At 62.7% G+C, this 55863-nt stretch carries 59 protein-coding genes and 1 tRNA gene (1 of these 60 only partly in view); 46 read left to right on the forward strand and 14 right to left on the reverse strand.

Going from position 1 to position 55863, the window contains the following annotated elements; translation table 11 throughout:
* Positions 1 to 53 precede the first annotated feature (53 nt).
* The 14 genes from LB532_RS22150 to LB532_RS22215 all read left to right on the forward strand — a co-directional run bounded on the left by LB532_RS22150 (position 54) and on the right by LB532_RS22215 (position 14895).
* Positions 54 to 995, forward strand: a complete 942-nt coding sequence (locus tag LB532_RS22150; protein WP_140638233.1) for an alpha-E domain-containing protein — start codon at positions 54 to 56, stop codon at positions 993 to 995.
* A gap of 7 nt (positions 996 to 1002) precedes the next feature.
* Entirely contained in the window at positions 1003 to 1797 is a 795-nt protein-coding gene (locus tag LB532_RS22155) for a transglutaminase domain-containing protein (protein WP_140638232.1), read from the forward strand.
* 132 nt (positions 1798 to 1929) lie between these two features.
* The gene (locus tag LB532_RS22160) at positions 1930 to 2661 is read left to right on the forward strand and encodes a peptidase (RefSeq protein WP_140638231.1); all 732 of its coding nucleotides are present in this window, start codon (positions 1930 to 1932) and stop codon (positions 2659 to 2661) included.
* Between the two features lie 97 nt (positions 2662 to 2758).
* The gene (locus tag LB532_RS22165; RefSeq protein ID WP_140638230.1) at positions 2759 to 4168 is read left to right on the forward strand and encodes a pyridoxal phosphate-dependent decarboxylase family protein; all 1410 of its coding nucleotides are present in this window, start codon (positions 2759 to 2761) and stop codon (positions 4166 to 4168) included.
* 128 nt (positions 4169 to 4296) lie between these two features.
* Entirely contained in the window at positions 4297 to 5064 is a 768-nt protein-coding gene (locus tag LB532_RS22170; RefSeq protein WP_140515319.1) for a DeoR/GlpR family DNA-binding transcription regulator, read from the forward strand.
* A gap of 124 nt (positions 5065 to 5188) precedes the next feature.
* Positions 5189 to 6715, forward strand: coding sequence for a glycerol-3-phosphate dehydrogenase (glpD, locus tag LB532_RS22175; RefSeq protein ID WP_140638229.1), 1527 nt, complete (start codon positions 5189 to 5191; stop codon positions 6713 to 6715).
* Positions 6716 to 6751: 36 nt separating this feature from the next.
* Positions 6752 to 7831 carry an ABC transporter ATP-binding protein gene (locus tag LB532_RS22180; RefSeq protein ID WP_140638228.1) on the forward strand — a complete coding sequence of 360 codons (1080 nt, stop codon included), beginning with the start codon at positions 6752 to 6754 and terminating at the stop codon, positions 7829 to 7831.
* A gap of 10 nt (positions 7832 to 7841) precedes the next feature.
* Positions 7842 to 8909, forward strand: coding sequence for an ABC transporter ATP-binding protein (locus LB532_RS22185; RefSeq protein ID WP_140498794.1), 1068 nt, complete (start codon positions 7842 to 7844; stop codon positions 8907 to 8909).
* Entirely contained in the window at positions 8910 to 9776 is an 867-nt protein-coding gene (locus LB532_RS22190; RefSeq protein WP_140638227.1) for a carbohydrate ABC transporter permease, read from the forward strand.
* 1 nt (position 9777) lies between these two features.
* Complete coding sequence (locus tag LB532_RS22195) at positions 9778 to 10698, forward strand: carbohydrate ABC transporter permease (protein WP_140498790.1); 921 nt, start codon at positions 9778 to 9780, stop codon at positions 10696 to 10698.
* A gap of 2 nt (positions 10699 to 10700) precedes the next feature.
* Complete coding sequence (locus LB532_RS22200) at positions 10701 to 10988, forward strand: DUF2160 domain-containing protein (RefSeq protein WP_140638226.1); 288 nt, start codon at positions 10701 to 10703, stop codon at positions 10986 to 10988.
* Positions 10989 to 11071: 83 nt separating this feature from the next.
* Positions 11072 to 12796, forward strand: coding sequence for an ABC transporter substrate-binding protein (locus tag LB532_RS22205; protein WP_140638225.1), 1725 nt, complete (start codon positions 11072 to 11074; stop codon positions 12794 to 12796).
* Positions 12797 to 12889: 93 nt separating this feature from the next.
* Positions 12890 to 14383 carry a glycerol kinase GlpK gene (glpK, locus tag LB532_RS22210; RefSeq protein ID WP_140638224.1) on the forward strand — a complete coding sequence of 498 codons (1494 nt, stop codon included), beginning with the start codon at positions 12890 to 12892 and terminating at the stop codon, positions 14381 to 14383.
* A gap of 41 nt (positions 14384 to 14424) precedes the next feature.
* Complete coding sequence (locus LB532_RS22215; protein ID WP_140638223.1) at positions 14425 to 14895, forward strand: DUF6882 domain-containing protein; 471 nt, start codon at positions 14425 to 14427, stop codon at positions 14893 to 14895.
* Positions 14896 to 14993: 98 nt separating this feature from the next.
* On the opposite strand, the gene LB532_RS22220 is transcribed toward LB532_RS22215, so the two are convergent.
* Complete coding sequence (locus LB532_RS22220) at positions 14994 to 15464, reverse strand: BA14K family protein (protein ID WP_140638222.1); 471 nt, start codon at positions 15462 to 15464, stop codon at positions 14994 to 14996.
* Between the two features lie 296 nt (positions 15465 to 15760).
* On the opposite strand from LB532_RS22220, the gene LB532_RS22225 reads away from it, so the two are divergent.
* Positions 15761 to 15836, forward strand: a tRNA-Lys gene (locus tag LB532_RS22225).
* Between the two features lies 1 nt (position 15837).
* Here LB532_RS22225 and LB532_RS22230 read toward each other — a convergent pair.
* Positions 15838 to 16455, reverse strand: a complete 618-nt coding sequence (locus LB532_RS22230) for a hypothetical protein (protein ID WP_224557193.1) — start codon at positions 16453 to 16455, stop codon at positions 15838 to 15840.
* Positions 16456 to 16493: 38 nt separating this feature from the next.
* Here LB532_RS22230 and LB532_RS22235 point away from each other — a divergent pair, with 38 nt between their 5' ends.
* The 5 genes from LB532_RS22235 to LB532_RS22255 all read left to right on the forward strand — a co-directional run bounded on the left by LB532_RS22235 (position 16494) and on the right by LB532_RS22255 (position 22678).
* A complete protein-coding gene (locus LB532_RS22235; RefSeq protein ID WP_140638221.1) occupies positions 16494 to 17552 on the forward strand; it encodes a glycosyltransferase family 4 protein in 1059 nt (352 codons plus the stop codon).
* A gap of 45 nt (positions 17553 to 17597) precedes the next feature.
* Positions 17598 to 19760 (forward strand): amylo-alpha-1,6-glucosidase, encoded by a 2163-nt coding sequence (locus LB532_RS22240; protein ID WP_140638324.1) that lies wholly within the window; start codon positions 17598 to 17600, stop codon positions 19758 to 19760.
* Between the two features lie 80 nt (positions 19761 to 19840).
* Positions 19841 to 21610 carry a trehalose-6-phosphate synthase gene (locus tag LB532_RS22245; protein WP_140638220.1) on the forward strand — a complete coding sequence of 590 codons (1770 nt, stop codon included), beginning with the start codon at positions 19841 to 19843 and terminating at the stop codon, positions 21608 to 21610.
* Entirely contained in the window at positions 21610 to 22413 is an 804-nt protein-coding gene (gene otsB, locus LB532_RS22250; RefSeq protein ID WP_140638219.1) for a trehalose-phosphatase, read from the forward strand. The genes LB532_RS22245 and otsB overlap by 1 nt, the downstream gene beginning before the upstream one ends.
* Before the next feature lie 52 nt (positions 22414 to 22465).
* Entirely contained in the window at positions 22466 to 22678 is a 213-nt protein-coding gene (locus LB532_RS22255; protein ID WP_140638218.1) for a hypothetical protein, read from the forward strand.
* A 9-nt stretch (positions 22679 to 22687) separates the two neighbouring features.
* On the opposite strand, the gene dprA is transcribed toward LB532_RS22255, so the two are convergent.
* The 4 genes from dprA to LB532_RS22275 are packed head-to-tail and all read right to left on the reverse strand — an operon-like array spanning position 22688 to position 26715.
* On the reverse strand, positions 22688 to 23824 hold the full coding sequence (gene dprA / locus LB532_RS22260) for a DNA-processing protein DprA (protein ID WP_140638217.1): 1137 nt from the start codon (positions 23822 to 23824) through the stop codon (positions 22688 to 22690).
* Positions 23821 to 24408, reverse strand: coding sequence for a glycerol-3-phosphate 1-O-acyltransferase PlsY (plsY, locus tag LB532_RS22265; RefSeq protein WP_140638216.1), 588 nt, complete (start codon positions 24406 to 24408; stop codon positions 23821 to 23823). The genes dprA and plsY overlap by 4 nt, the downstream gene beginning before the upstream one ends.
* Positions 24409 to 24466: 58 nt before the next feature.
* The gene (locus LB532_RS22270) at positions 24467 to 25753 is read right to left on the reverse strand and encodes a dihydroorotase (RefSeq protein WP_140638215.1); all 1287 of its coding nucleotides are present in this window, start codon (positions 25751 to 25753) and stop codon (positions 24467 to 24469) included.
* A complete protein-coding gene (locus LB532_RS22275) occupies positions 25750 to 26715 on the reverse strand; it encodes an aspartate carbamoyltransferase catalytic subunit (RefSeq protein WP_140638214.1) in 966 nt (321 codons plus the stop codon). Before LB532_RS22275 ends, LB532_RS22270 begins: the two co-directional genes overlap by 4 nt.
* Positions 26716 to 26864: 149 nt before the next feature.
* Here LB532_RS22275 and LB532_RS22280 point away from each other — a divergent pair, with 149 nt between their 5' ends.
* The 3 genes from LB532_RS22280 to LB532_RS22290 all read left to right on the forward strand — a co-directional run bounded on the left by LB532_RS22280 (position 26865) and on the right by LB532_RS22290 (position 29501).
* Positions 26865 to 28493, forward strand: coding sequence for a DNA alkylation response protein (locus LB532_RS22280; RefSeq protein ID WP_140638213.1), 1629 nt, complete (start codon positions 26865 to 26867; stop codon positions 28491 to 28493).
* Positions 28494 to 28611: 118 nt separating this feature from the next.
* Positions 28612 to 29160: a hypothetical protein gene (locus LB532_RS22285; protein WP_140638212.1), complete on the forward strand. Its 549-nt coding sequence runs from the start codon at positions 28612 to 28614 to the stop codon at positions 29158 to 29160.
* Complete coding sequence (locus tag LB532_RS22290; RefSeq protein WP_140638211.1) at positions 29160 to 29501, forward strand: DUF6105 family protein; 342 nt, start codon at positions 29160 to 29162, stop codon at positions 29499 to 29501. The genes LB532_RS22285 and LB532_RS22290 overlap by 1 nt, the downstream gene beginning before the upstream one ends.
* Here the strand turns inward: LB532_RS22290 and ruvX are convergent.
* Positions 29419 to 29925: a Holliday junction resolvase RuvX gene (gene ruvX, locus LB532_RS22295; RefSeq protein WP_140638210.1), complete on the reverse strand. Its 507-nt coding sequence runs from the start codon at positions 29923 to 29925 to the stop codon at positions 29419 to 29421. The genes LB532_RS22290 and ruvX overlap by 83 nt on opposite strands.
* 123 nt (positions 29926 to 30048) lie before the next feature.
* Between ruvX and LB532_RS22300 the strand changes: the two genes are divergently transcribed.
* The 6 genes from LB532_RS22300 (at position 30049) to LB532_RS22325 (ending at position 34412) form a co-directional block, all read left to right on the forward strand.
* Positions 30049 to 30744: a metal-dependent hydrolase gene (locus LB532_RS22300; RefSeq protein ID WP_140638209.1), complete on the forward strand. Its 696-nt coding sequence runs from the start codon at positions 30049 to 30051 to the stop codon at positions 30742 to 30744.
* A 19-nt stretch (positions 30745 to 30763) separates the two neighbouring features.
* Entirely contained in the window at positions 30764 to 31180 is a 417-nt protein-coding gene (locus LB532_RS22305; protein WP_140638208.1) for a hypothetical protein, read from the forward strand.
* An 88-nt stretch (positions 31181 to 31268) separates the two neighbouring features.
* Positions 31269 to 31556, forward strand: a complete 288-nt coding sequence (gene gatC, locus LB532_RS22310; RefSeq protein ID WP_027044576.1) for an Asp-tRNA(Asn)/Glu-tRNA(Gln) amidotransferase subunit GatC — start codon at positions 31269 to 31271, stop codon at positions 31554 to 31556.
* 7 nt (positions 31557 to 31563) lie between these two features.
* Positions 31564 to 32022 carry a GNAT family N-acetyltransferase gene (locus LB532_RS22315; RefSeq protein WP_140638207.1) on the forward strand — a complete coding sequence of 153 codons (459 nt, stop codon included), beginning with the start codon at positions 31564 to 31566 and terminating at the stop codon, positions 32020 to 32022.
* Entirely contained in the window at positions 32022 to 33587 is a 1566-nt protein-coding gene (locus LB532_RS22320; RefSeq protein ID WP_140638206.1) for an amidase, read from the forward strand. The genes LB532_RS22315 and LB532_RS22320 overlap by 1 nt, the downstream gene beginning before the upstream one ends.
* A gap of 27 nt (positions 33588 to 33614) precedes the next feature.
* Entirely contained in the window at positions 33615 to 34412 is a 798-nt protein-coding gene (locus tag LB532_RS22325; RefSeq protein WP_140638205.1) for a YdcF family protein, read from the forward strand.
* Here the strand turns inward: LB532_RS22325 and LB532_RS22330 are convergent.
* On the reverse strand, positions 34385 to 35104 hold the full coding sequence (locus LB532_RS22330) for a DUF599 domain-containing protein (RefSeq protein WP_140638204.1): 720 nt from the start codon (positions 35102 to 35104) through the stop codon (positions 34385 to 34387). The two genes, LB532_RS22325 and LB532_RS22330, sit on opposite strands and share 28 nt — an antisense overlap.
* A 174-nt stretch (positions 35105 to 35278) precedes the next feature.
* Between LB532_RS22330 and LB532_RS22335 the strand changes: the two genes are divergently transcribed.
* The 3 genes from LB532_RS22335 to LB532_RS22345 all read left to right on the forward strand — a co-directional run bounded on the left by LB532_RS22335 (position 35279) and on the right by LB532_RS22345 (position 38238).
* A complete protein-coding gene (locus tag LB532_RS22335; protein ID WP_140638203.1) occupies positions 35279 to 36679 on the forward strand; it encodes an L-serine ammonia-lyase in 1401 nt (466 codons plus the stop codon).
* Between the two features lie 69 nt (positions 36680 to 36748).
* Positions 36749 to 37186, forward strand: coding sequence for a DUF1489 family protein (locus LB532_RS22340; protein WP_140638202.1), 438 nt, complete (start codon positions 36749 to 36751; stop codon positions 37184 to 37186).
* Positions 37187 to 37539: 353 nt separating this feature from the next.
* Positions 37540 to 38238 carry a DnaJ domain-containing protein gene (locus LB532_RS22345; RefSeq protein ID WP_181169265.1) on the forward strand — a complete coding sequence of 233 codons (699 nt, stop codon included), beginning with the start codon at positions 37540 to 37542 and terminating at the stop codon, positions 38236 to 38238.
* A gap of 47 nt (positions 38239 to 38285) precedes the next feature.
* Here the strand turns inward: LB532_RS22345 and LB532_RS22350 are convergent, their stop codons facing one another.
* Positions 38286 to 39719 carry a D-alanyl-D-alanine carboxypeptidase gene (locus LB532_RS22350; protein WP_140638201.1) on the reverse strand — a complete coding sequence of 478 codons (1434 nt, stop codon included), beginning with the start codon at positions 39717 to 39719 and terminating at the stop codon, positions 38286 to 38288.
* Positions 39720 to 40002: 283 nt separating this feature from the next.
* Here LB532_RS22350 and LB532_RS22355 point away from each other — a divergent pair, with 283 nt between their 5' ends.
* From LB532_RS22355 to LB532_RS22370, 4 genes are all read left to right on the forward strand, one after another.
* On the forward strand, positions 40003 to 40332 hold the full coding sequence (locus LB532_RS22355) for a phasin family protein (protein WP_140638200.1): 330 nt from the start codon (positions 40003 to 40005) through the stop codon (positions 40330 to 40332).
* 269 nt (positions 40333 to 40601) lie between these two features.
* Complete coding sequence (gene clpS / locus LB532_RS22360; protein ID WP_027051901.1) at positions 40602 to 40931, forward strand: ATP-dependent Clp protease adapter ClpS; 330 nt, start codon at positions 40602 to 40604, stop codon at positions 40929 to 40931.
* A 6-nt stretch (positions 40932 to 40937) separates the two neighbouring features.
* On the forward strand, positions 40938 to 43406 hold the full coding sequence (clpA, locus tag LB532_RS22365; protein ID WP_140638198.1) for an ATP-dependent Clp protease ATP-binding subunit ClpA: 2469 nt from the start codon (positions 40938 to 40940) through the stop codon (positions 43404 to 43406).
* Positions 43407 to 43468: 62 nt separating this feature from the next.
* Positions 43469 to 44104 (forward strand): chloramphenicol phosphotransferase CPT family protein, encoded by a 636-nt coding sequence (locus LB532_RS22370; protein ID WP_140638197.1) that lies wholly within the window; start codon positions 43469 to 43471, stop codon positions 44102 to 44104.
* A gap of 196 nt (positions 44105 to 44300) precedes the next feature.
* Here LB532_RS22370 and LB532_RS22375 read toward each other — a convergent pair whose 3' ends face one another.
* From LB532_RS22375 to LB532_RS22390, 4 genes are all read right to left on the reverse strand, one after another.
* A complete protein-coding gene (locus LB532_RS22375) occupies positions 44301 to 44735 on the reverse strand; it encodes an HIT family protein (RefSeq protein ID WP_140638196.1) in 435 nt (144 codons plus the stop codon).
* A gap of 135 nt (positions 44736 to 44870) precedes the next feature.
* Positions 44871 to 46085, reverse strand: coding sequence for a GNAT family N-acetyltransferase (locus tag LB532_RS22380; RefSeq protein ID WP_140638195.1), 1215 nt, complete (start codon positions 46083 to 46085; stop codon positions 44871 to 44873).
* 56 nt (positions 46086 to 46141) lie between these two features.
* Positions 46142 to 46870 carry a glycerophosphodiester phosphodiesterase gene (locus LB532_RS22385; protein ID WP_140638194.1) on the reverse strand — a complete coding sequence of 243 codons (729 nt, stop codon included), beginning with the start codon at positions 46868 to 46870 and terminating at the stop codon, positions 46142 to 46144.
* Between the two features lie 11 nt (positions 46871 to 46881).
* Entirely contained in the window at positions 46882 to 47346 is a 465-nt protein-coding gene (locus tag LB532_RS22390) for a RidA family protein (protein ID WP_140638193.1), read from the reverse strand.
* 138 nt (positions 47347 to 47484) lie between these two features.
* Here LB532_RS22390 and LB532_RS22395 point away from each other — a divergent pair, with 138 nt between their 5' ends.
* The 4 genes from LB532_RS22395 (at position 47485) to tsf (ending at position 50768) form a co-directional block, all read left to right on the forward strand.
* Complete coding sequence (locus tag LB532_RS22395; protein WP_140638192.1) at positions 47485 to 48312, forward strand: cell envelope integrity EipB family protein; 828 nt, start codon at positions 47485 to 47487, stop codon at positions 48310 to 48312.
* A 166-nt stretch (positions 48313 to 48478) separates the two neighbouring features.
* Positions 48479 to 48757, forward strand: coding sequence for a DUF4031 domain-containing protein (locus tag LB532_RS22400; RefSeq protein ID WP_140638191.1), 279 nt, complete (start codon positions 48479 to 48481; stop codon positions 48755 to 48757).
* 200 nt (positions 48758 to 48957) lie between these two features.
* Complete coding sequence (gene rpsB / locus LB532_RS22405) at positions 48958 to 49740, forward strand: 30S ribosomal protein S2 (protein ID WP_140498708.1); 783 nt, start codon at positions 48958 to 48960, stop codon at positions 49738 to 49740.
* A 107-nt stretch (positions 49741 to 49847) separates the two neighbouring features.
* Complete coding sequence (gene tsf, locus LB532_RS22410; protein WP_224557195.1) at positions 49848 to 50768, forward strand: translation elongation factor Ts; 921 nt, start codon at positions 49848 to 49850, stop codon at positions 50766 to 50768.
* Between the two features lie 27 nt (positions 50769 to 50795).
* On the opposite strand, the gene LB532_RS22415 is transcribed toward tsf, so the two are convergent.
* Complete coding sequence (locus tag LB532_RS22415; RefSeq protein WP_140638189.1) at positions 50796 to 51722, reverse strand: LysR family transcriptional regulator; 927 nt, start codon at positions 51720 to 51722, stop codon at positions 50796 to 50798.
* Positions 51723 to 51833: 111 nt separating this feature from the next.
* Here LB532_RS22415 and LB532_RS22420 point away from each other — a divergent pair, with 111 nt between their 5' ends.
* From LB532_RS22420 to LB532_RS22445, 6 genes are all read left to right on the forward strand, one after another.
* On the forward strand, positions 51834 to 52361 hold the full coding sequence (locus LB532_RS22420; RefSeq protein WP_140638188.1) for a nuclear transport factor 2 family protein: 528 nt from the start codon (positions 51834 to 51836) through the stop codon (positions 52359 to 52361).
* 29 nt (positions 52362 to 52390) lie between these two features.
* Positions 52391 to 53500: an aldo/keto reductase gene (locus tag LB532_RS22425; protein WP_140638187.1), complete on the forward strand. Its 1110-nt coding sequence runs from the start codon at positions 52391 to 52393 to the stop codon at positions 53498 to 53500.
* Positions 53501 to 53647: 147 nt separating this feature from the next.
* Positions 53648 to 54370: a UMP kinase gene (gene pyrH / locus LB532_RS22430; RefSeq protein ID WP_140638322.1), complete on the forward strand. Its 723-nt coding sequence runs from the start codon at positions 53648 to 53650 to the stop codon at positions 54368 to 54370.
* Positions 54371 to 54480: 110 nt separating this feature from the next.
* Entirely contained in the window at positions 54481 to 55035 is a 555-nt protein-coding gene (frr, locus tag LB532_RS22435) for a ribosome recycling factor (protein WP_140498698.1), read from the forward strand.
* A gap of 33 nt (positions 55036 to 55068) precedes the next feature.
* The gene (locus LB532_RS22440; protein ID WP_140638186.1) at positions 55069 to 55803 is read left to right on the forward strand and encodes an isoprenyl transferase; all 735 of its coding nucleotides are present in this window, start codon (positions 55069 to 55071) and stop codon (positions 55801 to 55803) included.
* A protein-coding gene (locus tag LB532_RS22445; protein WP_140638185.1) for a phosphatidate cytidylyltransferase crosses the window boundary here: on the forward strand, positions 55800 to 55863 show its 5' portion. Its footprint extends 752 nt past the window's final position; the window shows 64 of its 816 coding nt (coding positions 1–64); the start codon lies at positions 55800 to 55802; the stop codon falls past the right edge of the window. Before LB532_RS22440 ends, LB532_RS22445 begins: the two co-directional genes overlap by 4 nt.

Here is a 55863-nt window from a genome sequence, read left to right on the forward strand (position 1 = left end):
ACTCACTAATAACTACTCACTAATAACTACTCACTAGCCCGAAGGGCCATTCCATGCTTCTCGGCCGCACCGCCAACGGGCTCTACTGGATGAACCGCTATATCGAGCGTGCGGAAAACATGGCGCGTCTGGTCGATGCGGGCCTGCGCATGGCGCTGACGCGCACGCAGAGCGCGTCGGAAGAGTGGAATTCGGTGCTGCTCAGCGCCGGCTCCGACGTCGCATACACGCAGAAGTATCAGGACTATACGGCGGCTGATGTAGCCGACTTCCTTTTGCGCGACACGTCGAACCCGTCGAGCACGATGTCGTCGATCGAGACTGCACGCAACAATGCCCGCATGGTGCGCACCGCGCTGACGCGCGAGACCTGGGAAAGCATCAACGAGGCCTGGATGGCGCTGAAGCGCATGCTGGCAAGGCCGATCGACGAGCGTGACCTGCCAAACGTGCTCGATGCGATCAAGCGCGAAACGGCGCTGATCCGCGGCTCGTTCTACGGCACCATGCTGCGCAACGAGATCTTCGATTTCTCGCAGCTCGGCACCTACGTCGAGCGCGCCGACAATACGGCGCGCATCCTCGACGTGAAGTACTACGTCCTCTTGCCGTCGATCTCCTGGGTCGGCTCGACGCTCGACAATTACCAGTGGGAATCGATCCTGCGCTCGGTATCGGCGCACCGTTCCTACCGCTGGGTCTACGACGCCGACTACAAGCCGACCAACATCGCCGACTACCTGATTCTCAATGTGCGCATGCCGCGATCGCTCACCTTCTGCTATCGCTTCCTGGCCGAGCACCTGAAGTTTCTCGGCGACGACTATGGCGAGCGCCATGCCTGCCATGCAACGGCGGAAAAAACCCAGGCCATGCTGCGGGCAGGCTCGATCAAGGATATTTTCGACGCCGGCCTGCATGAATTCCTTGCCGGCTTCATTCGCGACAACACCAGGCTCGGCGACGAGATCGCGCAGGATTACAGGTTCTATTGAGGAGGCCATGCGGCTCAAGATCACCCATCGGACCGAATACCGTTACGACGCACCGGTGCAGTACCTGCTGCAGCGGCTACGGCTGCTTCCAGTGAGCGGGCGGACGCAGACGGTGCTGTCCTGGGCCGTGGAGGTGGAAGGCGCGCGCGAGGAAGTGCGATTTGCCGACCACTACGGCAATGAGACCCGATTGTTGAGCGTCGAGGGTGACCATGATTTCATCACGGTCGAGGCATCAGGCGAGGTGGTGACGCGCGATACATCGGGCGTTTGTGGGCCGCATCAGGGGTTCGCGCCGCTCTGGCTGTTCGCGCAGGAGACGCCTTTGACCATGATAGGCGATGGCATTCGCGCACTCGCCGAGACAGTCGGCAAGGGCACCGATATCGAGAGACTGCACCGTCTGATGGCTATCATCTCCGAGCGGGTCGCCTATGCGCCGGGCATCACCAATGCGACGACCCCGGCTGAAGAGGCCCTCGCGCTGAAAACCGGGGTCTGCCAGGATCATAGCCATATCTTTGCCGCCACCGCGCGCGCCATGGGTTTCCCGGCACGCTATGTCAGCGGCTATCTGATGATGGACGCGGCCATCGAGCAGGCGGCAAGCCATGCCTGGGCCGAAGCGCATGTTCAGGGCCTCGGCTGGGTTGCCTTCGACCCCTCCAACGGTATCTCTCCTGATGAGCGCTATGTGAGAGTGGCGACGGGGCGCGACTATCGCGATGCGTCGCCGGTTTCGGGGATTCTGCTGGGACAGGCGCAAGAGCGGCTTGCCGTCACCGTCACGGTGGAGCAGTAATCACCTGATGCAGGTCGTCCAACGCCACCTTGGTTTGGGTGACGACATGCATGAAAACAAGGACCTCAGCGCGCCGCATGGATCCGTTCCGACGCGACGCGCTTTTAGGGTTCGCTGCCGGAAGAGTAAACCATGACCTATTGCGTCGGCCTCAAGATCGATCGCGGGCTCGTGTTCATGTCGGACACGCGCACCAATGCCGGCATGGACTCGATCTCCACTTTCAAGAAGATGCATGTCTGGGAAGACCCCGGTGAGCGCGTCATCGTGCTGATGTCGGCCGGCAATCTGGCGACGACGCAAGCCGTGATCAGCGTGCTCGACGAGCGCACCAAGGCGGTTGGCGAACGGCACGCGGCAGTGCTCGAAACGCCGTCCATGTACCAGACGGTGCGGCTGGTCGGCGAAACCGTCAAGGACGTCATCGCACATGCCTCGCCCGCCGGCGACAAGGCCGATTCCTACTTCAACGCCTCCTTTATCCTGGGCGGCCAGATAAAGGGCAGCGCACCGCGCCTGTTCATGATCTATCCCGAGGGCAATTTCATCGAATCGACGGATGACACGCCCTTTTTCCAGATCGGCGAAACCAAATACGGCAAGCCGATCATCATCCGCGCTTATGACCGGTCGATGAGTCTCGCGGAGACCGTGAAGCTGCTTCTGGTGTCGTTCGATTCCACGCTGAAGTCGAACCTGTCGGTCGGGCTCCCGCTGGATCTGCTCTTCCTGGAAAAGGACGCCTTCCAGGTAGGGTTGAAGAAGCGGATCGGCCATGACGACCCGTACTACCGCACGATCTCCGACGGCTGGTCGAGCGCCTTGAAGACGGCCTTTGCCAGTCTGCCGGATTTCCCGGGATAAGGACGTGCCGGATTTCTCCGGTGGTTGCAAAAGTTTAACAGTCGTTTTGAAAACCGGGCGAAGGGCGCCGGTGAAGCGATCATGTCGGGAGGACAGGATGAACAGTGATGATTTCCGGCAATGGTCGCGGCGGGTCGCTGAGTGGGGCGCCGACTACCGCGAAACGCTGCGCCAGCGCCCGGTGCGGCCTCGGATCGAGCCCGGCGACATATTCAGGAGCATAGAAGCGTCGCCGCCTGAAGACGCGGAGCCGATGGACAGGATCTTCGCCGATTTCGAGGAGAAGATCGTGCCGGGGATGACGCATTGGCAGCATCCCCGCTTCTTCGCCTATTTTCCGGCCAACGCAGCACCAGTTTCTGTGGTGGCTGAGTATCTGGTCTCTGCGATGGCCGCGCAGTGCATGCTGTGGCAGACCTCGCCGGCAGCGACGGAACTCGAAACGCGGACTGTCGATTGGATGCGCCAGGCGCTCGGCCTGCCGGAAGGTTTTTCCGGCGTCATCCAGGATTCTGCTTCCTCGGCGACGCTGGCGGCGGTGCTGACGATGCGCGAACGCGCGCTCGACTGGCAAGGCAACAAAAAGGGCCTGACGGGGCAGGCGCGGTTGCGCGTCTATTCGTCGGATCAGGTGCATACCTCGATCGACCGGGCGATCTGGGTAGCCGGCATCGGCGAGGACAATCTCGTGCGCATTCCGGTTGCCGGCCGCTTTCGCGCCATGGACATGGCGGCCCTCGAGGCGGCAATCGTCGCCGACAAGAAGGCAGGCCTGCTGCCGGCGGGTATCATCGCCTGCGTCGGCGGCACCAGCACTGGTGGCACTGACGATATCGCCGGCGTCGCCGCGATCGCCAAACGCCACGGGGTCTATCTTCACGTCGATGCCGCCTGGGCGGGATCGGCGATGATCTGCCCGGAATACCGGCATTTCTGGGCCGGTGTGGAGCAGGCGGATTCTATCGTCTTCAACCCGCACAAATGGCTTGGCGCGCAGTTCGACTGCTCGATCCAGTTCCTGCGCGACCCCGAAAGCCATGTCAGGACGCTCGCCATCAAGCCGGATTATCTGAAGACGCACGGTCATGACGGCATCATCAATTATTCCGAATGGTCGGTGCCGCTCGGCCGTCGCTTCCGCGCGCTGAAACTGTGGTTCCTGCTGCGCGCGCATGGACTGGAAGGCCTGCGCACGATGATCCGCAACCACGTCGCCTGGAGCGAAGGCCTGGCAGCGCGCCTGGCCGACGAGCCGGATTTCGAGATCGTCACCGAGCCAATGCTGTCGCTGTTTTCGTTCCGGCACAAGGCGAATGGAGCGGATGCCGACGAGCACAATCTCCGGCTGGTCAATGCGATCAATGATGACGGACGCATCTACCTGACACAGACCAGGGTGAACGGGCGCGTCGCCATCCGCTTCCAGGTCGGCCAGTTCGAGGCGACCGCGGCGGATGTCGATTCGGCTTTTGCCCCGATCACCGAAATCGCGCGCGGACTAACCTGAACCGGCTGAGTCGGAACTGCGACCAAGTTTGCCTTTGCTATCATGTGGTTTCCATTAGCCGGCTCACGCCTTTTCATTGCTTTCGTTTTCGTCTATGGTCAAGAAAAACGAAAGCAGAAGGTCTTCAGATGTATCTGTCGCCGCGCCATGCCGAAATCGTCCAAATGGCCAAGGATCATGGCCGCGTTCTGGTCGACGATCTGGCCACCCACTTCAACGTCACGCCGCAAACCATCCGCAAGGACCTCAACGATCTTTGCGACCAGCGGTTGCTGTCGCGCATCCATGGCGGCGCCCTGTTTCCTTCCGGCATCGAGAACATGGAGTACGAAGCCAGGCGCAAGATCGCCGCCGAGGAGAAGGAGGCGATCGGCAGCGCGGCCGCCAGGCTGATCCCGGACAACGCCTCGCTGTTCATCAACATCGGCACCACGACGGAGTCGGTCAGCAAGGCGCTGCTGGATCACAGCGGCCTCATGGTCATCACCAATAACATCAATGTTGCCAACAGGATGCGCATTTATCCTTCGATCGAGGTGGTGATCGCGGGCGGGGTGGTTCGCGGCTCGGATGGCGGCGTCGTCGGCGAGGCGGCGGTGGATTTCATCAGGCAGTTCAAAGTCGACTACGCCGTCATCGGCGCCTCGGCAATCGACCATGACGGCGCCTTGCTCGATTTCGATTTCCGCGAGGTCAAGGTCGCGCAAGCCATCATCGCCAATGCCAGGCACGTCATCCTGGTATCCGACCGGACCAAATTCGAGCGCACGGCGCCGGTTCGCATCGGCCATCTGTCGCAGGTCAACACCTTCATCACCGACCGCTGCGATATCCCATCGGTGCGCAAGATCTGCCAGGAGGCCGAGGTTCAACTGATCGAAACCTCGCTCGATTGAGGATGCTGTAGCGCTTTCACGGCCTTGTGATATTTCGTTTGACATTCGTTATGAGTTCGAAATAATCCCGCCACGGTTTCGCAAAAGAGCCAAATGGTGCATTGCGAAATTGTTGGAGGACTTGGTGGACGCATCTTCGATCCGTGACATTTTCGTCATAGGCGGCGGCATCAATGGCTGCGGCATTGCCCGTGATGCCGCCGGCCGCGGGTTTTCGGTATTTCTTGCCGAGATGGACGATCTCGCCAGCGGAACCTCCTCAGGCTCGACCAAGCTGATCCATGGTGGCCTGCGTTATCTCGAATTCTACGAATTCCGCCTAGTGCGTGAAGCGCTGATGGAACGCGAGGTGCTGTGGAAGAACGCGCCGCACATCATCTGGCCGATGCGCTTCGTGCTGCCCTATGCCAAGGGCCTGCGTCCGGCCTGGCTGATCAGGCTCGGCCTTTTCCTTTACGATCATATTGGCGGGCGCAAATTGCTGCCGGCGACCAGGACCCTGGACATGACCACAGACCCTGCCGGCAAGCCATTGAAACCATTGTTCAAGAAGGCCTTCGAATATTCCGATGGCTGGGTAAACGATGCGCGGCTGGTGACGCTGAACGCGCGTGACGCCGCCGACCGGGGCGCCACCATCCGCACCCGCACCAAGGTGGTCGGGGCGCGCCGCGAAGGCGGGCTGTGGACGATCAGGATCGAAAATCTGCGGACCGGCGAGACCGAAGAGGTCAAGGCGCGGCTGCTGGTCAATGCCGCCGGCCCCTGGGTCGATCATGTGCTTTCCGGCGTCGTCGGCCTCAACGATGTGCACAATGTTCGCCTCGTGCAGGGCAGTCACATCGTCATCGCGAAGAAATTCGACGATCCGCGCGCCTATTTCTTCCAGAACAAGGATGGCCGCATCATCTTCGCCATTCCTTATGAGGACGAGTTCACGCTGATCGGCACCACCGACCAGGACTATCCCGGCGATCCGCACGACGTGAAGATCAGCGACACCGAGATCGACTATCTCTGCGCCGCGGCAAGCGAGTATTTCGCCCAACCCGTCAAGCGTTCGGATATCGTCTGGACCTATTCGGCCGTGCGTCCGCTCTATGACGATGGCGCTTCGAAGGCGCAGGAGGCCACCCGCGACTATGTGCTGAAGGCCGATGGCGGCGAGGGCACAGCCCCGATCGTCAACACGTTCGGCGGCAAGATCACCACCTATCGCCGGCTGTCGGAATCGATGCTGGAGAAGATCGAAGGCTTTCTCGGCAGGCGCGGCAAGCCGTGGACGGCAAATGCGCCGCTGCCGGGCGGCGATTTCGCGGCGACCGGTTTTGATGCGCAAGTGGCGAGGCTGAAGAGCGCCTATCCCTTTCTCGACCAGCGTTTGGCGCGCCGGCTCACGCGGCTCTACGGCACGCGCGCGCAGATGCTGCTTGGCCTTGCCAAATCGAATGCCGACCTCGGCCGCAATTTCGGCGCCGACCTTTACGAGGCCGAGGTCCGCTACCTCGTCGAGAACGAATGGGCCGTCACATCGCAAGATGTGCTGTGGCGCCGGACCAAGCGCGGCCTGCATTTCAGCCGCGAGCAGACGGCGGCGTTGGATGAATTCATGCGCGGCATAAGTCGCCGCCACGTCGCGGCCGCGGAATGAAGGGCTGCTGATGCACAAGGCCTGGGAGGAGGCATCATGCTGGAACTGAGGAACGTCACCAAGACGGTCGGCGCGGTGGAGCATATCCGCGACGTGTCGCTGACGCTCCAGCATGGCTCGCTGAACGTGCTGCTCGGGCCGACGCTGTCCGGCAAGACCAGCCTGATGCGGCTGATGGCCGGCCTCGACGCGCCGACTTCCGGCTCGGTCTGGTTCGACGGCAAGGACGTCACCGGACAGCCTGTTCAGAAGCGCAAGATTGCCATGGTCTACCAGCAGTTCATCAACTATCCCGCGATGAGCGTCTACGAAAACATCGCTTCGCCACTGCGGGTAGCGGGCGTCGAGAAGGCCAAGATCGACAGTCAGGTGCGTGAAGCCGCTGCCCTGCTCAAGCTGACGCCCTATTTGGACCGCACGCCGCTCAGCCTGTCCGGTGGCCAGCAGCAGCGCACCGCGCTGGCGCGCGCCATCGTCAAGAACGCAAGCCTGGTGCTGCTAGACGAGCCGCTCGCCAATCTCGACTACAAGCTGCGCGAGGAATTGCGCGCAGAACTGCCGAGGATATTCGCCGCCGCCGGCACCATCTTCGTCTATGCCACGACCGAACCGCACGAGGCGCTGCTGCTCGGTGGCAACACGGCGACGCTGTCGCAAGGCCGCATCACCCAGTTCGGCCCGACCATCGAGGTGTTCCGCAAACCGGTCGACCTGGTGACGGCAAGGACCTTCGCCGATCCGCCGCTCAACACGATCGTGCTGGCCAAGAACGGGCCCGATTTCCTGCTGGAGGGCGGCGTCAAGCTGCCGGTGCCGCCGGAACTTGTCGGCATTGCCGACGGCAATTACACGATCGGCTTCCAGCCGCACCATCTGTCGCTCGAGCGGCCGAATGCGAGTGCCGTGCCGGTGCGGGCAAAGGTCACCATCACCGAGATCACCGGCTCGGAAAGCTTCATCCATCTTGATTTTGCCGACGCGCGCTGGGTGATGCTGACCCATGGCATCCGCGATTTCGAGACCGACGACGTGGTCGAAGTGTTCATCGACCCGCGTCACATCCTGGTTTTCGACCAACATGGCGTCGCCGTGGCCGCGGCAAAGCTGGCGGCCTGAGGAGAAAACGATGGCGCGCATCGACGTCAACCATGTCAGGCACTCATATCTGCCGAACCCGCGCACCGATGCGGATTTCGCACTGCGGGAGGTGCACCACACTTTCGAGGACGGTGGCGCCTATGCGCTGCTAGGCCCATCCGGCTGCGGCAAGACCACGCTGCTCAACATCATTTCGGGCCTGCTCCACCCATCGCACGGCCAATTGCTGTTCAACGGCAGGGACGTCACCCGGTTGTCGACGCAGGAGCGCAACATCGCCCAGGTGTTCCAGTTCCCGGTCATCTACGACACGATGACCGTCTACGACAACCTGGCCTTCCCGCTGCGCAACCGCGGCGTTCCGGAGGCCGACGTCGACCGCAAGGTGCGCGAGACGCTCGACATGATCGACCTGGCAGACTGGGCCAGGAAGAAGGCGAGGGGCCTGACCGCCGACCAGAAGCAGAAGATCTCGCTCGGCCGCGGACTGGTGCGCTCGGATGTCAATGCGATCCTGTTCGACGAACCGCTGACCGTCATCGACCCGCACATGAAGTGGGTGCTGCGCTCGCAGTTGAAGCAGCTTCATCGCCGCTTCGGCTACACCATGGTCTATGTCACGCACGACCAGACAGAGGCGCTGACCTTCGCCGACCAGGTGGTGGTCATGTATGATGGCGGCATCGTGCAGATCGGCACGCCGGCCGAGCTGTTCGAGCGGCCGCGCCACACCTTCGTCGGCTACTTCATCGGCTCGCCCGGCATGAACGTCATGCCGGTAGCGATCGATGGCAAGACAGCGACGCTTGGCTCCCAGCGCATCCAATTGCCAGGCGCGCCGAAGGCCGGAAGCGGCGTCGTCGAACTCGGCATCCGTCCCGAATATGTCAGGCTCGGCCGCGATGGCATGGCCGTCCACGTCAGCAAGGTCGAGGATGTGGGCCGCCACAAGGTCGTGCGCGCCAGTCTGGAAGGCCGCGAGATCGCCGCCGTCATCGGCGAGGACGAAACCGTTCCCGCCGATCCAAAAGTGCGGTTCGATCCAGCCGGGATCAACATCTACGCCGATTCCTGGCGTGTCGAGATGGGGGCGTAAATGGAAAAGCCCTGGAACAACAAGGCCTGGTTCCTCGTGCTGCCGATGCTCGTGCTGGTGGCGTTCTCGGCCGTCATCCCCCTGATGACCGTCGTCAACTACTCGGTACAGGACACGTTCGGCAACAACGTCTTCTTCTGGGCGGGGACCGAATGGTTCGAGGAGTTGCTGCATTCCGATCGCTTCTGGGAAGCCATGGTGCGCAACCTGATCTTCTCCTTCATCATCCTGGCGATCCAAGTGCCGCTTGGCATTTTCATTGCCCTCAACATGCCCAAAAAGGGCTGGGGCGTGCCGGTCTGCCTGGTGCTGATGGCGCTGCCGCTCTTGATCCCGTGGAATGTCGTCGGCACCATCTGGCAGGTGTTCGGCCGCAACGATATCGGCCTGCTCGGCTATTACGTCAACGCGCTCGGCATCGACTTCAATTACGTGCAGGATCCGTTCGACGCCTGGGTTACCGTCATCATCATGGACGTCTGGCATTGGACCAGCCTCGTCGTGCTGCTCTGCTATGCCGGCCTGGTCTCGATCCCCGATGCCTTCTACCAGGCGGCCAAGATCGATGGCGCCTCGCGCTGGGCGGTGTTCCGCTACATCCAATTGCCGAAGATGCAGCGCGTGCTCCTGATTGCCGTGCTGCTGCGTTTCATGGACAGTTTCATGATCTACACGGAGCCCTTCGTCGTCACCGGCGGCGGTCCGGGCAATTCGACGACCTTCCTGTCGATCGACCTCGTCAAGACCGCGCTCGGACAGTTCGACCTCGGTCCGGCGGCGGCGATGTCGCTGGTCTACTTCCTGATCATCCTGTTGTTGTCGTGGGTGTTCTACACCGTGATGACCAACTACGATGCGGAGCGCTGATATGGCCGGCGCCAACGAACGCACCGAGCGCAACCTGGTGAACGGGACCGCCGCTTCGGAAAGACTCGCCAGTTCGCTGTCGCAAAGCGAACTGGACAGGCGCATGCGCCGCCGTGGCGAGGAATCGCGCTGGTGGTGGATCGTGCCGACGCTCTACATCATCGTCCTGCTGCTGCCGATCTACTGGCTCATCAATATGAGCTTCAAGACCAATGCGGAGATCGTCAATTCGCTGACGCTCTATCCGCATGCGCCGACGCTGCGCAACTACACCATCATCTTCACCGATGCGTCGTGGTATTCGGGCTACATCAATTCGATCACCTATGTGGTGATGAACATGGTGATCTCGGTCGCCGTGGCGCTGCCGGCGGCCTATGCCTTTTCGCGCTACCGGTTCCTCGGTGACAAGCATCTGTTTTTCTGGCTTTTGACCAACCGCATGGCACCGCCGGCGGTATTCGCGCTGCCGTTCTTCCAGCTTTATTCGGCATTTGGCCTCATCGACACGCATATCGCGGTGGCGCTGGCGCACTGCCTGTTCAACGTGCCGCTGGCGGTGTGGATCCTTGAGGGCTTCATGTCCGGGGTGCCGAAGGAGATCGACGAAACGGCCTACATAGACGGCTATTCGTTTCCGCGTTTTTTCGTGAAGATATTCATGCCGCTGATCGCCAGCGGCATCGGCGTAGCCTGCTTCTTCTGCTTCATGTTCTCATGGGTGGAACTGCTCATCGCCCGAACGCTGACCACCACCGATGCCAAGCCGATCGCCGCTACCATGACCCGCACTGTGTCGGCGTCGGGAATGGACTGGGGCCTGCTCGCTGCAGCCGGCGTGCTGACGCTGATCCCCGGGGCGCTCGTCATCTGGTTCGTCCGCAACTACATCGCCAAGGGCTTCGCCCTGGGGAGGGTGTGACCATGAACCTCGACTTCTCGTGGATGGCGTGGACCTGGCCGACGGCCGCCTTCTTCGCCGTCATAGCGCTGCTGCTGGTTGGCATGGGTGTCTGGGAATATGCCTCGCCGGGCGGCAATCCGCGCATCGGCGTGCTGCGTTTCAAGACGACGCGCGGCGACCGTCTCTTCGTTTCGCTGCTTGGCAGCGCCTTCATCCATCTCGCTTGGCTGGGTCTTGTCGGACCCAGTCTGTGGTGGGCTCTCGCTCTCTCCGTGGTCTACGCCATCGGCGTCTTCCGCTACGTATAGAGGGGGAACTGTTGGAGCGGCCGCCTTGCTGGCGACCGCTCCAGATCGCACTTGAAATCTTTTCAAAACGTGGAGGAAACACAATGCGACGGCAATTTTTAACATCGACCACCGCCCTTGTCCTGCTGCTCGGCGTGGGCAACGCCTACGCCGGCATGGACGAGGCAAAAGCTTTCCTGGACAAGGAGATAGGCGATCTGTCGACGCTTTCGCGCGCCGATCAGGAAAAGGAAATGCAGTGGTTCATCGATGCGGCCAAGCCGTTCGCCGGCATGGACATCAAGGTCGTGTCGGAAACCATCGCCACCCACCAGTATGAATCGCAGGTGCTGGCGCCGGCCTTCACCGCCATCACTGGCATCAAGGTCACGCATGACGTCATCCAGGAAGGTGACGTCGTCGAGAAGATCCAGACCCAGATGCAGACCGGCCAGAACCTTTATGACGGCTGGGTCAACGATTCCGACCTTATCGGCACGCACTGGCGCTACCAGCAGGTGCGCAACCTGACCGACTGGATGGAGGGCGACGGCAAGGACGTCACCAATCCGAATCTCGACCTGAAGGATTTCATCGGTACCTCCTTCACGACCGCGCCAGACAAGAAGCTCTATCAGCTTCCCGACCAGCAGTTCGCCAACCTCTACTGGTTCCGCTACGACTGGTTCAACGACGAGAAGAACAAGGCCGACTTCAAGGCCAAGTACGGCTACGATCTCGGCGTTCCCGTCAACTGGTCTGCCTATGAGGACATTGCCGAGTTCTTCACCGGCCGCGACGTCGACGGCAAGAAGGTCTACGGCCATATGGACTACGGCAAGAAGGACCCGTCGCTCGGCTGGCGCTTCACCGATGCCTGGCTGTCCATGGCCGGCAATGGCGACAAGGGCATTCCTAACGGTCTGCCGGTCGACGAATGGGGCATCAAGGTCGACCAGAACTCGCGTCCGGTCGGCTCTTGCGTGGCCCGTGGCGGCGATACCAACGGTCCAGCCGCCGTCTATTCCATCCAGAAGTATCTCGACTGGCTGAAGGCCTACGCACCGCAGGAAGCGCAGGGCATGACCTTCTCGGAGTCCGGCCCGGTTCCCGCGCAGGGCAACATCGCCCAGCAGATATTCTGGTACACGGCCTTCACCGCCGACATGGTCAAGCCCGGCCTACCCGTCATGAACGACGATGGCACGCCGAAATGGCGCATGGCTCCGTCGCCGCACGGCGTCTACTGGAAGGACGGCATGAAGCTCGGCTACCAGGATGTCGGTTCGTGGACGCTGATGAAGTCGACCCCGACCGACCGTGCCAAGGCCGCCTGGCTCTACGCCCAGTTCGTCACCTCGAAGACGGTGGACGTGAAGAAGAGCCATGTCGGCCTCACCTTCATCCGCGACTCCACCATTCACGACAAGAGCTTTACGGAGCGCGCGCCGAAGCTCGGCGGCCTGATCGAGTTCTATCGCTCGCCGGCCCGCGTGCAATGGTCGCCGACCGGCACCAACGTGCCGGACTATCCGAAGCTGGCACAGCTGTGGTGGCAGGCGATCGGCGATGCCTCGTCGGGCGCAAAGAGCGCCCAGGAGGCGATGGATTCGCTTTGCGCCGAGCAGGAGAAGGTCATGGGCCGCATCGAGAGGTCCGGCGTCCAGGGCGATATCGGGCCGAAGCTCGCCCAGGAACATGATCTCGCCTACTGGAACGCCGACGCGGTCAAGGCCGGCAATCTCGCTCCTCAGCTCAAGATCGAAAACGAGAAGGAGAAGCCGCAGACCATCAACTATGACGAACTGGTCAAGAGCTGGCAGAAGTAGGACTGTCCTATGCGGGCGCTCGCGCCCGTGTGAAATTCAGGGAGGCGGCACGTTGCCGTCTCCCTTCTTTGTATCATGACGGAGGAAGTGCGAATGAATGGCTTTGTCCTGGCAATCGACCAAGGCACGACATCGAGCCGGTCGATTTTGTTCGACCGCGACATGAAAGTCGTCGGCAGCAGCCAGCAAGAATTCACCCAGCACTATCCTGCTTCCGGCTGGGTCGAACATGATCCGGAAGATATCTGGGACAGCGTCGTGGCGACCGTGAAGGGCGCATTGAAGAATGCCGGGCGGGAGGCATCGGACATTGCCGCGCTCGGCATCACCAACCAGCGCGAGACCGTCGTCATCTGGGACAGGGCCACCGGCAAGCCGATCCACAACGCGATCGTCTGGCAGGACCGGCGCACCGCGCCGCTATGCCGGAAGCTGAAGAAGCAGGGATTGGAAAAGACCTTCACCAGGAAGACCGGCCTGCTGCTCGATCCGTATTTCTCCGGCACGAAGATAGCCTGGATGCTGGACAAGGTGAAAGGCGCCAGGAGACGCGCCGAGAAAGGCGAATTGCTGGCCGGCACCATCGACAGTTTCCTGATCTGGCGTCTGACCGGCGGCAAGGTGCATGCCACCGACGCCACAAACGCCTCCCGCACGCTGGTCTACAACATCGAGAAGAATGCCTGGGACGACGAGCTGCTGGCCATCCTGAACGTTCCGGCAAGGATGCTCCCCGAGGTGAAGGACTGCGCCGATGATTTTGGAATCACCCAGAAAAATCTCTTTGGTGCCGAGATTAGGATCCTCGGTGTTGCGGGCGACCAGCATGCAGCGACCATCGGCCAGGCCTGTTTCGAGCCCGGCATGATGAAATCGACCTACGGCACCGGCTGTTTCGCGCTGCTCAACACCGGCGCCGATCTGGTGCGCTCGAAGAACCGGCTGTTGACCACGATTGCCTATCGGCTGAACGGCAAGACCACCTATGCGCTGGAAGGATCGATCTTCATCGCCGGCGCCGCCGTACAGTGGTTGCGCGATGGCATCAAGGTGATCGGCAAGGCCGAACAGAGCGGCAAGCTGGCGGCCGAGGCCGATCCGACCCAGGATGTGTATCTGGTGCCGGCCTTTGTCGGGCTCGGCGCGCCCCACTGGGATGCCGAGGCGCGGGGTGCGATCTTCGGCCTGACCCGCAATTCGGGACCGCCGGAGTTTGCCCGCGCCGCGCTCGAATCCGTCGCCTACCAGACGCGCGATCTGCTCGATGCCATGCGCAAGGATTGGAAGGGTACGGCGGCCAAGACGGTGCTTCGGGTCGATGGCGGCATGGTGGCATCCGACTGGACCATGCAACGGCTGGCCGACATTCTCGACGCTCCGGTCGACCGTCCGACCATTCTGGAGACAACCGCGCTCGGTGCCGCCTGGCTCGCCGGCTCGAAGGCGGGCGTGTGGCCGAAGGCGCGGGAATTCGCCAAGACATGGGCGCTCGACCGGCGCTTCAGACCGGACATGGAACCAGCGGTACGCTCGGCCAAGCTGGCGGGGTGGCGCGATGCTGTTCGCAGGACGCTGAGTGTGCCATAGCAAGGAGCGCAGTGAAAGGCTCGGGCGAGGGGATAACGGGCGTGAAACATCCAGACTGGTATCCAGCGTGGCGCGACGAGGCATTCGACGAGCTGAAGGCCAAGAATACACGCCTGCGCGATTTCCGCCTCGGTAGCTGGTCCCGCTATGACTATGATTTGACGGCGGGCACGCTTCTTTTTTCGGAGGAAGGCGTCGTCAAGGTCGTCGCTGAAATCCAGGTTGCAGGCACCACGAGTGTCGGAGCCAATAATTGGCTCTGGGCCTGGGCAAATTCAAACTTGCCGGGGGAGGTCCTTGACGATGCGAAGCGGGTTCGATCCTTCGGGGAGGAGAACGGCATCGATGATCTGGCTCAGGCTTACGTGACCAATACCGACAACCTCGAGGCGCTCGGCTGGGGACTGGCCGGCGCCACGGTCAGGATTTGCAATGCACTGGGAGCCTACCGTTCCCCGAGCGTCCAAGGGGGTCTGTATTTGATCTTGAAGACCATCAAGTGGGCCAACTGATCACAAACTGTCTGTCGTCTTTCGACCAACCACAGAAAGCCCGCGCCATTTCCGGCACGGGCTTTGACTTTCTATCCTTTGACGAACACTGTCGCCCATCAGTAGGGTGAAATGCACTGCTGGCGCGGGCCGTTATACGGCTGGAACGTGTTGTCGGATGCGCGGTACGAACGGTAACGGTCATAGCACCACTGCACGTGCGAATTGCCTTCGTAGACGCGGTTCCGGTTGTTGGCGATCGCGCCGGTTATCAGCGCGCCAGTGGCGAAAGCAGCAAGCGGGAACCAGAAATCGCCGTGACGGCGATAGCCCGGCCGGTATTCACGGTAGCCGCGATGGCCGTTCCAGTAGGCTCCGCGGTTGTCGCGGTAGAAGTTGCGGTTGCCGCGAAACTCGCCGCGGAAGTTACGGCGCCGCTCCCACGGCCTGTACTGAACGGTTTGGACATCGGACGAGACAGATGCAGGCTGCGGCACATAGGCCGGTGAGGCTTCGACCGGCATGGCGGCCGCGACTGCGAACGAAGCTGACAGTGTGGTCGCCAGCAAACCCGACAGGACTTTGTTCATGATCTTCTCCTTGAAAGGTTGACGTCCCTTGTGGCGGAGGAACGGGTACGCTCGCGAATTGTTCCTGGAAAAGGCAAGTTGCTGATTTGTAATGTTTCTCCGGTTTGGGATCGATGGAGGCCACAGGGTCTTTCGCCTGCCTGGCGAAGGTTCGGCATGTCTTTGCCGAAACGGCCAGCCGGGAGAGCGGGCACGGCGGGTACGCATGGCTTGGTGGCCCGTTTTTTCCGGTTGACCGGTCGAGGCACTCTCCCTATGTTCCGCGCAATTTCGAGGGCGCCGTTTCCAGCCCACGGGAGCGCGTAGCTCAGCCGGTAGAGCAACTGACTTTTAATCAGTAGGTCATGGGTTCGAATCCCATCGCGCTCACCACTCAGTCCCGCGACAAATGCACATTCAGGACAGCGGCCTTTTTGGCGATCAGTCCTTCCAGGTCCGCGTCCGATCGGCTGGTGCCGGTGCGTTCGCGCAGCAGTGAGATCATCGCCCTCATCGATGGCGGGGCGGTTTTTTGCTGAACCAGGATCGCGTCCACCGCACCGGCAACGTCGGGGCCTTCCGCTGGTGCTCTCATGGCCGGGTCCTTTCTGTCCAGCTCCGCCTCGCTACCGCCGACCGACCCTCTGACGCCGCGGTCGAAGACGACGGCCAATCCGTTCTTGACAGCGAGGGCGGCGACCATGTCGTCGAGTTCGTGATCCGAAAAGGAGGGATCGGAAGGCGTGGGTTTCAGGATTCTGTGAATGACCCTGGCGGCCTGGTCCGTCGAAACATAGCCGAAGCGCTGTTTTTTTCTGGCTTCGACATATTGTTCGATGATCATGTCCAGCCGCCGGGCCGCAATGTCCTTCGGTTGCTGCATCGGAACCTCCTCGGGGTGGTCGTCGCGCACGGAACCAGCACCTAAAGAAATAGGGCCGCCCGGGAGAACATCAAACACGAGAGTGACGCATCTGCCGATGGCGGAGGAACGATCGCGCCGCTGATGCATTTTTGCCTGTGACCAGCTTATTGAGGGAACGCAGGCCAATGAAGATCGCCCATATCGCGCCGCTGTATGAATCCGTGCCGCCAAGGCTCTATGGAGGCACCGAACGCATCATCTCCTATCTCACCGAAGCTCTGGTCGGGCTCGGCCACGATGTAACGTTGTTTGCCAGCGGCGATACCAGGACCTCCGCCCGGCTGGTCGCGTGCCGGGAACGGGCGCTGCGCCTCGATCCGCGGCCGTTGAAGTCGGAGATCGCGGCGCATTTGTCGATGCTTGAGGAAGTCAGGAGACAGGCCGACGATTTCGACATTCTTCACTTCCATCTCAGCCACTTCATGCATTTCCCGTTTTTCCGCCATATGCCGGAGCGAACGGTGACGACGCCGCATGGCAGGCTGGACTATGTGGATATGGCGCAGGCCTATGAGCGGTTCCCGCGTTTTCCGATGATTTCCATTTCACGCAGCCAGAGGACGAGGCTCACGTCCGCCAACTGGTTGGCGACCATCCATCATGGGCTGCCGCTCGATCTCTATAGGCCGGATTTTGAAGCCGGCTCCGACGGCACATATCTGGCGTTCCTTGGCAGGATGTCGCGCGACAAGCGGCCGGACCGGGCGATCGAGATTGCCAGGCGCACGGGCCTGAGGCTCAAGCTCGCGGCCAAGGTGGGCGAGGGCGACCGGGCCTATTTCGAGGAGGTCGTCCAGCCGCTGATCGATGGCGATCGCGTCGAATATGTCGGCGAGATCAGCGAGGACCAGAAGAGCAGGTTTCTCGGCAACGCCGCTGCCTTGCTGTTTCCCATCGACTGGCCCGAGCCTTTTGGTCTGGCGGTAATCGAGGCGATGGCCTGCGGAACCCCTGTCATGGCTTGGAGCTGCGGCGCCATGCCCGAGATCATCGATCACGGTGTGACCGGCTTCGTCGTCGAAACCATCGAGGATGCCGTCGCTACCATGCCGGCCCTGCTCCAGCTCGACAGGCGCCGGATAAGGGCCGTTTTCGAAGGACGGTTCTCAGCCGACCGTATGGCGCGCGACTATGTCGCGACCTATTCACAGGCAATCGACACTCAACAAATCCGGGCTTCCTAGTACAGTGCCCCGTTCAGAAACAAGCACGGGACAGTCTTCTTGACCATCACCCAACTTGACGAGCGCAAGCTCGATCCCGCAATAGCCCTGGCCTCCCTGGACGAAACCGCGCCGAGGGAACCGCACCGGCTCTTCGCACTCAAGCATGGCGACTGCTTCGCCGTCGCCGATTCCTATGGCGACATACGCGGTGTGGGCGACGGCTTCTTCCGCGACGACACGCGCGTGCTTTCCGAATTCCGCCTGGCGGTCGGCGGGCGTTCGACATCGCTGCTGGGCGCATCGCTGAGCCAGGACAATGTCCTGTTCACCTCCAACCTGACCAATCTGCCTATAGAGAGCGCCGGCGGCCGTCCCATCCCGCAAGGAGCGATCCACATCGAGCGTGTCAGGCTGCTGTGGGAGGACCGGCTGTATGAGCGCCTGACCCTTTCCAACTACAGCCAGGAACATTCGACCGTCCTGCTTTCGCTGCGCTTCGCCGCCGATTTCCGCGACATGTTCGAAGTTCGTGGCTCGACGCGCGCCAAACGAGGCACCGCCCATACGGCCGAGATGGACCAGAACTCGGTTCTGCTTCGGTATGAAGGCCTGGACAAGGTAGTGCGTACGTCGACGATATCGTTTTCGCAGAAACCCGACGAGTTGACCTCCGACCGGGCGGATTTCTACATTGCCGTCACCAAGCGTAGCCGCAAGACGCTGTATGTGGAGGTCGGCAGCGAGATAGCGGATGTGCCCGACCGCGACCGGTTTCGCGCCGCAGCGGCCCGCGCGCGTTTCGGCATGCGCGCCAAGCGCCGCCATGGTGCGACGCTGCACAGTTCGGGCAGGGTGTTCAACGACTGGATGGAGCGCGCCCGTGCCGACGTGGCGCTGCTCACCACCGAACTCGCGACCGGCCCCTATCCCTATGCCGGCATTCCGTGGTTCTCGACGGCCTTCGGCAGGGACGGCGTGATCTCGGCATTGCAGATGCTCTGGCTCAATCCCGGCCTGGCGCGCGGCGTGCTTGCCTTTCTTGCGCAGCATCAGGCGACCGAAACCTCGCCTTTCAGCGACTCTCAGCCCGGCAAGATCATGCATGAAACGCGCAAGGGCGAAATGACGGCACTGAGCGAGTTGCCGTTCGGCCGCTACTATGGCGGCGTCGACACCACCCCGCTCTATGTTCATCTCGCCTGCGCTTACGCGGACCGCACCGGCGACATGACCTTTATCGACGGCCTGTGGCAATCGCTATGTGCGGCCGCCGAATGGATCGAAGCGGCAAGCGGCCCGACCGGATTCGTCACCTACCGGCGTGCGGCGGAATCGGGCCTCGCCAACCAGGGATGGAAGGACAGTTTCGATTCCGTCTTTCATGCGGATGGTCGCATCCCGACGGGGCCGATCGCACTGGTCGAGGTGCAGGGCTATGTTTTCGCAGCGTTCCAGGGCCTGGCAAAACTGGCCCACCGGCGCGGCGAAACCGAAAGAGCCGAGGGTTGGGAAAGAAAGGCCGAAGAGATCCGCCAGCGGGTTGAGAGCCATTTCTGGATCGAAGAGCTGGGCTATTACGCGCTGGCGCTCGACGGCGACGGCCAGCCTTGCGAGGTGCGCACATCCAATGCCGGGCATCTGCTCTATGTCGGCCTTCCGAATCCGGATCGGGCGCGGATCGTCGCCGATCAGCTGCTGTCGGCTTCTTTCCACACCGGCTGGGGACTGAGAACGCTGGCCGACGACGCGATATTCTTCAATCCCATGTCGTATCACAACGGCTCCATCTGGCCGCACGACACCGCGATATGCGCGGCCGGTCTGGGGCGATACGGCATCCGCGAAGACGTGGTGCGGCTGATGAGCGGAACGTTCGAATCCGCCGTCCATTTCAACATGCGCCTTCCCGAACTCTTCTGCGGCTTCACCCGCGCACCGGGCGAGGCGCCGATCGCGTATCCGGTCGCTTGCCTGCCGCAGGCCTGGTCGGCAGGTTCCGCCTTCATGCTGATGCAGGCCTGTCTAGGCCTCCATATCGACGGCTGGGCCGGCGAAATCCATGTCACAAGGCCACGCCTGCCAATCGGCATCGACAGCCTGGTGATCCGCCATCTCGCGGTGGCGGGCACGGCAGTCGACCTGACGTTCCAGCGGGTAGGGGATCGTGTGGGCGCCTTCCTGGCCGACCGCCATGAAGGATTGGCGCCTTTGATTGTGCGGAGCTGAAAACCGGAACCATACCCGGCCACGTGCGTTGCACAATCACCCCGCGAGAGGCGCGATTCAGGCCGGAGCAATTCACATCAATGGCAGACAACGGTTTCGACTTCCTCCACTCCGCCTCCGCTCTATGGTTCGTCATTCTTGCCAGCCTCTGCGTTTCCCTAGTTGCCTTGGTGATTTCCGCGCTGCGATCCCACCGGACCCCGCTAGGGCCGGCCAATGTCGAGCCTCCACAGGCTCGCGTCGTATTGCGGGAGTTCGAAAAGAATGGCCATTCCGCCGACGCGGCGCTCGTCAACTGGTCGCCCTCTACACTGCGCGAAATCCTGGCGAAGGAACTGCCGGATGCGCAAGTGATCGTCGTCTCCAACCGCGAGCCCTACATTCACAATCTCAGGGATGACAATGTCGACCTGGTTGTGCCGGCGAGTGGACTTGTCTCGGCGCTGGAGCCGATCACCCGTGCCTGCGCGGGAACCTGGATAGCCTATGGCGGCGGCTCGGCGGATCATCTCGTCGTCGACCAGAACGACCGCATAGAGGTTCCACCGGAGAACCCGTCCTATACGTTGCGACGTGTCTGGCTGACCGACGAGGAACAGCAAGGCTATTATCTGGGTTTTGCCAATGAGGGTCTCTGGCCCCTGTGCCACATAGCCTTTACCCGGCCCGTCTTCCGCACGTCCGACTGGGAAACATACGAAGCCGTCAATCGCAAATTCGCCGATACCGTGGTTGCCGAAGCCCGCAACGAGCGCCCGATCGTGCTTGTCCAGGACTATCATTTCGCGCTGCTGCCGCGAATGATCCGGGAACGCCTGCCCGATGCGATCGTCATCACCTTCTGGCACATTCCGTGGCCAAATTCGGAAGTCTTCAGCATCTGCCCCTGGCGGGAAAAGATACTGGACGGCCTGCTGGGGAGCTCGATCATCGGCTTTCATACGCAATTCCACTGCAACAACTTCATCGAGAGCGTCGACCGCTTCCTGGAAAGCAGGATCGAGCGCGAGGATTCGGCCATCTCCTATGGCGGCCAGACCAGCCTGGTCCACGCCTATCCGATCTCGATAGAGTGGCCGCCGGCTCAACTCGGGAAATTGCCTGCCATCGCGCAGTGCCGCGCGCGAATTCGCGAAAAATTCGGGCTGGCGGACAATGTCAGCCTCTGTGTCGGTGTCGAGCGCCTCGATTACACCAAGGGCATTCTCGACCGGTTCCACGCCTTGGACGAACTGTTCAAGCAGCATCCGGAGTGGATCGGCGAGGTGGCGTTCCTGCAGATCGCGGCGCCAAGCCGCGGAACCCTGCCGGCCTACCAGCAACTGTACGAGGAATGCCTGCGCTGCGCGGCGGAGCTGAACGAGCGTTATGGCCGGGACGGCTACACGCCGGTCTTGATGGTGGCTGAACACCATTCCCAGGAGCAGGTCTACGAAATCTACCGAGCCGCCGACGTCTGCATGGTGACCAGCCTCCACGACGGAATGAACCTGGTCGCCAAGGAATTTGTCGCCGCGCGCGACGACGAACAGGGCGTGTTGATGCTCAGCATGTTTGCCGGCGCTTCCAAGGAGCTTCTCGAGGCGCTGATCGTCAATCCTTACGACGCGACGATGATGGCCGAGGCGTTGCTGCAGGCATTGACCATGGTGCCCGCCGAGCAGCGCCAGCGCATGCAGCGCATGCGCGAGATCGTCCGCGACAACAATGTCTATCGCTGGGCGGGCAGCATGCTTCTAGATGCCGCCCGCTTGCGCAAGCGAATCGCGATCGATCCCGCCGGGCCGGGCTCCGTTGCCGCGGCTAATGTGATATCGTTGCTTGATCGCAAACGGGTCGCGGCGCTGTGATGTCGGGATCGGCAAATCTGTCCGTGCCGACCGTCCCGCAAGGCCGATGGGCACTCTTCCTGGACATTGACGGTACGCTTCTCGAACATGCCGCGCATCCGGATGCAGTGGTCGTCGGCGATGCGTTGCGAAGCATGCTGACAAGGCTGGACGAGCGTCTGGCTGGCGCTCTGGCTTTCATTACAGGAAGATCCGTTTCCGCCGTCGACCGGCTCTTCCAGCCGTTGCGCCTGCCGGCCGCGGGTCTATACGGCCTGGAGCACCGGCTTGTCCGTGACGGGCCTGTCAAGGCGGCCGACGAGCCCGCCGACATTGCCGCGCTTGCCGAGGAAATCGAGGCGGAACTGGACAATGTGGATGTCTATATCGAGCGCAAGGGCCCGATCCTGGCCATCCATACGCGTGCGGCGCCGCAGTTGCTGCAACGGGCGACGCAACTGGTCGAACAGGCCCTGGAGCGGCTTCCGCGGGGATATCGGGTTCTTGCCGGCAATGCCGGGGTGGAACTGATGCCGCTCGAAGCGGCCAAGGGAGCGGCAATCAGGCGTTTCTGCGAGTTGCCGGCTTTCCGGGGGCGGGTTCCCGTATTCCTCGGAGACGACACGTCGGATGAGAACGGCTTCGAGGCCGTCAATGAAATGGATGGCATTTCGGTCCGCATCAAACCGCAAGGGAAAACCGTGGCGCGCCACGCGCTGGCCGATGTCGGCGAGACCCTGGCCTGGCTCGAATCCCTATGCCACGACCAATCCGGCACGGGCCGGTTTGAAGAGGTGGTCCAGCTCTCTGCCAGGCAGAGCTGAGGCCGCGCAGGGGAATCTTGCATGTTGAAGAACGGGTTCAGGGAGTTGATCGATGGTCCAGTTCACCAGCCTCATTCACGAGATCATGCCCGCGTGGCTCCGACGGCGTTCGCGCCGGCGCATGCAGGACACCGAGACAACTTTCGATCCGTCGCGTCCTGAAGACGCCGATGCCGTCTGGCGAAAGGCTGTCGAGAGGGACCTGTTCGGCGCAAACACGCCCGACTACACCGAGACCGAACAGAAGAAGCGCGATCACCACTGACGGAGGCTATCAGCCTTCCGCGAAGACCAGCGAGACATTGCCGCCGGCATGCCGTTCGAGCCGGCCGGCGAGATCGAGCTCCAAGAGCACCATGAATACCTGGGCCGGATGCAGGCCGGTGTGGCGGATGATCTCGTCGATCGCCACCGGAGACGGGCCGAGCGCTTCAGTCACCCTGGCGCGGTCGTTTTCGCTGGGTGGCGGCCTGGCCGAGAAATCGGGGGGATCTTCAAAGGGCGGCAGTTCGGGGGCCCGCAAACCGGTCAGCGGCGCGATTGCCCTGTGAATGTCGGCGGCTTCGGTGACTAAGGTAGCACCGTCCTTGAGCAGGCCATTGGTGCCGGCGGCGCGCGGGTCAAGCGGCGAGCCGGGTACGGCGAACACCAGCCGGCCCATTTCGCCTGCAAGCCTGGCGCTGATCAGGGACCCGGAACGCTGCGCCGCCTCGACCACCACCAGACCGACCGCCGCACCCGCGACAAGGCGGTTGCGGCGCGGAAAATCTTGGGCACGCGGCTGCCAGCCGAACGGCATCTCCGAAATGATGGCGCCACCGCGCTCGACGATCTCGTCGCACAGGCCGGCATTCTCAGGCGGGTAGGGCAGATCGAGGCCTCCGGCCAGCACGCCGATCGTGCCGGTCGAGAGGCTGCCCTGATGCGCTGAAGTGTCGATGCCGCGCGCGAGGCCGGAGATGATGGCGTAACCGTCGCGGCCAAGGTCGCTCGCCAGCATGCGCGCCATCTTGATGCCGGCGAGCGAGGCGTTGCGGGCGCCGACGATAGCCACCGCAGGCAGCCGGAACACGGCGCCTTCGCCTTTCACCGCCAGCAGCGGCGGAGGATGGTCCATGTTTTTCAACAGGGCGGGATAGTCCGGCTCGCCGATGCCGACAAAGCGGGCGCCTGCCCGCCTTGCGGCCTCCAGTTCCGCTTCGGCCTCGGCGATCGAGGGAATGCGGGCGATCCTGCTGGCGCCGCCCGAAATCATCAGTTCCGGCAGCATTTCCAGCGCGACCTCGGCCGAACCGAACCGGTTGATAAGGTCGCGAAAGGAGGCGGGACCTACATTCTGGGTGCGGATCAGCCGAAGCCAGCTCAACCGCTGCCGGTCGTTGAGGCGCGGTCCGGCGACCGGCTTGCTCACTCCTTCGCCCCGATTTTGCCCTCGGTGCCGGCAAGCAGGCGTGAAATGTTGGTCCGGTGCTTGATGAAGACGATCAGGCTCATCACCACGAACAATGCGGCAATCTGCGGTGTGCTCAGGAAATAGAGGGCGATCGGCACGGCGACCGCGGCCGTCAGCGCTGCAAGGGAGGAGTAGCGGAACAGGAACGCCATGGCCAGCCAGACGACGGCGAAGATCAGCGCCACCTGCCAGGCAAGGCCGATCAGCACGCCGAGATAGGTGGCGACGCCCTTGCCTCCCTTGAATCCGAGCCAGAGCGGGAAGAGATGGCCGAGGAAGGCGCCAAGGCCGGCCCAAGCGCCGAGTTCGGGCGCGAAATGGCCCGCGATCAGCACGGCGATCGTGCCCTTCAGCGCGTCGAGCAGCAGTGTGGCCGCGGCAAGGCCCTTGTTGCCGGTGCGTAGCACATTTGTGGCGCCGATATTGCCGGAGCCGATCTGGCGCACGTCGCCAAGCCCTGCCGCACGGGTCAGCAGAAGCCCGAACGGAATCGAGCCCAAGAAATAGCCGAGCACCAGCGCCGGGATCAGGTTGTAAGTCATTGTTCCCCCCGCATTTCCCCCTGACGGGCTGGATTCGGCGCGATGCGCGGCCGCCAGCTCAGACCGAGAATACTTTGCGGCCCGCCACCAGCGTTTGCAAGACCTTGCCCTGCAGACGCGCGCCCTCGAAACAGGTGTTTTTCGAGCGCGAGCGAATGCCGCTTTCGCTGACGATCCAGGGTTCATCCAGATCGACAAGCGCAAGGTCCGCGAGAGCGCCTGGCTTGAGCGTGCCGCCAGGCAGGCCGAACAGCCGTGCCGGCGCCGTGGACAAGGTCTCGATCAGCCGCGGCAGCGACACGTCGCCATTGTGGTAGAGCCGCAAGGCGGCGCCCAGCAACGTTTCAAGCCCAATGGCGCCGGCGGCCGCGTCGGCGAAGGGCAGGCGCTTGGTGTCGACGTCCTGCGGATCGTGCGAGGAGACGATGATGTCGATCGTGCCATCCCTGATCGCTTCGATCATCGCCAGGCGGTCTTCCTCGGCGCGCAGCGGCGGGGTCAACCGGAAGAAGGTGCGATATTCGCCGACGTCGTTTTCATTGAGTGACAGATTGTGGATCGACACGCCCGATGTGACGGTCGCGCCGTCGGTTTTCGCGCGCGCCACCGATGCCGCCGCCATCGCCGTCGATATCTTTGCCGCGTGGTAGGCGCCGCGCGTCAGGCGCGCCAGGGCAAGGTCGCGCTCCAGCGGGATGGTTTCGGCTTCACGCGGAATGCCGGAAAGCCCCAGCCAGCTGGCGTAGAGTCCCTCGTTCATCACGCCCGACGACGCGAGGTCGGCATCCTGGGTTTCGTGCACGATGGTTGCGCCGAAATCGCGGGCATAGGTCAGCGCCCGGCGCATCACCAGCGCGCTGGATATGGTGTGGCGGCCGTCGGTGAAGGCGGCGGCGCCGGCCTCTTGCAGCAGGCCGAATTCGGTCATCTCGCGGCCATCGAGGCCCTTGGTGATGGCGGCGGCCGGGAAAATATTCACGATTGCCGTGTCCTTGGCGGTGCGCAGCACGAATTCGACCAAGGCCACATTGTCGATGACCGGATCGGTATCGGGCATCATGACGATCGAGGTGACGCCGCCGGCAGCCGCGGCGACACTTGCCGACGCGATCGTTTCGCGATGCTCGCCGCCCGGTTCGCCGATGAAGACGCGGCCGTCGATCAGGCCTGGAATCACCGCCTTGCCGGCGCAGTCGACGACGGTGGCGCCCTCGGGCGCGCCCTGGTTCAGCGCAGCCTTGCCCGCGGCGGCTATCTTCTTCCCGTCGACGATGACCGTCCCGGTCTCGTCTACGCCGCGCGAGGGGTCGATGATGCGGGCGCGCTCGAAGACCGTGATGCTCATGCGCCGCGGCCCTCGTGGTTGCGGCGCGGATCGAGCAGGGCTTCCATCACCGCCATGCGCACGGCGACACCCATCTCGACCTGTTCCTGGATGACGCTCTGCGGGCCGTCGGCGATTTCCGAAGCGATCTCGACGCCACGGTTCATCGGGCCCGGATGCATCACCAGCGCATCGTCTTTCGCGGCCTTCAGCTTCTCGGCGTCGAGGCCGAAATAGCGGAAATATTCGCGCACCGAAGGCACGAAGGCCCCTTCCATCCGCTCGCGCTGCAGGCGCAGCATCATCACCACGTCGGCATCTTTCAGGCCCTCGGCCATTGAGCCGGTGACGATCACGCCCATCCTGTCGATTCCCGAGGGAAGCAATGTCGAGGGCGCGACGACGCGCACCTGCGCGCCGAGCGCGTTGAGCAGCATGATGTTGGAGCGGGCGACACGCGAATGCAGGATGTCGCCGCAGATCGCCACGATCAGTTTCGACAGGGGACCCTTGGCGCGGCGGATGGTCAGCGCGTCGAGCAGTGCCTGCGTCGGGTGCTCATGCGCGCCGTCCCCGGCATTGACCACGGAGCAGCCGACCTTCTGGGCCAGAAGGGCGGCCGCACCCGCCGACTGGTGGCGGATGATCAATATGTCGGGCCGCATGGCGTTCAGCGTCATGGCCGTGTCGATGAGCGTCTCGCCCTTCTTCACCGAGGAACTCGCCACCGACATGTTCATGACGTCGGCGCCGAGACGCTTTCCGGCCAGCTCGAACGACGACTGCGTCCGCGTGGAAGCCTCGTAGAACAGGTTGATCTGGGTGCGGCCGCGCAGCGTCGAGGTTTTCTTCTCGGATTGCCGCGAGATCGCGACAGCCCGGTTCGCCCTGTCGAGCAGAAGCTCGATGTCGGCGGGGGAAAGGTCGCGGATGCCCAGAAGATGGCGGTGAGGATAGAGTGGCAGGGACGAAGCGTCGGTCATCTCAAGGGGCTGCTATAGGGTGGACGTTCCATGGCTGCAAGCGCCAGCTTTGGATTGCGGCTGTTCTCCCCGGTATTTTCGTCGTGCGCCTTGGGCTATATCTAGCCGATGGCTCCGGATTCGTAGCCGCCTGGCAGTAAGGATGAAGCGTGACCGACGACGTGACGAACCAGCCGCCGCCGCTGACAGGCGGCAACGCCTGGCGGGGCGATCCGTTGCTGATCCAGCTTGCCGAGCGCTTTTCCGATCCGGTGCGCAAGGATCTCGACGGGCTCGGCCGCTTCGTGCTGACGCAGGAGGCCCAGGAACTGGCCCGCCTCGCCAATGTCGAAACGCCGAGGCTCAGGACGCATGATCGCCAGGGCCGGCGCATCGATCTGGTCGAGTTTCACCCCGCCTATCACGCCTTGATGCGCCGTTCCGTCGCCAACGGGCTGCACTCCTCGGTCTGGGAGAACGGCGATGCCGAGATCGGCCGCCGCCATCAGGTGCGCGCGGCCCGGTTCTACCTGACGGCCGAACTCGAGACCGGACATCTGTGTCCCATCACCATGACCAGTGCTTCGCTGGCAGCGCTGATGGCGAGCCCGAAACTGTTCCGCGAGTGGGCGCCGCGCGTGACGACGCGCAAATATGACCAGAGCCAAAAGCCGCCGGTCGAGAAGACCGGGCTTACGCTTGGCATGGGCATGACCGAGAAACAGGGCGGCACGGATGTGCGCGCCAATGTGACGAAGGCCGAGCGCGTCGGCAGCGGCTTCTATCGCCTGACCGGCCACAAATGGTTCATGTCGGCGCCGATGTCGGATGCATTCCTGGTGCTGGCGCAGGCGCCCGAGGGATTGTCTTGCTTCCTCGTGCCGCGCGTCCTTGGCGACGGCTCGGGCAACGGCTTCCGTTTCCAGCGCCTGAAGGACAAGCTCGGCAACCGGTCGAATGCGTCTTCCGAGGTGGAGTTCGTCAACGCCATCGGCGAGATGGTCGGCGAGCCGGGCGCCGGCGTGAAGACGATCATGGACATGGTGACCTTGACCCGGCTCGACTGCGCCGTGGCGTCTTCGGCGATCATGCGGGCGGGTCTGGCCGAAGCCGTTCATCACGCCCGCCATCGCCAGGTGTTCGGCACCAACCTGATCGAGCAGCCGCTGATGCAGCGCGTGCTGGCCGACCTGGCGCTCGACGTCGCCGCTGCCACGGCCCTGTCGTTCCGGCTGGCACGTTCCTTCGACGAGGCGGCGAGCGATCGCGGCGAGGCGGCCTTTGCCCGCGCCATGACGCCGGTCGTCAAATATTGGGTCTGCAAGATCGCGCCGCCGCTGCTCTACGAGGCGATGGAATGCCTCGGCGGCAACGGCTATGTCGAGGAGGCGCCGCTCGCCCGCTATTATCGCGAAGCCCCGGTCAATGCGATTTGGGAAGGGTCGGGCAATGTCATGGCACTGGATGTGCTGCGTGTGCTTGGCCGCGCGCCGGGCCTGTTCGAGGAGGTGCTTGCCGGCATCGATCGCGACCTGGGCGCGGGCGGACGCGGCACCATCGGTGTGCTGAAGGCGGCGATGCAGGTGGCCGCGACCGACGAAGGCTCGGCCCGCCTGCTGACGGAGCAACTGGCGCTGTCCGCGGCGGCGGCGGAATTGCGCCGGTTGGGGGCAGGGCGGATCGCCGATGCCTTCGTCGAGACGCGGCTGGCGGGCCAGTGGCGCAACACCTACGGCATGCTCGATTCGCGCCATGATGCGCGCATGATCATCGACACGCTTTATCCGCCAACAACCTGAGCAGCAGCCATGGACCACGCCTTGGTCATTCCCCTGCGCCGTTAACCTTAACAAATGGTTTCCGTTGCGAGGGCTGGCGGCAAAGCCCACTGTCGTTCCTGTCGAAGCAGGAATCACGATGCGACAGGTATTGACCTCTTTTCTCGCCTTGCACTGGACGATCGTTTTCGCCCTGCTGGCGATCATCTGCATCGATGGAAACCGCGGGGTGGCCGGGGCGCTTGGCGTGCTGGGCGTGACAATCGAGAGCGCCCGCTTCGTCGATCTCGAAAATGTCGTCGTGGTTGCGCCTCTGGCCACGGCCCTGCTTGTCGTGGCGGTGCTGTTCTTCTGGACCTTTGTCGAGGCGCTGATCAACAATGCCAGCAATCCGGGCGCCGACAGCGTTGCACGCGTCGCCTTCATCTGCGCTTCCGGCGTGCTGTCGCTCATCCTGGTCGGTGGCGCGGCGCAAGGCATCAACGGGCTGTTCCTGGTCGTCGCCGTGCAATTGGCCGCACTTCTGGCCTCCTATGTCGCCATGCTTGCCGAGCGCCGCACGCTGGCCGCATCGGATGAGGTCGAAATCCACGCCACGGCGCACAGCATGGCCAGGGCCGCAGCCCACAATTCCCTGCTTTCGCTGATATCCGGCCGGCCCGAGCCGACCCGGAAGGGAGGCCGCTGATGCGTTACATTTTCGCATTGTGGGCGGCTCCGATGGCGCTTTTCTGGGGCTGGTTCTACCTGTCGCTCAACGACATGAATTTCGGCTACGTCATGCTGAGCCGGCAGTTGCATGATTTCGTCTTCCAACTCTACGGCCAGATGCTCGGCATCGACCCGGCAATCATTCCCGGTATGGTTGGAAGAGCCTGTATATTCGACGGCCTGCTGCTGCTGGCGATCTGGGCGTTTCGCCGCCGCCGTGAAATCATCGGCTGGATCAGGAGGCGGGCGGCGGTTCCGGTGCAGTACGAGCGGCTGCACCGAGCGAGCGAAGCCGGTCCAAAACTCCCTGCAGAATAAAGGCGGCGGCGGCCGAATCGATCTTGCCGGCGCGCTTGGCGCGCGAAAAATCCATCTCGATCAGCGTCCGTTCGGCGGCTACCGTCGACAGCCTCTCGTCCCATAGCAGGAAGGGAAGGTCGCTCAAGGCGGCCATGTTGCGTACGAAGGCGCGCGATTTCTGCGCGCGGGGGCCCTCCGAGCCGTCCATGTTGACCGGCAGCCCAATCACCACCGCGCCGGCATTCTCCTTTTGCAGCAGATCCAGCAGCACGGCCGCGTCGAGCGAGAATTTTCGTCGCATGATGACAGGACGCGGATGCGCGAAGGAAAAGCCACGGTCCGAAACGGCGACGCCGATTGTCTTGTCGCCGAGATCGAGCCCGGCAAGCGTCCTGCCGCCGGCCAGCCGTGCCGGCAATTCCTCGATGGTAATGATAGCCAACGGTTTTCCTTTGACCCGACAGCGCCGTCGCGGCGTTTTGAACACGCGAGGACGCCGTAACACTTTGCTCTTGAGCTGACGCCGTTCTATCCTCCGACGGAGCAAAAATCGAGGAACTCGCTGATGAAACTGACTTGGTACGGACAATCCGCCTTCAAGATCGAGGTGGCGGGCGCAAGCATCCTGATGGACCCGTTCCTGAGCGGCAATCCGCTATGGAAGAAAAGCTGGGAAGGCCCGGCCGAAGGTGTCACCCATGTGCTTTTGACGCATGGTCACGGAGACCATGTCGGCGATGCGCTGGAGATCCTCAAGAAGACGGGAGCGATGCTGGTCGCCAATCCCGAGATCTGCGACTATCTCGGCGGCCAGGGCGTCGACCAGAACAATATCAACCAAGGCAACACCGGTGGCACGGTGGACTGCGGCCCGTTCACGACGACTTTTGTCCAGGCATTGCATTCCTCGTCCTATGGGGACGGCATCTATATGGGCAATCCCTGCGGGCTGGTCCTGCATTTCCAGGACGACAAGACGCTCTATCACATGGGCGATACCGACATCTTCTCGGACATGGCGCTGGTCAACGAGCTGCATGAGCCTAAGATCGGCCTCGTGCCGGTCGGCGACCGCTTTACCATGGGAGGCGCTGTCGCGGCTCTCGCCTGCCGCCGCTATTTCAAGTTCGACGTCGCCGTGCCATGCCACTATGCGACTTTCGGCCTGCTCGACCAGACGCCCGACAAATTCGTCGCCGGAATGGAAGGTTCGGGCGTGAATGTTGTCGTGCCTGGGATCGGCGAGGCGGTCACGCTATAAATTGAAACGGAATTAAACCATGGGTTTGAGGAACTCTCTTTGCGTTTCGATGCTGTTTGCAGCGTCGCCGGCGTTTGCCGCGGACGATTTCATCGAAGGGGTCTACCTCAAGTCCGAGGAGCTCTGCGCACAGGCCAGGAAAGACACCCTGCAGACGCTGATCGATGCCGGCAACATCGTGCTGTCGGCCCATGGCCTCCAGGGGGTCGAATACAATTGCGAGTTCTTGCAGATCAGTAAGGCGACACGCTCGCCGAGCTGGGCGGTGACGGCCATTTGCCAGGAGCCGGGCTACGTCTTTCCCGACGTGCTCTCGGTGACGCAGATGAGCCCGACGCAGATCGATCTCGTCTCCGTCCGGCCCATCGAAGACGAAAGCGAGGCGAGCGGCAACAGCGGCAGCTACTATCTGTGCGAGGGCATGGCGCCGCCGTGAGGCCATTTGCCCGATTGTGGGCATGCACATGTTGCGCGCCGCGCGCGGCGCCGCTATAGGCCGGGGCTGGTTTTCCCGAGGCACAAACATGTCCGTTGACGTCAAGACAGTGAAGCGCGTCGCGCGTCTCGCCCGCATCGCGGTGAGCGAGGAAGATGCCGAACGCATGACCGGCGAGCTGAACGCCATACTGGGCTTCGTTGAACAACTGAACGAGGTCGATGTTTCCGGGGTCGAGCCGATGACTTCGGTAACTCCGATGGAGATGAAGAAGCGCCAGGACGTCGTCACCGACGGCAACAAGGCTGCCGACATTGTCGCCAACGCGCCTGCCACGGAAGAGAACTTCTTCCTCGTGCCGAAGGTCGTGGAGTAGCAGGCCGATGGCCATCGAAATCGCCATCGAGACGCCGCTGCAGGACGATGTGCGCGGCTTGGTCGCGGAGCTCAACGAGACGCTGCTCGAACTGACGCCGCCGGAACACTGCTATCATCTGACCGTCGAGCAGATGGCCGGCCGGGACACCACGGTCTTCGTCGCCCGGGACGACGGTCTTGCAATCGGTTGCGGGGCGCTGAAGCGCCATGACGGTGCCGTAGGTGAGGTCAAGCGCATGTACACGCGGCCTACCCATCGCGGCCAGAAAATCGGCGCCAGGATCGTGGAGCGTGTCGAAGCGCTGGCGCGCGAGGAAGGATTGAAGCGTCTGGTGCTGGAGACGGGCGATCGCCATCCTGCCGCCTGGGCCGTCTACGAACGTTCCGGCTTCTCGCGCTGCGGTCCGGTGCTGGATTATCCCGATTCCGAGTGGTCGGTGTTTTACGAAAAGAGCCTTGCCTGATGAGCGACCTGACCCGACTGACGATTTCGCAGGCCCGCGCCAAGCTGCGCGCCAAGGAAATCACCGCGACCGAGATTGCCGACGCCTATCTCGCTGCGATCGAGCGCGCCAATCCGGCGCTCAACGCGTATGTCGTGGTGACGGGCGACAAGGCGCGCGACATGGCCAAGGCCTCCGACGCCAGGCTGGCCAAAGGCGAGGGCGGTGCGCTGGAAGGCATTCCGCTCGGCATCAAGGACCTATTCGGCACCGAGGGCGTGCACACCCAGGCCTGCAGCCATGTGCTCGACGGCTTCAAGCCGCATTACGAATCGACCGTGACCTCCAACCTGTGGGCCGACGGAGCGGTCATGCTGGGCAAGCTCAACATGGACGAGTTCGCCATGGGCTCGTCCAACGAGACGTCCTATTACGGGCCGGTGGTCAACCCGTGGCGGCGTTCGCGCGTCGATACGATGGTGATGCCGACCACGCATCAGGGCGATGGCGGCTTCGTTTCGGCCGGCGGCACCAGGACTGCGCGCACCCTGGACAATGCGCAGCTGGTGCCGGGTGGCTCGTCGGGCGGCTCGGCCTCCGCCGTCTCGGCTTTCCTGTGCGCGGGCGCCACGGCCACCGACACTGGCGGCTCGATCCGCCAGCCGGCCGCGTTCACCGGCACGGTCGGCATCAAGCCGACCTATGGCCGCTGTTCACGCTGGGGTATCGTCGCCTTCGCCTCGTCGCTCGACCAGGCCGGGCCGATCGCCCGCGACGTGCGCGATGCCGCGATCCTGCTCAAATCGATGGCCTCCGTCGATCCGAAGGACACGACCTCTGTCGACCGGCCTGTGCCGGATTATGAGGCGGCGATCGGCAAGCCGATCAAGGGCATGAAGGTCGGCATTCCCCGGGAATACCGCGTCGACGGCATGCCGGAGGAGATCGAGGCCCTTTGGCAGAAGGGCATTGCCTGGCTCAGGGATGCCGGCGCCGAGATCGTCGACATCTCCTTGCCGCACACCAAATACGCGCTACCGGCCTATTACATCGTGGCGCCCGCCGAAGCCTCCTCCAACCTTGCGCGCTATGACGGCGTCCGCTACGGCCTTCGCGTCCCGGGCAAGGACATCGTCGAGATGTATGAGAAGACCCGCGCCGCCGGCTTTGGCCGCGAGGTCAAGCGCCGGATCATGATCGGCACCTATGTGCTGTCGGCGGGCTATTACGACGCCTACTATCTGCAGGCGCAGAAGGTGCGCAATCTGATCAAGCGGGACTTCGAGAACGTCTTTGCCGCTGGCGTTGATGTCATCCTGACACCGGCGACGCCATCTGCCGCCTTCGGCATCGCGGACGAGGACATGGCTTCCGATCCGGTGAAGATGTACCTGAACGACATCTTCACCGTCACCGTGAACATGGCGGGCCTGCCGGGCATTGCGGTGCCCGCCGGCCTCGACCCCAAGGGGCTTCCGCTTGGCCTGCAGCTGATCGGCAGGCCGTTCGAGGAAGAGACGCTGTTCCAGACCGCTGCCGTCATCGAGCGGGCGGCCGGAACGTTCCAGCCGGAGAAGTGGTGGTAGGATCGTTTCTCATCTGAGGGGTGAGGGATGTTCTTTTATCTTTCGAAAATCTTCTGGTTCTTTATCCAGCCGCTCAACCTGACGATCTTCCTGCTGCTGGCGGGGCTGGTCGCGGCATTTTTCGGCCGCCGGCGGCTGGCCGCCACCGGCGGCGTGCTGGCGTTTTTGGTTCTGGCGCTTTCGGCCTGGACCTCGCTCGGCGCCTTGATGCTCAATCCGCTCGAGGAGCGTTTTGCGCGCCCGCCATTGCCGGAAAGGGTCGATGGCATCGTCGTGCTCGGTGGCGGCTTCGAAGGCGGCATCAATCTGGTTCGCGGCGGCTACGAGCTCAACAGCGGCGGCGACCGGATGGTCGAGACGGCCGTGCTGGCGCGGCGCTTTCCCGATGCCAAGGTGGTCGTCTCCGGCGGCAATGGTGAATTGTTCCTCGATGCCGAGGGCGATGCCACAACCGCACCGCGCCTGCTTGGCGCGCTGGGCGTGGCACCGGAGCGCCTGATCCTCGAGAAAAAATCCCGCAACACCTATGAGAACGCCGTCTTCACCAAGGCCTTGATAACGCCGAAGCTGGGCGAGACCTGGCTGCTGGTGACCTCGGCCTACCATATGCCGCGCGCCAAGGCGCTGTTCGACAAGGCCGGTTTCGCGACAGTTCCCTGGCCGGTCGACTATCGGACGTCGGGACGCGAAGGCATCGGCCTGTTCCGCGACAATCCAGCCGATTCGCTGCAGGCCACGACCACAGCGATCCGCGAATGGATCGGGCTGGTCGCCTATTGGCTGTCCGGCCGCATCGATCAGCCTTTTCCCGCACCTGGCGGCTGACCGATCACGGCGCGGCGCGCCGCCGAGAAGAACTGGCGCCGCACCAGAACGGCCAGGAGCAGAAGCGTCGACAGCACGAACACCAGCGGATCGACGAACCAGCCGAGATAGCCGATCGAAAAGAACACGCCGCGCAGGCCGGAGTTGAAATGCTTGCCTGCCAGCATGTTCATCTGCGCCGCCCTCCACACCGCCGTTTCGGTGACCGGGTTGCGCGAGGCTTCGCCATGCGGGATCGGCACGGCACCGATCAGGATCGAGCAATAGTTGAACAGACGGTAGGCCCAGCCGAACTTGAAGAACGAAAACGCCAGGATCAGCACCAGCCCCAGCACCTTGATCTGAAAAGCCGAGCGCGACGGGGCGCCGCCCAGAGGCAGGGTGCTCAACACCTCGAGGACGCGGTCGGAGGCACCGAGCAAGGCAAAGCAGCCGCCAAGCGCGATCAGGGAGCTGGAGGCGAAGAAGGCGGTGCCTTGCTGCAAGCCGCCCATGATGGCTGTGTCGACGATGCGTATCTCACGTTCCGCCATCGTGCGCATCCAGGCTTGCCGCTGCGCATTCATCGCCGTTGTCAGGGACATGCGGCTGACCAGCACACCGTCCGAGGCGAGCGTATGCAAAACCCACGCAATGAGGAAGAACGCCAACGCCACGAGATCGGCTGTCGAAAGATCGAGGGAATCGCCCATTGGCGGAACCTATCACATTCAGTGCGATTGCTTCGACCGTCCGCGGCAGCGACGGATATGTCGCTGCCGGAGCAAACAAGGTCGGCAGGCGCTGCGCCGCGCCGTTCAAAACAGCGGAAACATCGCAGGAGTTCCTATATGTAGTCCCAGAGCGGCTTCGGGAGATTGTGGCGCGTGTTCCTTTCGGTTTTCGACCTGTTCAAGATCGGCATCGGACCATCGAGTTCGCACACGATGGGACCGATGACGGCCGCCCGCCGTTTCCTCGACGAGATCGCCGGAGACGACTGGCCGCGTCCGGCCGGCGCCAAGGTCGCCCGCATCGGCGCCAGCCTGCACGGCTCGCTCGCCTATACGGGCATCGGCCATGGCAGTGACCGTGCCGTCGTTCTCGGCCTTGCCGGCCAGACGCCGCAGACGGTCGACCCTGACCAGGCGGACGGCATTGTCGCTCGCATCACCGCCGACAAGCTGGTTTTACCGCCCGGCCACCCCTCCTACCGTTTCGATCCGGCCAGCGATCTGGTGCTCGATCGCAAGACGCCGCTCCCGGGCCACGCCAACGGCATGGCGTTTTATGCCTATGACGCCGGCGACCGCCTGCTGCTCAAGCGCATCTACTATTCGATCGGCGGCGGCTTCGTGGTTTCGGAGGAAGAGCTGCAGCGGATGAAAGCCAAGGGTTCGGTGACGACCGAAGGCAAGAAAGTCCCTTATCCCTTCAAGAACGCCCTCGAGATGCTGAAGATGGCTGGCAAGAGCGGCCTTTCCATTGCCGAGATGAAGCGGGTCAACGAGGAAACACAAATGTCGCGCGAGGAGCTCGACGCCGGCCTCGACGCCATCTGGGGTGCCATGAAAAGTTGCATCGACCGCGGCTTGTCGCAGGACGGCATCATGCCGGGGCTGAAGGTGCGCCGCCGGGCCAGGCAACTGCACGACAAGCTGCAGGAGCAGTGGCAGCAGAACCGGCCCAATCCGCTGCTCGCCAATGACTGGCTGTCGATCTATGCCATGGCCGTCAACGAGGAGAATGCGGCCGGCGGGCGCGTCGTCACCGCGCCGACCAACGGCGCGGCCGGCACGTTGCCGGCGGTGCTGCGCTACTGGCTGCATTTCCATCCCGAGGCCGACCAGCCCAGCATTCGCGATTTCCTGCTCACGGCAGCCGCCGTCGGCGGCATCATCAAGTCCAATGCGTCCATCTCCGGCGCCGAAGTCGGCTGCCAGGGCGAGGTCGGCTCCGCTTCGGCCATGGCGGCGGCCGGCCTGTGCGCCGTCATGGGCGGCACGCCCGAACAGGTCGAGAACGCCGCCGAGATCGCGCTGGAGCACCATCTGGGCATGACCTGCGATCCGGTCGGCGGGCTGGTGCAGGTGCCCTGCATCGAGCGCAACGCGCTGGGCGCTGTCAAGGCGGTGACGGCCGCCTCGCTTGCCATCAAGGGCGACGGCACCCATTTCGTGCCGCTGGATGCGGCGATCGAGACGATGCGCCAGACTGGCCTCGACATGAACGAGAAGTACAAGGAGACCAGCCTCGGCGGGCTGGCGGTCAATGTGGTGGAGTGTTGAGCCCGCTGGCACTGTGGAGAACTTGCTCGGGCCGTTGACGCATCCGTGCGACGGATTAAATCTTCGCGCATGGCTCTCAACCTCCTAAAGCTCTGCGTCGGCTGCGACAGCGTCGAGGATCTCGAAGAATGGATCGCGTTCCGCCTCGACGAGCGGCGCCGTGCCGGCGAACCGACCGAGCATTGGCACACCACCCGCATGGTGCCGACGCGTGGCGATGAGATTATCGACGGCGGCTCGCTCTACTGGGTGATCAAGGGCAGCGTCCAATGCCGCCAGTTGGTCACCGAGATCCGGCCGTTCACCGATGACGAGGGCATCGGCCGCTGCCATCTGATGCTGGATCCGCAAGTGGTGCGCACCGACTGGCAGCCGCGCCGCGCCTTTCAGGGCTGGCGCTATCTAAAGCCGTCAGATGCACCTGCCGATCTCGGCAAGGGCAAGCCGGGGCATGTCGAAATGCCGCCGAAACTCCGGCGCGAACTCGCCGATCTGGGCCTGCTTTGAATCACCATCGGCTTGTTCCGAGCAGCCCATTGGCTTGCTTCCGGGCAATCTGGCGGCAGGGTCGGCCCGCATAGGCGGACTGCGGTTGCTGGCCCTCAATGTTGCTGTCCGTTGGACTTGCAAGCGTCGCGACAACGCCACATCTTGAAAATCATGAGCGATAGGAACCATCCGGTTTCGATATCTGACGCATCCACGCCGACCACATCGCGCTGCGGTGTGGTGGGATGCGGACCATGCGTCGCGCAAGGTCATGATTGCGGCGCAGGAACTGCGCCCGGTGGCGGCTTGCGCATGTTCAGGAATAGTCTGGAAATACGGCTGGTCGCCGGCCATTTGCGGGGCAGTCGAACATGATGGGCGCGATCATCGTTGTCGTCGCATTGCTGCTGGTGCTGATGGGCCTGGCAACGGCTTTCGTGCGGGCCGACCCGAGCCGGCTTGCAGGCGACATGAGGAAGGTTGGGCCGGTTTTGCTGGCATTGGTCGGCGGCGCCGTTCTGCTGGTCGGGCGTGGCGGTCTCGGCGGCATCATCCTGCTCGCCGCGATCGCCTGGTACGGCTCGATGCGGCTGAACCGGCGAGCCGCGATGCCGGCGCGGAGACGCTCGACCGTCCGCACAGCGGCGCTGGAAATGGACCTCGATCACGATACAGGCGGCCTTGAAGGCCTTGTCCTGGCAGGCCGCCACGAAGGCAAGATGCTTGGTGCGATGGGCAAAGCCGAATTGCTGCAGCTGTTTCGCGAACTCTCCGGCGACCCGGAAAGCCGGCAACTGCTAGAGACGTATCTTGACGGCAGATTTCCCATCTGGCGCAAAAACGCTGAGGCGCACGGTGGCGAAGGGCTGGGTATTGCGCCAGGTCCGGGCGCCATGACTAAGGAGGAGGCCTACAAGGTCCTTGGTCTTGAAGCGGGGGCCGCCGCGGCGGATGTCCGCAAGGCGCACCGCCGCCTGATGCAACGCCTGCACCCCGATATCGGCGGCACGTCTTTCCTGGCGGCGCGGATCAACGAAGCCAAGGACGTCTTGCTCTCCAATCACGATTAGTCTCCTTCGACGCAGAAATTTTCCGGGAGATATCTTCGACGCCGCCCCTACTGCTGGACGGCGTAGCACTCGATTTTCTTCTTCTTGAGGGCAGTGCAGGCCTTCCAGGCCGCGGTCTTGGAACCGAAGCCGCCGAAGCGGGCGCGGTAGTAGGTGACGCCGTCCTTGTCGAAGGCGACGGTGAAGCCGGAGGCATCTGCCAGTATCTTGGGCGCCTGCTTGGTGGTCTTGTCGAGGAAGGCCTGGGCTTCGGACTGTTTCGGCGACGAGGCGACCTGAATGGCCCAACCCGACGGTACCGACGCGGTGTTGACCGGGTCGACGGCCGGCGTCGGCTCGGCATAAGCGGACACCACCTGTGCCGTGGCGACCTTGGGGGCAGAGACGATAACCGTCTTCACTTTCTTTGCCGGAACAACCAGTTTGGGTTCTGCGGCTGCGGTATCGTCGGCGTCATCGCTGTCGCCCTGGGCAACCGTCGCGTCGTCGGCAACGGCTTCGGCCGCGTCATCGGCGCTTGCCACCGCCACCGGCTTCTCGTCCGGAGTCGGTGCGTCGTGCTTGGGCAACAGCACCTTGGCCAATGCCGTCACCGGGTTGCCGCTATCGGTCTTGGCGACCAGATCGCCGCCGCCCCGGGTCGATGCCCGCGGCAGATAGGTGTTGATCAAGGCCGCCATCTGATTGTCGCGGCTGCTGCCCGAGGTGCCGCCCATGACCACGCCGACAATGCGACGGTTGCCGTCGGAAACCGATGAAACCAGGTTGAAGCCCGAAGCGCGGGTGTAACCGGTCTTGATGCCGTCGACGCCCTTGATGCGTCCAAGCAGGCGGTTGTGGCCGTTGATGCGCTGGCGGCCGTAGAGGAAGGAGCGCTGCGAGAAATAGCCGTAATATTGCGGGAAATGTTCGCGCAGCGCGATGCCGAGCGTTGCCATGTCGCGCGCAGTGGTGAACTGGCCGGGATCGGGCAAGCCGTTGGCGTTGCGGAACACGGTACCGGTCATGCCGAGCTGCCGCGCCTTGGCCGTCATCATGCGGGCGAAGTTGGTCTCGTTGCCGCCGAGCATTTCGCCGAGCGCGGTGGCCGAATCATTGGCCGATTTGGTCACCATCGACAGGATGGCGGTCTCGACCGCCACCGACCCGCCCGGCTTCACGCCAAGCTTCGTCGGCGGCTCTGCCGCGGCATGAGCCGAGAAGACGACCGGCGAGTTCCGGCTGATCTTGCCCTTGGCCAGAGCCTCGAAAGTCAAATAAAGCGTCATCATCTTGGTGAGCGAGGCGGGATAACGCCGGGCGTTGGCATCCGAGGAGTAGAGCACCTTGCCGGTCTTGGCGTCGACCACGATGGCCGCGGACTTCGCGGCGAGCGACGAGGCCGCACCTGCAACGACGATGGTCATCGCCACGGCGATGATCATGACCGTTTTGAAAGGGGACGCGGATTTGGAAACGATGCCCGACAACGCCTGACGCACTGATAGTTCCTTTGAATTTCTTGTTGCGCTGGAGGCGGCAAAGGGATCCTGCCTCACTTCCGGGCAAGCTATCGGGGCAGCGTTACCAATCCGTTTATGGTAACCGCCGCGTTCACCATTTTCTGGTGGTTTGAGCCTCTGTTTATTCGAATTTTAGCGATTGCCCACACTGTCTAGGACGGAAGCTGGCGATTTCTTGACTTTTGTGCGCCGCACAATATATTCGGGTGCATTGCACAAGGCGCTCGGGGCAGGGCGCATCAACCGTCCAGGGAGAATTGAAATGACGCAGACCTATGAGGACTTCAGCAAATACGGCAAAGAGTTCGCCGACACCGGATTGAGGAGCTTTGCCTCCTTGTCGAAGGGCGCGCAGGCAATTGCGGCCGAGGCCGGCGAATACACCAAGAAGAGCTTCGAGGCCGGCAGCGCCGCTTTCGAGAAGATTGTCTCGGCCAAGTCGCTCGACAAGGCGATCGAGGTCCAGTCCGACTATGCCAAGCAGTCCTATGAGGCGTTCGTCGCCGAGGCCACCAAGATCGGCGACCTCTATGCCGAACTTGCCAAGGAAGCCTATAAGCCGTTCGAATCGATCGTTGCCAAGGCGAAATAATTCGTCCGGCAGTACCGAGATTTGGCCCATTGGGCCCAGACAGAGCCCGGCCGCGCAAGCGCGGCCGGGTTTTTTCGTGTCAATTTCCGATCAGGGGCCTGGCTCGCCTTCACGATTGCGAAAATCGGCCAAGTTGGGCACCTAGCCATATTGTCAGCTAACCAGAAGGGCTTAAAATCGTCCATCGAACACCTACATGTCGAACTCGCATGAGGATACGAAAGAGGCAGGATTACGTGACGATCGGTTTTACTGCCACCAGGGCACGGATGCAGAACGGCAGCGGCGACGGCAATGAGGCCGGCCGCGGCACGGCGGTCATCACGCGCACAAAGACCAAGACCAAGAAACCCAGCCTCTATCGGGTCCTCATCCTGAACGACGACTACACACCGATGGAGTTCGTGGTTCACGTGCTGGAGCGTTTTTTCCAGAAGGACCGCGAAGCCGCCACACGCATCATGCTTCATGTTCACAATCATGGAGTGGGCGAGTGCGGGGTCTATACATTCGAGGTGGCCGAGACCAAAGTGTCTCAGGTCATGGATTTCGCCCGACAGAATCAGCATCCGCTGCAATGCGTGATGGAGAAGAAGTGAGGTAACATGCCGGCTTTCTCCCAAGGCCTGGAAAAGGCGCTTCACCAAGCGCTGACGCTCGCCAACGAGCGGCACCATGAATATGCAACCCTTGAACATCTGCTGCTCGCCCTGATCGACGACACTGAGGCGGCCGCCGTCATGCGCGCCTGCAATGTCGATCTCGACGAGTTGAAGCACACTGTTCTCACCTATATCGACACCGAGCTCGACAATCTGGTTACCGGCTATGACGAGGATTCCAAGCCGACCGCCGGCTTCCAGCGCGTCATCCAACGCGCGGTGATCCATGTGCAGTCGTCCGGCCGCGAAGAGGTCTCGGGCGCCAACGTGCTCGTCGCCATCTTCGCCGAACGCGAGAGCCATGCCGCCTATTTCCTGCAGGAACAGCAGATGACCCGTTACGACGCGGTCAACTACATCTCGCACGGCATCGCCAAGCGTCCGGGCGCGTCGGAGACGCGTTCGCCGCGCGGCGCCGATGACGAGCAGGGCGGCGCGAACGGCGCCGAGCCGCAAGAGGAAGGCGGCAAGAAGAAGCAGCAGCAGGACGCGCTGACCGCTTATTGCGTCAATCTCAACAACAAAGCCAAGGCCGGCAAGATCGATCCGCTGATCGGGCGCGAGTCCGAGATCAACCGCACCATCCAGGTGCTGTGCCGCCGCTCCAAGAACAATCCGCTCTATGTCGGCGATCCCGGCGTCGGCAAGACGGCGATCGCCGAGGGCCTCGCCAAGCGCATCGTAGAAGGCGATGTTCCGGAAGTCTTGCACAACGCCACCATCTTCGCGCTCGACATGGGCACGCTTTTGGCCGGCACTCGCTATCGCGGCGATTTCGAGGAGCGGCTGAAGCAGGTCGTCAAGGAACTCGAGGATTATCCGGGCGCTGTGCTGTTCATCGACGAGATCCACACCGTCATTGGCGCCGGCGCGACGTCGGGCGGCGCCATGGATGCGTCGAACCTGTTGAAGCCTGCACTGTCTTCGGGTGCGATCCGCTGCATCGGTTCGACCACCTACAAGGAGTTCCGCCAGTTCTTCGAGAAGGACCGCGCGCTCGTACGTCGCTTCCAGAAGATCGACGTCAACGAGCCGACCATCGAGGACGCCATCGAGATCATGAAGGGCCTGAAGCCCTATTTCGAGGAATTCCACAAGGTCCGCTACACGACGGAAGCCATCAAGGCTTCGGTTGAGCTGTCGGCGCGCTACATCAACGACCGCAAGCTGCCGGACAAGGCGATCGACGTGATCGACGAGACCGGCGCCTCGCAGATGCTGGTGCCGGAGGCCAAGCGCAAGAAGACCATCGGCATCAAGGAGATCGAAGCGACGATCGCCACCATGGCGCGCATCCCGCCGAAGACGGTTTCGGCCGACGATGAGAAGGTGCTGCAGGGGCTCGACATCGAGCTGAAGCGCGTCGTCTACGGCCAGGACACCGCCATCACCGCGCTGACCTCGGCGATCAAGCTGGCCCGTGCCGGCCTGCGCGAACCGGAGAAGCCGATCGGCTCCTACCTGTTCTCGGGTCCGACCGGCGTCGGCAAGACCGAAGTCGCCAAGCAATTGGCCGCTTCGCTCGGGGTCGAGCTGATCCGTTTCGACATGTCGGAATACATGGAACGCCACACGGTCTCTCGGTTGATCGGCGCGCCTCCCGGCTATGTGGGCTTCGATCAGGGCGGTCTTTTGACCGATGGCGTCGACCAGCATCCGCATTGCGTGCTGCTGCTGGACGAGGTCGAGAAGGCACATCCGGACCTGTTCAACATCCTGTTGCAGGTGATGGACCATGGCAAGCTGACCGACCACAACGGCAAGCAGATCGACTTCCGCAATGTGATCCTGATCATGACCACCAATGCGGGCGCGTCGGATGCGCAGCGCGCGGCGATCGGTTTCGGTTCGACCAAGCGCGAAGGCGACGATGTCGAGGCGATCAACCGGCTGTTCACGCCGGAGTTCCGCAACCGTCTCGATGCGATCATCCCGTTCGGCTCGCTGCCGGTGCCGGTCATCCATCAGGTGGTGCAGAAGTTCGTCATGCAGCTGGAGGCCCAGCTCTCCGAGCGTGGCGTCACCTTCGACCTGTCGCCGGATGCGATCGCCTGGCTCGCCGACAAGGGCTATGACGAGCGCATGGGTGCACGTCCGCTCGGCCGCGTCATCCAGGAGCACATCAAGAAGCCGCTGGCAGACGAAGTGCTATTCGGCAAGCTCAAGAAGGGCGGCACGGTGCGCGTCAGCGTCGAGAAGAAGGAAACCGGCGAGACCGGCCTGAAGCTCGAATCGCTTGCCGACGAGGCACCGGTGAAGCCCAAGAAGGAAGAACCGGAAGACGCCCCCAAGCAGCGCAAGGCAGTGGCCAAGAAGCCGACGGCCAAGAAGGCCGTCGCGCAGAAGCCCGAGCCCAAGGGCAAGGACGGCGGCAAGCGCAGCCTGGTGCCGCAACTGCCGCGCAAGAGCTGATAGTCACTCCCTCGAAAAAGCCCCGGAAACGGGGCTTTTTTGTTGGCACAAACGGGGTGGCTATGGCCGGCCAGATCATCATCCTCAACGGCGCGCCGCGATCGGGAAAGTCGAGCATCGTGCGGGCAATTCAGGAAAGCTTCGAGGGCCCATGGATGAACCTGGGCGTCGACAGCTATGAACAGGTCACGCCGCCGCGCTGTCGCCCGGGGATAGGTTTGCGGCCCGGCGGCGAGCGCCCGGATCTTGAAGGTCTCGTGCCTAGGTTCTATGCCGCGCTTTACGAATCGATCGCGGCCCATAGCCGAATGGGGTTGAATGTCGTGGCCGATCTCGGCCATCACGACAGCTATTCGCAACCCCTTGATTGCCTTGTCGATTGCGCCCGGCGCCTCGCAGGCCTGCCGGTTCTGTTCGTGGGTGTCCGCTGCCCGATCGAAATCATCATGCAGAGGCGCGCCGACAGTCCGGCGGGGAGGGGATATGTGGCGGGATCGCCTGACGACCCGGTACCGTTGGCGGTGCGTCTGTGGCAGGAGGAGGTACACCGGCCTGGCGTGTACGATCTGGAAGTCGACACATCGCTTCTGACGCCAGCACAATGTGCGGATGCGATCCGCGGGCGGCTCCGGCAAAATGTAGAGTCTCCGACGGCGTTTGAGAGGCTTTCGGCGTTCTCCGCAGACAAGCTGTCCTGATCGCGCGCTCAGCGGCGATGAGAATGAATCTCAGCCGCCCGGCCCGATCCTCATCTGCGGCGGGCATAATCTGATTGATGTGCTCGACGGAATGGCGATCCCGCTGATGTCCTGGCGACGGGTTCATGCTTTTCGATGCGCAACTGGGCAATCTCCCCCGACGACCGCAGTTGCTGGGAGCCGCTTGAGCCAGGCGTCAGGATAGCGGCATCGCCGCCTTTATCCGGCCGGCATTCTCGGCCAGCACCTCGGGTTTCTCCATCTGGCCCGTATGCGGCTTCAGCGCGATGCCTTCGAAGCGCGGAATGACGTGGACGTGAAGGTGATAGACGGTCTGCCCGGAGGCCGGCTCGTTGAACTGCATGACGGTCACACCATCGGCATTGAACGCCTTGCGGACAGCGACTGCCACCTTCTGGACGACTGCGAAGAGGGGGCCGAACGTTGCTGGGTCCGCGTCGAGCAGATTGCGCGACGGCATCTTCGGCACGACCAGCGTATGGCCCGGCCCTTGCGGCATCACATCCATGAAGGCAACGACCGCTTCGTCCTCGTAGACGCGGTGCGAGGGAATTTCACCGCGCAGGATCTTGGCAAAAATGTTGTCGGTGTCATAGGCGGTTTCGGCCATGGCGAACGCTCCGGATTGTGCCTCGCTAGTTGGTGTAGCGAAGCCTCTCGTGAGCGGCAAGACGATCTCCCCAGGCGTGCACGGCCAACTCAAGGGATGCCGAACCTGACATATGCTCCTACCCCGCGGGATGGCCTACTCCTCGAGATCCTTGCGGAACGGTGTGTGCTCTTCGAGATATTCGCCCATGCGTTCCACCTCGCGCCGTTCGCGCCTGAGATAGTCGGCGACGGCGTTGCGCAGGCCGGGATGGGCGATGTAATGCGCGGAATGCATGGTCACCGGCCGGTAGCCGCGCGCCAGCTTGTGTTCGCCCTGTGCGCCCGCTTCGACCACCTTCAGCTTACGCTCGATGGCGAAGTCGATGGCCTGGTGATAGCAGACCTCGAAATGCAGGAACGGATGATCCTCGATGCAGCCCCAGTTGCGGCCGTAGAGCGCATCCGAGCCAATGAAATTAATAGCCCCGGCAATGTAGCGGCCGTTGCGCCTGGCCATCACCAGCAGGATGTCATCGGCCATGCGCTCGCCGATCAGAGAGAAGAATTCGCGGTTCAGATAGGGCCGGCCCCATTTGCGGCTGCCGGTGTCCATATAGAAGGCGAAGAAGTCGTCCCAAGCCCGTTCGGTAAGGTCCTTGCCGGTAAGCCAGTCGATGGAGATGCCGTCGGCAAGCGCCTCGCGGCGCTCCTTCTTCATGGCCTTGCGCTTGCGGGAGGCGAGCGTGGCGAGGAAATCGTCATAGCTCGAAAAGCCTTCATTGAAGAAGTGGAACTGCTGGTCGGTGCGATGCAGGAAGCCCGCCGCCTCCAGCACGTCCACGTCGCTCTCCTGCGCGAAGGTGACATGCGCGGAAGAGACGCCGAGCTTTTCCGTCACCGCTTTCAATCCCGCGGCGAGCCCGGCCTTGACGGTGCCGGAATGCTGGCCCCTGCTCACCAGCAGGCGAGGGCCGGTGACCGGCGTGAACGGTACCGAGCATTGCAGCTTGGGATAATAACGGCCGCCGGCGCGCTCGAAGGCATCCGACCAGCCGTGATCGAACACATATTCGCCCTGGCTGTGTGACTTGAGATAGCAGGGGACCGCGCCGAGCAGCGTGCCTTGACCATTCTCCAGCCTGAGATGATGACCTTGCCAGCCAGTGCGCCGCACGGCGCAGCCGGAATCCTCGAGTGCGCTCAGGAAAGCATATGAAACGAGGGGGTTATAACCGTTTTCGGCGTCGCTGCGCGTGGTCCCGGCAAAACCGTTCCACTCTTCGCAGGTGAAGGCGCCGATGCCCGCCGCAATGCGGATCGCATACTCCGCATCAACCGTTTGCCCGTCGCCGTTATCGCCCTGATCCATGAGGCTTATTTAAGCTCCATCCGGACCGCTACAAGTCACGTTCTAGGCACCCTGCCTCAAGCGACTTTGACCAGATCGGGCTCGAACCCTTCGAACGTCATCTGGTCCGCATATTTGAATGTAAGGTCGACCGCCGGCTGGTCATGCACCGTCCAGGTGATGACCGGCATTTTGAGCCGTTCACGGACAAAGCTGACGAATGAATTCGGCAGGTCGCCCGCTGCGTAGGAGGTGAAGGCGATCTGATGCGCCAGCATGGCGAAATGCGCTTCGATCAGCCTGTCGTCCTTGCCATAGGCGGTCAATCCAGCCGGGATGCCCGGCGCATCCCTGGCGAAATCGCGGATCAGCCAGTGGTCGAACGACATGATCGCCACCTTGCCCTTGTAGCGCTTGAGCAGCCTGCCGACGCTCGCCACCAGGCCATTGTCATATCCAGCCACGCCTTTCAGCTCGACCACCAAAGGCACCCGGCCGTCGATCAGATCGAGCACCTCCCTCAATGTCGGCACATGATCAGACGTGCCCCCGACCTTGAGCGCCGCCAGTTCGGCCGCCGTACGCTGCCAGACGAAACCGTCGTGCCCAGTCAGCCGCTGCAAGTCCCCATCATGGATAATGACGGGAACTCCGTCCGACGACAGGTGCACGTCGCATTCGATGGCATAGCCGCGTTCGGCCGCGGCGGAAAAGGCGGAGAGGGTGTTTTCCCAGCGCGTCTTGTTCATGTCGTGAAAGCCGCGATGGGCGACAGGCCGGGCAATCAGCCAGGAAAGGTCGGTCATGTCAGGCTCGCTCACTCGACTTCGAAGATCGCTTCGATTTCCACGGCGGCATTAAGCGGCAGCGAAGCCGTGCCGACGGCGGAACGGGCATGCTTGCCGCGGTCGCCGAGCGCCGCCACCAGGAAATCGGAGGCGCCATTTGCGACCAGGTGCTGCTCGACGAAATCCGGCGCGGAGGCAACGAAGACTGTGATCTTGACCAGCCGGCGTATCTTCTCGAGATCGCCAAGTGCTGCCTTGGCCTGCGCCAGAATGTTGATCGCGCAGTATTTTGCCGCTTCCTTGCCGGTTGCTGTGTCGACCTCGCGGCCAAGCAGTCCGCTCGCCTGCAGCTTGCCGTCCTTGAGCGGCAATTGTCCGGCGGTGAAAAGCAGATTTCCGGTCCTGCAATGCGGCACGTAATTGGCGGCAGGCGCCGCGGCCGCGGGAATGGCGACCCCGAGGTCGCTTAGCCGCTTTTCGATTGTTTCACTCATTGCTTTTCCCTATTGCTGGAAGGCACCGCGCCGGCCGGGCCGAAATTGCTATTTTTGCCTCGCTTCCGCCACGACTTTTTTTAAGCTGGACCATCTTTCCCTGCGGCCTGCCATCAGCCGCGACGATCGGAGCCTCTCATGCGCGCAACGCGCCTTGCATTCCATGCCGTCCTGTTGTCGGCGGTCTTTTCGATAGGTCCCGCTTTCGCCGTGCCGGCGCTGCAGGCGCATCGCGCCGTCTACGACCTTACCCTCAAGAAGGCGGACGACCGCTCCGGCATCACGGGCATTACCGGTCGCATGGTCTACGAATTCAACGGCTCGGCCTGCGAAGGCTATACGGTGAAATTCCGCTTTGTCACCCAGATCGCCACCAGCGACAACACCAAGCTGACCGACCAGCAGACGACGACGTTCGAAGACGCCGAAGGCAAGACCTTCTCGTTCGTGACCAAATCCTTTGTCGACCAGAACCTCGACAAGGAGGTCAAGGGCGTCGCCACGAAGGAAACGAAAGGGCTGAAGGTCGATATCGACAAGCCCGAGAAGAACAGCCTGGAACTTGCCGCCACCCAGTTTCCGACCCAGCACCTGGTCGAATTGATCGACAAGGCCGAGAAGGGTGAAAACTTCTATCAAACCAATCTGTTCGACGGTTCCGAGGACGCCAACAAGGTGATGTCCACCACCGTCGTCGTCGGCAAGAGGACCGATGCCGACAAGGCCGATCCGGAAGCGCCGGCGCTGGCCAAGCTCGCCACCGACAAATACTGGCCGGTCGACATCGCCTATTTCGACGACAGTGCCAAGAACGGAGAAGAGACGCCGGAATACCGGATCAGCTTCAAACTGCACGAGAACGGCATCACCCGCGATCTAACCATGGACTATGGCGATTTCTCCATGACCGGCAAGCTGGTCAATCTGTCGCTGTTCGACCAGACGAAGGCCTGCCCGACGAAATAAGCTTCGACTTGCCTCGACGCAGCGCCGTCGCGATCCATGGCTTGAAAGCGCCGCGGCGGCTTCTCACCTTCTCGAGGCCGCCGGCCGCTTCATCTTCTGTGCGAATCCCTTCTATCATCGCTCGTCGCGGGCACCGGTCGGCGAAAGAAGGAATGCGGCGAGCCTCATGGCGGTCTATGTCGACGCGGCGATCTGGAAATGGGTTGGTCATCGCTGGTGCCATCTGATGGCCGACGACACCGATGAACTGCATCGTTTCGCCGCGCAACTCGGCATCAAGCGCTCATCCTACCAGGGGCCGCCGAAGACATCGGCGCCGCATTATGACATAACCGGTTTCGAGCGCGACCGCGCGGTCCGGCTCGGCGCCATCGAGTGCAGCCGCGAGGAGATCGTTGCGATCTTCCGGCGGGTGAGGGTGCCAAAGGGTAAGACAAAGCGTTGAAGCACGCGCGGATCGCCGCAGGCGCGCCGCAATGTGTCGTTGCGCTTGCGTTTAGAGCACTTCCCCTCTATATGCGCGCTCATTCCACACACGGACTTTGGTGTCTGCCCGGGAGAAATCCGGCTGAAACCTCCGGTGGCATCGAGGACTTCGTCCGAAATGCCTGTGTCCGTGGAGGCTAACCGGAAAGGAAAATGAGAATGGCTCTGCCTGATTTCAGCATGCGCCAGCTTTTGGAAGCTGGCATTCACTTCGGCCACCAGACCCACCGCTGGAACCCGAAGATGGCGCCCTACATCTACGGCGCCCGCAACAACATCCACATCATCGACCTCAGCCAAACGGTGCCGTTGCTGCACCAGGCGCTGAAGCAGGTTTCCGACACCGTCGCCAAGGGCGGCCGCGTACTGTTCGTCGGCACCAAGCGCCAGGCATCCGATATCGTCGCCGATGCGGCGCAGCGTTCGGCCCAGTACTATGTCAACTCGCGTTGGCTGGGCGGCATGCTGACCAACTGGAAGACGATCTCGAACTCGATCCAGCGCCTGCGCAAGCTCGACGAGATGCTGGCCGGCGAGGCGCAAGGGTTGACCAAGAAGGAGCGTCTCAACCTCGACCGCGAGCGCGAGAAGCTCGACAAGGCTCTCGGCGGCATCAAGGACATGGGCTCGACACCCGACCTGATGTTCGTGATCGACACCAACAAGGAAGCGATCGCGATCCTCGAGGCCAAGCGCCTTGGCATTCCGGTCGTGGCCATCATCGATTCCAACTGCGATCCGGACAAGATCGATTTCCCAATCCCGGGCAATGACGACGCCGCGCGCGCCATCCAGCTTTATTGCGACCTGATCGCGAAGGCTGCCATCGACGGCATCGCCCGCCAGCAGGGCGCGCTGGGTGTCGACATCGGCGCCTCGGTGGAAGCTCCGGTCGAGCCGGTGCTCGGCGAAACTCCGGCGGCGGAAACTCCGGAAGCGTGATAGCGAAGGCCGGTCACGGCCTTCATCTTTCTAATATTTTGACGCGTTAAACGGACGCACCGTCGAGCACCGATGGTGCGTCGGCGCATTTGAACAAAGAGGCGATAATGAGCATTTCGGCTGCACAGGTCAAAGAACTCCGCGACTTGACCGGCGCGGGCATGATGGACTGCAAGGCGGCGTTGAACGAGACCAACGGCAACATGGAAGAGGCCGTCGACTGGCTGCGCAAGAAGGGCATCTCCAAGGCCGACAAGAAGGCAGGCCGCACCGCGGCCGAGGGCCTGATCGGCGTCGATTCCGGCGTGCGCGAGGCCGCGGTCGTCGAGGTCAATTCCGAGACCGACTTCGTCGCCCGCAACGCCGCCTTCCAGGAGATCGTCGCCAAGGTCGCCAAGGTGGCGCTGGCCTATGGCACGAGCGAGGCCGTGGCTGCCGCGAAGTACCCGGGTTCGGACAAGTCGGTCACCGACACGATCAAGGATGCCGTCGGCACCATCGGCGAGAACATGGGCTTTCGCCGTTCGGCCAAGCTCACCGTTCCGCACGGCGCCGTCGCGACCTATGTTCACAACGCGGTGGCCGACGGCCTTGGCAAGCTCGGCGTCCTGGTCGCCATCGAGACCACGGGCAATGAGCACGCGGCCAATGCATTCGCCCGCCAGGTCGCCATGCATGTCGCCGCCACCAACCCGATGGCACTGACCACCGAGGAACTCGATCCCGCGGCAGTCGAGCGCGAGAAGGCGATCTTCGCCGACCAGGCGCGCCAGTCCGGAAAGCCGGAGGCGATCATCGAGAAAATGGTCGAGGGCCGCCTGCGCAAGTTCTATGAGGAAGTCGTGCTCCTGAAGCAGGCCTTCGTGCTCAATCCCGACATCACCGTCGAGAAGGCGCTGAAGGATGCCGAGAAGCAGATCGGCGCTCCGGCCAAGATCTCGGCCTATCTGCGTTTCGCGCTCGGCGAAGGCATCGAGAAGGAAGCGACCGATTTCGCGGCGGAAGTCGCGGCGGCGGTCAAGAAATAGCCCGAAGACCAAGTACGGCAGAACAACTCAGGCAACTCGGCCGGGTGTCCGCTTGGATGCCCGGCCGATTTCCTGTGCGGTGTCGATGAAGGCCCTCAGCTTCGGCGCCATCGACGCCCGGCGCGGAAAGTAAAGGAAAAGGCCGGGTTCCTCGATTGCCGTCTTTGGCAGGACCTGGACGAGGCGTCCTGCGGCAAGATCGGCGCGCACCAACGGCTCGAACACATAGGCGAGCCCGACCCCCGCAAGCGCAAGGTCGATCGCCGCCAGCGAATCGGTCACGACGGCGGTGCCACGCGTCTCGACCACAACATCCTTGCCGTTGTCGTTCAAATCCCAACGATAGAGCGCGCCGGAGCGGACAAGCCTGTAGCCTATGCAATTATGGTTCTCGAGGTCGGCCACGTCGCGTGGACGGCCGCGCTTTCCGATATAATCCGGCGAGGCGACGAGCACGGCCTTGAAGGGCTGCGTCAGCCGTATGGCGGTCATGTCTTGCGCGATCATCTCGCCCAGCCTGATGCCGGCGTCAAATCCTTCCCCGACGATATCGACCAGAGCCTGGTCGGCGAAAACCTCGACCGTCACATCCGGATAGCGATCGGCCATGGCTGCGATCACAGGCGTCACCGCCAAAGGGATCGCGATGTTGGAGGCATTGATCCTGAGCAGGCCGGAAGGCCGTCCCTTGACGCCGCGGATGCGGTCCATCCGCTCCGCGATGTCCTGAAGGGCAGGGCCCGCCGTCTCCACCAGTGCCTTGCCGGCTTCTGTCAGCGAGACGCTGCGTGTCGTGCGCGCAAACAGCGGCTGGCCGATGCGTTCTTCCACCAGCCGCACCGCATGGCTGACCGCCGACGGGCTCATGCCGAGCTCGGCCGCGGCGAGCGCGAAGCCGCCGCGTCGCGCCACGGCAACGATGACGGGCAGGTGAGTGAGCAGGTCCCGATCCATTCATGAATGATATCGCATAGTCTTTACGAACAATGCAATCTTATCGATGGCGGCGCGTTGACCCACATTGTCCCCGATACAGAGGGTGGGCTGATTTCCAGGAGACGAGACATGAACGCTTTGAAACATGTGACCTTCGCCGCAGGACTGGCGCTGGCGCCGATCGATGCCGGTGGCGCCGAACCGGCCGGATGGCAGGTGCTTGCCGACGAGCGCGCGCTCATCCGCATCGCCGATGCCATCGACCGCGCGGTCGATGCACAGGACTGGAAGCTTGCCCGCAGCTATTTCGCGGATCGGGTTACCGCGGATTTCAGCAGCCTGTCCGGACAGCCGGCTGCCAACATTGCCTCCGACGACCTCATCGGCGCCTGGGCCGGCAACCTCAGGGGCAGCAAGACCAGCCTGCATCTGCGCACCAATCACCAGGTCGTTCTCGAAGCGGACACGGCGACCGTCCTATCGAACGGCTATGCCTGGAACCGGATGGAAGGCAATGGCGACCCGCTTTGGGAAGTCTGGGGCACATATGAGCACCACCTGACCCGCTCCGGCGCGGGTTGGAAGGTCGACGGCTTCACCTTCCGCGTGACCCATGAGCGCGGCAATCCCTGGGTCAAGACGACACCCGGCCAATAACCCAACATCAAACTCGATCGGAGAATATCATGACCATGAACTACTACACGCTTGGCAACAGCGGCTTGCGCGTTAGCCGGTTGGCGCTGGGCACCATGACCTTCGGCACCGAATTGGGCTGGGGCACTGACAGGGATACAGCCCACGCAATCTTCGACGAATATGTCGAGGCGGGCGGCAATTTCTTCGACACGGCCGATCTCTATACCGGCGGCACCGCCGAGACCTGGCTCGGCGAATTCGTCGCCGAGCGCGGATTGCGCGACAAGGCGGTGATCGCCACTAAATTCACCTTCAATTCAGAATCGGGCAATCCGAACGCCGGCGGCAATGGCCGCAAGAACATAATGCGCGCCGTGGACGCCTCTCTGAAGCGGCTCGGAACCGACTATATCGACCTCTATCTCATGCATGTGTGGGACAGGCTGACGCCGGCCGAGGAGGTGCTGCGCACGCTGGACGACCTGGTGCGCGCGGGCAAGGTGCGCCACGTCGGCCTTTCCGATGTGCCGGCCTGGTATGTGGGGCGGGCGCAGGCAATCGCAGAATTGCGCGGCTATGAGCCGATCTCGGCCCTGCAGCTCGAATATTCGCTGGCCGAACGCTCGATCGAGCATGAGTTCGTGCCTTTCGCCACGCATCATGGCGCCGGCGTCATGGTTTGGAGCCCGCTGGCCAGCGGCCTGCTCAGCGGCAAATATCGCCCGACGCAAGCCGGCAATGCCGGCCGGCTCGACGGTTTCCGCAACACCACGCATCCGAGCTTCCGGAAATTCAGCGACCGCAATTGGGCGATCGTGGCCGAGCTCGAAAAGGTGGCCGCCGAACTCGGCCGCAGCATGGCCCAGGTGGCGCTCAACTGGGTGGCAACGCAGCCCGGCGTCGCAACCGTCATTCTCGGCGCGACCAAGCTCGCGCAACTGCAGGACAACCTCGCGGCGCTGGATTTTTCGATTGCCCCCGAACTCCGCAAGCGGCTGGATTCGGTGAGCAGCATGCCGGCGCCATTCCCGCATTCCTATTTCGGGCCCGAGATCCAGGTCAGGGTGGCCGGCGGTGTCGTGACCGGCGACAAGCCCTCCGGCTATTCGCCGCAGGTTCTGGTGGAAGGCGAGGCGGTCAACATCAGCAGCAACTGATCGAAAAAGCCTGGGGTTTTGCGCAAGGGCGCGGCGTGACATCGCCGCGCCCTTCGTGTATCGGGTCGAACCATCATGCCAGCGCCGCCAGGCGAAGCGGGGCAGTTTCGCCTCCTGATTTGCCGCGCCGAGATTTTCGAGGACCAGATGACGGTGAAGCCCCTCTACCGACGTGTCTTGCTGAAAGCGTCTGGTGAAGCGTTGATGGGCGAACAGCATTTCGGCATCGACGTTTCGGTCGTCGACCGCATCGCCGGCGACATCGCCGAAGCCCGCGCGCTCGGCATCGAGGTCGGCGTCGTCATCGGCGGCGGCAATATCTTTCGCGGTGTGGCGGTTGCCTCCAAGGGTGGCGACCGCGTCACCGGCGACCATATGGGCATGCTTGCCACCGTCATCAATTCGCTGGCGCTGCGCACCTCGCTGAACAAGATCGGCGTCGATGCGGTGGTTCTTTCCGCGATCGCCATGCCTGAGCTTTGCGAGAGCTTTTCGCAACGCCAGGCAACCGCCTACATGAACCAAGACAAGGTGGTGATCTTTGCCGGTGGCACAGGCAATCCGTTCTTCACCACTGATTCGGCCGCGGCACTTCGCGCCGCTGAAATCGGCGCCGACGCGCTGTTCAAGGGCACACAGGTCGACGGCGTCTATTCTGCCGACCCGAAGAAGGACCCGAACGCGACGCGTTTCGAGCGCATAAGCCATGCCGAAGTCATAAATCGCGGCCTTTCCATCATGGATACGGCTGCGATTGCACTTGCGCGCGAAAACAACATTCCGATAATCGTCTATTCGATCCACGAAAAAGGTGGTTTCGGCGATATTCTGAGGGGCGGCGGCCGCTGCACGGTCGTCGCGGACGATTGATCGGGGGCCTGATCGCGGAAAAGGCGAAACCGGAATTCGAAATCAGGCTCGAACACGGGGTCTTGCCCCGAAAGCAGTGAACCCGCGTCAGACGGGTCGAGGAGACTAAGATGAGTGGTGAGTACGACGATCTCAAGCGGCGCATGGATGGGGCAATCGCCGCGTTCAAGCATGACCTGGCTTCGCTGCGGACCGGTCGCGCTTCCAGCAACCTGCTCGACGCTATCCAGGTGCAGGCCTATGGCACCAGCATGCCGATCAACCAGGTGGCCAATGTCACGGTCCCTGAGCCGCGCATGATTTCGGTGTCGGTCTGGGACAAGTCGATGGTGGGCGCGGTCGATCGCGCCATCCGCGAATCCAATCTGGGGTTCAACCCGATCGTGGACGGCACCAATCTCAGGATTCCGCTTCCGGAACTCAACGAGCAGCGCCGCAAGGAACTCGTCAAGATCTCGCATGGCTACGCCGAGAACGCCCGTGTCGCCGCGCGCCATGTGCGCCGCGACGGCATGGATTTCCTGAAGAAGGCGGAGAAGGACGGCGTTATCAGCGAAGACGATCAGCGCAAGCGCTCCGACCAGGTCCAGAAGCTTACCGACGAAACGATCAGCACCATCGACCACCTGCTTTCCGACAAGGAAGCTGAAATCATGCAGGTTTAGGGTCTGGCCGGCGGCTGGCCCGAAAGCGAGATCATGGCAACGCCCGCGCATGTCGCGATCATCATGGATGGAAACGGACGCTGGGCCAAGGCGCGCGGCATGCCGCGGCTCGCCGGCCATCGCGCGGGCGTAGAGGCACTGCGCAAGACGGTGCGCGCTGCGCCCGATCTCGGCATTTCGTACCTGACTGTCTATGCCTTCTCTTCGGAAAACTGGTCGCGGCCGAAATCCGAAGTCAGCGACCTGATGGGTCTGTTGAAGCTGTTCATTCGCCGCGATCTCGCCGAACTTCACCGCAGCGGCGTGCGCGTCAGGATCGTCGGCGACCGGGCAGGGCTGCAGCCCGATATCAGGCTCCTGCTCGAAGAAGCCGAAGCGCTGACGTCGGCCAATGAGGCGCTGACGCTGATCATCGCCTTCAACTATGGCGGACGCGACGAGATCGTGCGCACAGCGCGCAAGCTTGCCTCGGCCGTCGCGCGCGGCGAGCTCGACAGCGAGGCGATCACCGCCGAATCCTTTGCCGGCTGCCTCGACACACAAGGCATTCCCGATCCCGAACTGGTCATACGCACCAGCGGTGAGCTTCGCCTTTCCAATTTTCTTCTGTGGCAGGCTGCCTATAGCGAGCTTGTTTTCCTGCCTTGCTATTGGCCCGACTTCAGCCGTGAGCACCTCGCCGAGGCCTTGCGCGAGTTCGCCGGGCGCGAACGTCGTTTCGGCGGACTGGGCCCGCAGGACGTCGCTTCGCGACCGGCCGCGGGATGAGCAATCTCCAGCTTCGCGTCCTTTCGGCGGTCGTGCTTGCCATCGCGACGCTTGGCCTGA

The organism is Mesorhizobium sp. ESP-6-2, from assembly GCF_020164675.1.
Classification (GTDB): Bacteria; Pseudomonadota; Alphaproteobacteria; order Rhizobiales; family Rhizobiaceae; genus Mesorhizobium.

What these genes read in the sequence shown, in the direction of transcription:
- LB532_RS22150 (WP_140638233.1), top strand. Translation starts at nt 54, where the DNA reads ATGCTTCTCGGCCGCACCGCCAACGGGCTCTACTGGATGAACCGCTAT.
- LB532_RS22155 (WP_140638232.1), top strand. Translation starts at nt 1,003, where the DNA reads ATGCGGCTCAAGATCACCCATCGGACCGAATACCGTTACGACGCACCG.
- LB532_RS22160 (WP_140638231.1), top strand. Translation starts at nt 1,930, where the DNA reads ATGACCTATTGCGTCGGCCTCAAGATCGATCGCGGGCTCGTGTTCATG.
- LB532_RS22165 (WP_140638230.1), top strand. Translation starts at nt 2,759, where the DNA reads ATGAACAGTGATGATTTCCGGCAATGGTCGCGGCGGGTCGCTGAGTGG.
- LB532_RS22170 (WP_140515319.1), top strand. Translation starts at nt 4,297, where the DNA reads ATGTATCTGTCGCCGCGCCATGCCGAAATCGTCCAAATGGCCAAGGAT.
- LB532_RS22180 (WP_140638228.1), top strand. Translation starts at nt 6,752, where the DNA reads ATGCTGGAACTGAGGAACGTCACCAAGACGGTCGGCGCGGTGGAGCAT.
- LB532_RS22185 (WP_140498794.1), top strand. Translation starts at nt 7,842, where the DNA reads ATGGCGCGCATCGACGTCAACCATGTCAGGCACTCATATCTGCCGAAC.
- LB532_RS22190 (WP_140638227.1), top strand. Translation starts at nt 8,910, where the DNA reads ATGGAAAAGCCCTGGAACAACAAGGCCTGGTTCCTCGTGCTGCCGATG.
- LB532_RS22195 (WP_140498790.1), top strand. Translation starts at nt 9,778, where the DNA reads ATGGCCGGCGCCAACGAACGCACCGAGCGCAACCTGGTGAACGGGACC.
- LB532_RS22200 (WP_140638226.1), top strand. Translation starts at nt 10,701, where the DNA reads ATGAACCTCGACTTCTCGTGGATGGCGTGGACCTGGCCGACGGCCGCC.
- LB532_RS22205 (WP_140638225.1), top strand. Translation starts at nt 11,072, where the DNA reads ATGCGACGGCAATTTTTAACATCGACCACCGCCCTTGTCCTGCTGCTC.
- glpK (WP_140638224.1), top strand. Translation starts at nt 12,890, where the DNA reads ATGAATGGCTTTGTCCTGGCAATCGACCAAGGCACGACATCGAGCCGG.
- LB532_RS22220 (WP_140638222.1), bottom strand. Translation starts at nt 15,464, where the DNA reads ATGAACAAAGTCCTGTCGGGTTTGCTGGCGACCACACTGTCAGCTTCG.
- LB532_RS22230 (WP_224557193.1), bottom strand. Translation starts at nt 16,455, where the DNA reads ATGCATCAGCGGCGCGATCGTTCCTCCGCCATCGGCAGATGCGTCACT.
- LB532_RS22235 (WP_140638221.1), top strand. Translation starts at nt 16,494, where the DNA reads ATGAAGATCGCCCATATCGCGCCGCTGTATGAATCCGTGCCGCCAAGG.
- LB532_RS22245 (WP_140638220.1), top strand. Translation starts at nt 19,841, where the DNA reads ATGGCAGACAACGGTTTCGACTTCCTCCACTCCGCCTCCGCTCTATGG.
- otsB (WP_140638219.1), top strand. Translation starts at nt 21,610, where the DNA reads ATGTCGGGATCGGCAAATCTGTCCGTGCCGACCGTCCCGCAAGGCCGA.
- LB532_RS22255 (WP_140638218.1), top strand. Translation starts at nt 22,466, where the DNA reads ATGGTCCAGTTCACCAGCCTCATTCACGAGATCATGCCCGCGTGGCTC.
- plsY (WP_140638216.1), bottom strand. Translation starts at nt 24,408, where the DNA reads ATGACTTACAACCTGATCCCGGCGCTGGTGCTCGGCTATTTCTTGGGC.
- LB532_RS22270 (WP_140638215.1), bottom strand. Translation starts at nt 25,753, where the DNA reads ATGAGCATCACGGTCTTCGAGCGCGCCCGCATCATCGACCCCTCGCGC.
- LB532_RS22275 (WP_140638214.1), bottom strand. Translation starts at nt 26,715, where the DNA reads ATGACCGACGCTTCGTCCCTGCCACTCTATCCTCACCGCCATCTTCTG.
- LB532_RS22285 (WP_140638212.1), top strand. Translation starts at nt 28,612, where the DNA reads ATGCGACAGGTATTGACCTCTTTTCTCGCCTTGCACTGGACGATCGTT.
- LB532_RS22290 (WP_140638211.1), top strand. Translation starts at nt 29,160, where the DNA reads ATGCGTTACATTTTCGCATTGTGGGCGGCTCCGATGGCGCTTTTCTGG.
- LB532_RS22300 (WP_140638209.1), top strand. Translation starts at nt 30,049, where the DNA reads ATGAAACTGACTTGGTACGGACAATCCGCCTTCAAGATCGAGGTGGCG.
- LB532_RS22305 (WP_140638208.1), top strand. Translation starts at nt 30,764, where the DNA reads ATGGGTTTGAGGAACTCTCTTTGCGTTTCGATGCTGTTTGCAGCGTCG.
- gatC (WP_027044576.1), top strand. Translation starts at nt 31,269, where the DNA reads ATGTCCGTTGACGTCAAGACAGTGAAGCGCGTCGCGCGTCTCGCCCGC.
- LB532_RS22315 (WP_140638207.1), top strand. Translation starts at nt 31,564, where the DNA reads ATGGCCATCGAAATCGCCATCGAGACGCCGCTGCAGGACGATGTGCGC.
- LB532_RS22320 (WP_140638206.1), top strand. Translation starts at nt 32,022, where the DNA reads ATGAGCGACCTGACCCGACTGACGATTTCGCAGGCCCGCGCCAAGCTG.
- LB532_RS22325 (WP_140638205.1), top strand. Translation starts at nt 33,615, where the DNA reads ATGTTCTTTTATCTTTCGAAAATCTTCTGGTTCTTTATCCAGCCGCTC.
- LB532_RS22330 (WP_140638204.1), bottom strand. Translation starts at nt 35,104, where the DNA reads ATGGGCGATTCCCTCGATCTTTCGACAGCCGATCTCGTGGCGTTGGCG.
- LB532_RS22340 (WP_140638202.1), top strand. Translation starts at nt 36,749, where the DNA reads ATGGCTCTCAACCTCCTAAAGCTCTGCGTCGGCTGCGACAGCGTCGAG.
- LB532_RS22345 (WP_181169265.1), top strand. Translation starts at nt 37,540, where the DNA reads ATGATGGGCGCGATCATCGTTGTCGTCGCATTGCTGCTGGTGCTGATG.
- LB532_RS22355 (WP_140638200.1), top strand. Translation starts at nt 40,003, where the DNA reads ATGACGCAGACCTATGAGGACTTCAGCAAATACGGCAAAGAGTTCGCC.
- clpS (WP_027051901.1), top strand. Translation starts at nt 40,602, where the DNA reads ATGCAGAACGGCAGCGGCGACGGCAATGAGGCCGGCCGCGGCACGGCG.
- clpA (WP_140638198.1), top strand. Translation starts at nt 40,938, where the DNA reads ATGCCGGCTTTCTCCCAAGGCCTGGAAAAGGCGCTTCACCAAGCGCTG.
- LB532_RS22370 (WP_140638197.1), top strand. Translation starts at nt 43,469, where the DNA reads ATGGCCGGCCAGATCATCATCCTCAACGGCGCGCCGCGATCGGGAAAG.
- LB532_RS22375 (WP_140638196.1), bottom strand. Translation starts at nt 44,735, where the DNA reads ATGGCCGAAACCGCCTATGACACCGACAACATTTTTGCCAAGATCCTG.
- LB532_RS22380 (WP_140638195.1), bottom strand. Translation starts at nt 46,085, where the DNA reads ATGGATCAGGGCGATAACGGCGACGGGCAAACGGTTGATGCGGAGTAT.
- LB532_RS22385 (WP_140638194.1), bottom strand. Translation starts at nt 46,870, where the DNA reads ATGACCGACCTTTCCTGGCTGATTGCCCGGCCTGTCGCCCATCGCGGC.
- LB532_RS22390 (WP_140638193.1), bottom strand. Translation starts at nt 47,346, where the DNA reads ATGAGTGAAACAATCGAAAAGCGGCTAAGCGACCTCGGGGTCGCCATT.
- LB532_RS22395 (WP_140638192.1), top strand. Translation starts at nt 47,485, where the DNA reads ATGCGCGCAACGCGCCTTGCATTCCATGCCGTCCTGTTGTCGGCGGTC.
- LB532_RS22400 (WP_140638191.1), top strand. Translation starts at nt 48,479, where the DNA reads ATGGCGGTCTATGTCGACGCGGCGATCTGGAAATGGGTTGGTCATCGC.
- rpsB (WP_140498708.1), top strand. Translation starts at nt 48,958, where the DNA reads ATGGCTCTGCCTGATTTCAGCATGCGCCAGCTTTTGGAAGCTGGCATT.
- tsf (WP_224557195.1), top strand. Translation starts at nt 49,848, where the DNA reads ATGAGCATTTCGGCTGCACAGGTCAAAGAACTCCGCGACTTGACCGGC.
- LB532_RS22415 (WP_140638189.1), bottom strand. Translation starts at nt 51,722, where the DNA reads ATGGATCGGGACCTGCTCACTCACCTGCCCGTCATCGTTGCCGTGGCG.
- LB532_RS22420 (WP_140638188.1), top strand. Translation starts at nt 51,834, where the DNA reads ATGAACGCTTTGAAACATGTGACCTTCGCCGCAGGACTGGCGCTGGCG.
- LB532_RS22425 (WP_140638187.1), top strand. Translation starts at nt 52,391, where the DNA reads ATGACCATGAACTACTACACGCTTGGCAACAGCGGCTTGCGCGTTAGC.
- pyrH (WP_140638322.1), top strand. Translation starts at nt 53,648, where the DNA reads ATGACGGTGAAGCCCCTCTACCGACGTGTCTTGCTGAAAGCGTCTGGT.
- frr (WP_140498698.1), top strand. Translation starts at nt 54,481, where the DNA reads ATGAGTGGTGAGTACGACGATCTCAAGCGGCGCATGGATGGGGCAATC.
- LB532_RS22440 (WP_140638186.1), top strand. Translation starts at nt 55,069, where the DNA reads ATGGCAACGCCCGCGCATGTCGCGATCATCATGGATGGAAACGGACGC.